This window comes from Mesorhizobium sp. WSM4312 (assembly GCF_002294875.1).
Taxonomy (GTDB): domain Bacteria; phylum Pseudomonadota; class Alphaproteobacteria; order Rhizobiales; family Rhizobiaceae; genus Mesorhizobium.
Genome location: NZ_NSFU01000022.1, coordinates 56032 through 100285 on the forward strand (window position 1 = coordinate 56032; position 44254 = coordinate 100285).

The 44254-nt window shown below is 63.2% G+C and carries 38 protein-coding genes, 2 pseudogenes and 1 riboswitch (1 of these 41 cut by a window edge); of the genes and pseudogenes, 19 read left to right on the forward strand and 21 right to left on the reverse strand.

The annotated features are described in order from the left end of the window. On the reverse strand, nt 1–209 hold the 5' portion of the coding sequence (gcvH, locus tag CK228_RS29300) for a glycine cleavage system protein GcvH (protein WP_095773081.1). It extends 160 nt beyond the left edge of the window; only the first 209 of its 369 coding nucleotides appear in the window; its start codon is at nt 207–209; its stop codon lies off the left edge, out of view. Between the two features lie 5 nt (nt 210–214). Then, nucleotides 215–1315: a glycine cleavage system aminomethyltransferase GcvT gene (gcvT, locus tag CK228_RS29305; RefSeq protein ID WP_095790070.1), complete on the reverse strand. Its 1101-nt coding sequence runs from the start codon at nt 1313–1315 to the stop codon at nt 215–217. Nucleotides 1316–1464: 149 nt separating this feature from the next. Next, nucleotides 1465–1551: riboswitch (glycine riboswitch) on the reverse strand. 173 nt (nt 1552–1724) lie between these two features. On the opposite strand from gcvT, the gene CK228_RS29310 reads away from it, so the two are divergent. Further along, nucleotides 1725–2726, forward strand: coding sequence for a hypothetical protein (locus CK228_RS29310; protein ID WP_095790071.1), 1002 nt, complete (start codon nt 1725–1727; stop codon nt 2724–2726). Here the strand turns inward: CK228_RS29310 and CK228_RS29315 are convergent. The 7 genes from CK228_RS29315 to CK228_RS29345 all read right to left on the reverse strand — a co-directional run bounded on the left by CK228_RS29315 (nt 2723) and on the right by CK228_RS29345 (nt 7931). Beyond that, nucleotides 2723–3160 carry a GNAT family N-acetyltransferase gene (locus CK228_RS29315; RefSeq protein ID WP_095790072.1) on the reverse strand — a complete coding sequence of 146 codons (438 nt, stop codon included), beginning with the start codon at nt 3158–3160 and terminating at the stop codon, nt 2723–2725. The genes CK228_RS29310 and CK228_RS29315 overlap by 4 nt on opposite strands. Further along, complete coding sequence (locus CK228_RS29320) at nt 3160–3951, reverse strand: molybdopterin-binding protein (RefSeq protein ID WP_095790073.1); 792 nt, start codon at nt 3949–3951, stop codon at nt 3160–3162. Before CK228_RS29320 ends, CK228_RS29315 begins: the two co-directional genes overlap by 1 nt. A gap of 1 nt (nt 3952) precedes the next feature. Then, nucleotides 3953–4834, reverse strand: coding sequence for a cytochrome b/b6 domain-containing protein (locus tag CK228_RS29325; protein ID WP_095790074.1), 882 nt, complete (start codon nt 4832–4834; stop codon nt 3953–3955). A 97-nt stretch (nt 4835–4931) separates the two neighbouring features. Then, nucleotides 4932–5609, reverse strand: a complete 678-nt coding sequence (locus CK228_RS29330) for a DUF1345 domain-containing protein (RefSeq protein ID WP_095790075.1) — start codon at nt 5607–5609, stop codon at nt 4932–4934. Nucleotides 5610–5635: 26 nt separating this feature from the next. Beyond that, on the reverse strand, nt 5636–6103 hold the full coding sequence (locus tag CK228_RS29335) for a YaiI/YqxD family protein (protein WP_095790076.1): 468 nt from the start codon (nt 6101–6103) through the stop codon (nt 5636–5638). A gap of 63 nt (nt 6104–6166) precedes the next feature. Beyond that, entirely contained in the window at nt 6167–6736 is a 570-nt protein-coding gene (gfa, locus tag CK228_RS29340) for an S-(hydroxymethyl)glutathione synthase (RefSeq protein ID WP_095790077.1), read from the reverse strand. Nucleotides 6737–6803: 67 nt separating this feature from the next. Further along, complete coding sequence (locus CK228_RS29345) at nt 6804–7931, reverse strand: S-(hydroxymethyl)glutathione dehydrogenase/class III alcohol dehydrogenase (protein WP_095790078.1); 1128 nt, start codon at nt 7929–7931, stop codon at nt 6804–6806. A gap of 200 nt (nt 7932–8131) precedes the next feature. Between CK228_RS29345 and CK228_RS29350 the strand changes: the two genes are divergently transcribed. The 3 genes from CK228_RS29350 (at nt 8132) to CK228_RS29360 (ending at nt 14737) form a co-directional block, all read left to right on the forward strand. Further along, nucleotides 8132–10144, forward strand: a complete 2013-nt coding sequence (locus CK228_RS29350) for an acetyl/propionyl/methylcrotonyl-CoA carboxylase subunit alpha (protein ID WP_095772776.1) — start codon at nt 8132–8134, stop codon at nt 10142–10144. A gap of 260 nt (nt 10145–10404) precedes the next feature. Then, the gene (dnaE, locus tag CK228_RS29355) at nt 10405–13932 is read left to right on the forward strand and encodes a DNA polymerase III subunit alpha (protein WP_095790079.1); all 3528 of its coding nucleotides are present in this window, start codon (nt 10405–10407) and stop codon (nt 13930–13932) included. Nucleotides 13933–13984: 52 nt separating this feature from the next. Then, nucleotides 13985–14737 carry a potassium channel family protein gene (locus tag CK228_RS29360; RefSeq protein WP_095790080.1) on the forward strand — a complete coding sequence of 251 codons (753 nt, stop codon included), beginning with the start codon at nt 13985–13987 and terminating at the stop codon, nt 14735–14737. An 11-nt stretch (nt 14738–14748) separates the two neighbouring features. Here CK228_RS29360 and CK228_RS29365 read toward each other — a convergent pair whose 3' ends face one another. After that, complete coding sequence (locus CK228_RS29365; RefSeq protein ID WP_095772773.1) at nt 14749–15630, reverse strand: DMT family transporter; 882 nt, start codon at nt 15628–15630, stop codon at nt 14749–14751. A 189-nt stretch (nt 15631–15819) separates the two neighbouring features. Between CK228_RS29365 and CK228_RS29370 the strand changes: the two genes are divergently transcribed. Beyond that, complete coding sequence (locus CK228_RS29370) at nt 15820–16326, forward strand: hypothetical protein (RefSeq protein ID WP_095772772.1); 507 nt, start codon at nt 15820–15822, stop codon at nt 16324–16326. A 42-nt stretch (nt 16327–16368) separates the two neighbouring features. On the opposite strand, the gene CK228_RS29375 is transcribed toward CK228_RS29370, so the two are convergent. Further along, on the reverse strand, nt 16369–17697 hold the full coding sequence (locus CK228_RS29375) for a DNA polymerase IV (RefSeq protein WP_095772771.1): 1329 nt from the start codon (nt 17695–17697) through the stop codon (nt 16369–16371). Nucleotides 17698–17763: 66 nt separating this feature from the next. Between CK228_RS29375 and CK228_RS29380 the strand changes: the two genes are divergently transcribed. Further along, nucleotides 17764–18339, forward strand: coding sequence for a GNAT family N-acetyltransferase (locus tag CK228_RS29380; protein WP_095772770.1), 576 nt, complete (start codon nt 17764–17766; stop codon nt 18337–18339). Between the two features lie 317 nt (nt 18340–18656). Continuing rightward, nucleotides 18657–20237, forward strand: a complete 1581-nt coding sequence (locus tag CK228_RS29385) for a hypothetical protein (protein WP_095790081.1) — start codon at nt 18657–18659, stop codon at nt 20235–20237. A 68-nt stretch (nt 20238–20305) separates the two neighbouring features. Here the strand turns inward: CK228_RS29385 and CK228_RS29390 are convergent, their stop codons facing one another. Together CK228_RS29390 and CK228_RS29395 are read right to left on the reverse strand one after the other, a co-directional pair. Continuing rightward, on the reverse strand, nt 20306–20959 hold the full coding sequence (locus CK228_RS29390; RefSeq protein WP_095772768.1) for a hypothetical protein: 654 nt from the start codon (nt 20957–20959) through the stop codon (nt 20306–20308). Further along, nucleotides 20956–21255: a DUF3572 domain-containing protein gene (locus CK228_RS29395; RefSeq protein ID WP_095790082.1), complete on the reverse strand. Its 300-nt coding sequence runs from the start codon at nt 21253–21255 to the stop codon at nt 20956–20958. Before CK228_RS29395 ends, CK228_RS29390 begins: the two co-directional genes overlap by 4 nt. Before the next feature lie 247 nt (nt 21256–21502). On the opposite strand from CK228_RS29395, the gene CK228_RS29400 reads away from it, so the two are divergent. From CK228_RS29400 to ugpC, 9 genes and pseudogenes are all read left to right on the forward strand, one after another. After that, on the forward strand, nt 21503–21874 hold the full coding sequence (locus CK228_RS29400) for a response regulator (protein ID WP_006334976.1): 372 nt from the start codon (nt 21503–21505) through the stop codon (nt 21872–21874). A 33-nt stretch (nt 21875–21907) separates the two neighbouring features. After that, entirely contained in the window at nt 21908–23281 is a 1374-nt protein-coding gene (locus tag CK228_RS29405; protein ID WP_095790083.1) for a PleD family two-component system response regulator, read from the forward strand. Nucleotides 23282–23784: 503 nt separating this feature from the next. Continuing rightward, nucleotides 23785–25212 carry an FAD-dependent monooxygenase gene (locus CK228_RS29415; RefSeq protein ID WP_095790084.1) on the forward strand — a complete coding sequence of 476 codons (1428 nt, stop codon included), beginning with the start codon at nt 23785–23787 and terminating at the stop codon, nt 25210–25212. 159 nt (nt 25213–25371) lie between these two features. Next, nucleotides 25372–26106, forward strand: coding sequence for a FadR/GntR family transcriptional regulator (locus tag CK228_RS29420; protein ID WP_095790085.1), 735 nt, complete (start codon nt 25372–25374; stop codon nt 26104–26106). Further along, nucleotides 26103–27290, forward strand: a complete 1188-nt coding sequence (locus CK228_RS29425; RefSeq protein ID WP_095790086.1) for a PLP-dependent transferase — start codon at nt 26103–26105, stop codon at nt 27288–27290. Before CK228_RS29420 ends, CK228_RS29425 begins: the two co-directional genes overlap by 4 nt. Nucleotides 27291–27319: 29 nt before the next feature. Continuing rightward, entirely contained in the window at nt 27320–28597 is a 1278-nt protein-coding gene (locus CK228_RS29430) for a sugar ABC transporter substrate-binding protein (RefSeq protein ID WP_095790103.1), read from the forward strand. A 209-nt stretch (nt 28598–28806) separates the two neighbouring features. Further along, nucleotides 28807–29730: a sugar ABC transporter permease gene (locus CK228_RS29435; protein ID WP_095772763.1), complete on the forward strand. Its 924-nt coding sequence runs from the start codon at nt 28807–28809 to the stop codon at nt 29728–29730. Next, nucleotides 29730–30578 (forward strand): carbohydrate ABC transporter permease, encoded by an 849-nt coding sequence (locus tag CK228_RS29440; RefSeq protein ID WP_095772762.1) that lies wholly within the window; start codon nt 29730–29732, stop codon nt 30576–30578. Before CK228_RS29435 ends, CK228_RS29440 begins: the two co-directional genes overlap by 1 nt. A gap of 4 nt (nt 30579–30582) precedes the next feature. Then, nucleotides 30583–31652, forward strand: a pseudogene (ugpC, locus tag CK228_RS29445) (sn-glycerol-3-phosphate ABC transporter ATP-binding protein UgpC). 593 nt (nt 31653–32245) lie between these two features. Here the strand turns inward: ugpC and rpmG are convergent. The 8 genes from rpmG to CK228_RS29490 all read right to left on the reverse strand — a co-directional run bounded on the left by rpmG (nt 32246) and on the right by CK228_RS29490 (nt 41340). After that, nucleotides 32246–32413, reverse strand: a complete 168-nt coding sequence (rpmG, locus tag CK228_RS29455; protein ID WP_006201775.1) for a 50S ribosomal protein L33 — start codon at nt 32411–32413, stop codon at nt 32246–32248. 152 nt (nt 32414–32565) lie between these two features. Further along, a complete protein-coding gene (locus tag CK228_RS29460) occupies nt 32566–33024 on the reverse strand; it encodes a hypothetical protein (protein WP_095790088.1) in 459 nt (152 codons plus the stop codon). 112 nt (nt 33025–33136) lie between these two features. Further along, nucleotides 33137–34315 (reverse strand): MFS transporter, encoded by a 1179-nt coding sequence (locus CK228_RS29465; protein ID WP_095790089.1) that lies wholly within the window; start codon nt 34313–34315, stop codon nt 33137–33139. A gap of 78 nt (nt 34316–34393) precedes the next feature. Beyond that, on the reverse strand, nt 34394–35134 hold the full coding sequence (locus tag CK228_RS29470) for an NUDIX hydrolase (RefSeq protein ID WP_095772757.1): 741 nt from the start codon (nt 35132–35134) through the stop codon (nt 34394–34396). Nucleotides 35135–35207: 73 nt separating this feature from the next. Then, complete coding sequence (locus CK228_RS29475; protein WP_095773079.1) at nt 35208–35660, reverse strand: DUF983 domain-containing protein; 453 nt, start codon at nt 35658–35660, stop codon at nt 35208–35210. Continuing rightward, the gene (gene rnr / locus CK228_RS29480; protein WP_095790090.1) at nt 35660–37966 is read right to left on the reverse strand and encodes a ribonuclease R; all 2307 of its coding nucleotides are present in this window, start codon (nt 37964–37966) and stop codon (nt 35660–35662) included. Before rnr ends, CK228_RS29475 begins: the two co-directional genes overlap by 1 nt. Nucleotides 37967–37972: 6 nt before the next feature. Further along, a complete protein-coding gene (gene topA / locus CK228_RS29485) occupies nt 37973–40594 on the reverse strand; it encodes a type I DNA topoisomerase (RefSeq protein ID WP_095790091.1) in 2622 nt (873 codons plus the stop codon). A 368-nt stretch (nt 40595–40962) separates the two neighbouring features. Continuing rightward, entirely contained in the window at nt 40963–41340 is a 378-nt protein-coding gene (locus CK228_RS29490) for a hypothetical protein (protein WP_095790092.1), read from the reverse strand. Nucleotides 41341–41517: 177 nt separating this feature from the next. Between CK228_RS29490 and CK228_RS29495 the strand changes: the two genes are divergently transcribed. The 3 genes and pseudogenes from CK228_RS29495 to CK228_RS29505 form a co-directional block, all read left to right on the forward strand. Next, nucleotides 41518–42264 (forward strand): cytochrome c biogenesis CcdA family protein, encoded by a 747-nt coding sequence (locus CK228_RS29495; protein ID WP_095790093.1) that lies wholly within the window; start codon nt 41518–41520, stop codon nt 42262–42264. Nucleotides 42265–42422: 158 nt separating this feature from the next. Then, nucleotides 42423–43799, forward strand: a complete 1377-nt coding sequence (gene glmU, locus CK228_RS29500) for a bifunctional UDP-N-acetylglucosamine diphosphorylase/glucosamine-1-phosphate N-acetyltransferase GlmU (RefSeq protein ID WP_095790094.1) — start codon at nt 42423–42425, stop codon at nt 43797–43799. A 200-nt stretch (nt 43800–43999) separates the two neighbouring features. Continuing rightward, nucleotides 44000–44254 (forward strand): annotated as a pseudogene (locus CK228_RS29505) (glutamine--fructose-6-phosphate aminotransferase); the annotation flags it as partial.

Here is a 44254-nt window from a genome sequence, read left to right on the forward strand (position 1 = left end):
TCGACCGGCGCGTAGACGTCGGAGGCCGCCTTGACGGATTCGACCACGACGGCGGTGTCGCCCTTGGTCAGCTTCTTGCCCGTTTCCGGCAGTTCTACGAAGACGAGGTCGCCGAGCTGCTCCTGCGCGTAGTCGGTGATGCCGACGGTGGCGATACCGCCGTCGACGCGGAGCCATTCGTGATCTGAGGTGAAATAGGTCGTTGCCATAAAATTCATCCTTTGCGGTAGCGATGAGGGGTGAAGGGCAGGGAACTGATATCGACGGGGATCTTCGTGCCGCGTACCTCGGCGAACACGCGCGTGCCGGGCTTTGCCAGCGCCGTGGCGACATAGCCTATGGCGACCGGATGGCCGGACGAGGGGCCGAAGCCGCCCGATGTGACATGGCCGGCGGGATTGCCATCGGCGTCGAACAGAGCGGCACCGGCGCGCACCGGCTGGCGGCCTTCCGGCTTCAGCCCGACGCGCTTTTGTGCCGGGCCGCGTTCGACGGCGGCACGCAAGGCGTCGGCGCCGATAAAGGCGCCGGAAGCGCGGATATCCCTGGGGATCGCCCACATCAGCGCCGCCGCGGCCGGGTCGGTCTCGGGCGTGATGTCCTGGCCATGCAGGCAAAGCCCGGCCTCAAGCCGCAGGCTGTCGCGGGCGGCAAGGCCGATCCACAGCACGCGCTCATCGCCAAGCAGTTTGGCTACGAGATCCCGCGCGTCGGCCTCCGGCAGCCCGATCTCGAAACCGTCCTCGCCGGTATAGCCAGACCGGCTCATGAACCAGTCTTTCCGCGGCTCGACCCCGTGCATGAACAGCAGCGAACCAGTCTCGATGCCGGCGCGCGACAGCACTGCCCAGGCCTCGGGTCCCTGGATGGCCAGGAAGACGCGGTCGAGCGGCTCGACCTTCACATCGAAATTCGTGGCGAGCTCACGCAGATGCTTTTCGTCGGCGACGGCGTTGCCGGCATTGGCGACCACCATGAATCTGGTATCGCCGAGCCGGGTGACGATCAGGTCGTCAAGGATGCCGCCGGCCTCATTGAGGAAGAAGGACAGTTTCGACTGCGAGATTTCGAGCGCGCCGGCATCCAGGGGGCAAGCGCGGTTGAGTAGTGCAACCGCTTGTGGCCCGCTGACCTCGAACAGTTTCATGTGCGAGATATCGAAGAGACCGGCATGCTCGCGGGTGTGCAGGTGCTCCTTCATGACGCCGGCCGGATAGGTAAGCGGCATCGACCAGCCGGCAAAGGCGCCGAAGCGCGCACCGGCGGCTGTGTGGATATCTTCGAGGGGAAGGTGTTTTGAGTCGTCGCCCGTCATGTCGTCTCCAGAGTCGCACGCAATCGGCCGCGAATGGCGACCAGTCCGTGCCCCTCTGTCTGAAGCCTGAGAGACTCGCGCAACCGGAACTCTGTCAGCGGCGCTTACACCTTCGGCGCGGGGGCAAGCCCCGACTTTCCAGAGTGTCTTTCCCGTCTACGGTTCTTTTGCCTGAGAGATTTCGGGCGATTTCCCCTTCGGCGGCAGCTCTCGCTGCTCTCTCCCGCAAACAGGTAGGACTCAGAATCCCGAGCCCTCGACACGCCATCCATAGCCCGTCGGCGACACCTTGTCACCTCCCAGCGACATGTTACCGACAAGTCTTCGCTAACCACGCCGTTTGCCGGTTTTTCAAGACACTCCTGATATAGCAGGCCGATGTAACGCTTTGGGGCGGACGGGGACGACAATGGGCGAATTGATCATGAGCGCGCCGGTGGCGGGGCTGACCTCGAAGAATCGCATTGCCCCGGAGGATGTGGTGATGCTGCGCCGCGACGTGTTCGCCGATGGCGTGGTGACCCGTGGCGAGGCCGAGGCGCTGTTCGCTCTCGACCAGACGGCCCAGGACAAATGCGCGGAATGGGCACCGTTCTTCGTCGAGGCGGTGTCCGACTACATCGTCCATCAGGAAAAGCCGTCCGGCTATATATCGCAGGACAATGCCGACTGGCTGGTCCGCACCATCTCGCGCGACGGCATGGTCGACAGCCGCACCGAACTCGAATTGCTGGTCCATGTGCTGGAAAAGGCGAGATCCACGCCGAGCAAGCTTTGCGTCTATGCGCTGGAGCAGGTCGCCCATGCCGTCATCGACGGCAAGGGGCCGCTGATGCTGGGCGGCGCGCTGGTGCCCGGACTGATCGCCAAGGCGGAAGTCGAATTGCTGCGCCGCATCCTGCATGCCCATGGCGGCGACGGCAACATCGCCATCACCCGCGGCGAGGCCGAGCTGCTGTTCAGGATCAATGAGCAGACCGCCCAGGCCAAGAACGATCCTTCCTGGAACGACCTTTTCGTCAAGGCGATCGCCAATTTCGTCATGTGTTCGGCCGGCTATGAGGCGCCGACCCGTGATGTGGCGCTGCGGCAGGGAAGCTTCCTCGAACGCGCCGATCCGGAAATCGGCGGCTTCTTCAGCCGCATGGTCTCCGGCGGCCTCGCCGGCATCATCGAGGCCTATCGGTCCCCCGATGACATCGAGGCCGAGTGGGAGGCCAAGAACAGGGCGGCCGAGGCCCTGGCCCGCCGCGCCGAGACGATCGATGCCGGCGAAGCCAAATGGCTGATCGAGCACATCGGCGTGGACAGGCCCCTGTACGAAAACGAGCGCGCGCTGCTGACCTTGATCAAGCATGCCTCGCCGGAGATCCATCCGGCGCTGAGGCCGCTGCTTGAGAAGGTTGCCTAAAGTGCACGGTCCGCTGCTGTCGTTTTACAAAGGATGATGTTGGAGTGGCCTTCGGGCCATTGCGCCAGTTCGGCGATGCGCCGGAAGCCAGCCTTCTCGTAGAGGCCCGGCGCCTGGAAGTCGTGGCTGGAGACCCAAATTCTCCTGACTCCTCGAACGGTTGCCTCAGCCACAAAAGCGCTGACCAACTGCGTTGCATAGCCGCGACCGCGATAGGCCTCGTCAATCCACATCAATGTCAGCTCGGACGTGCTCGCCCAAGAGTAGCCGGCGGCAACGCCGATCGCATGCCCTGCACCGTCACGAATAACGAAAGCCAGTCCCCGGTCATCGGCGCAGCCCGTCGCGCGCCGGTTGTCGGTGTGGAGGCGTTCCTCGAGCGAACTTAGCTCGATCGGCGTCAGATCGTGCTCGGCCTGCATGCGGATGGTCATCAAATCCCGCCATACCAATCGTAGCCATTGTCTTCCCAATAGCCGCCGCGGCCGCCGCCGACATTGGCAAAGCCGTCGACCAGCTCGATTTTGTAGAGGTATTTCGGCATCTTGTAGCCGAGCTGGCGCTCGACGCGGACGCGCAGCGGCGCGCCGTTCTCGACCGGGAGCGGTTTGCCATTCAGGCCATAGGCGAGGATCGTCTGCGGATGGCGGGCGTCGATCAGGTCGATGGTGCCGTAATATTTGATGTCGCCGGACAGGCTGCGGTCGATCGTGTCGAGGCAATGGAACATGACGTAGCGCGCCTGCGGCTTGACCACCGCCTGGTCGAGCACCAGCGACAACGGCGTGCCGGTCCATTTGGCGATGCAACTCCAGCCCTCGACGCAGTCGTGGCGGGTGATCTGGGTGCGGCTCGGCATGTTCTGGAGTTGCTCGCGGCTGAGCGACAGCGGCTTCTCGACTAGACCCGACACCTCCAATCGCCAGTCGGCGAAGTTGTTGGCGAGCAAACCCTTGTAGGTGTCATCGTCAGGCGCGGTGACGCCGTTCGGCCGCTGCGGCTGGCGGATGTCGGCCTCGCTGAATTCCGGCGCCAATGCATCGCGGCCGGCAAGCAGGCGTTGCGCGCGATACGTCAGGCCATTGGCGTTTTCGAGGAAACTGCGCAGGCCGCTGCCAATGCTCAACTGGCTGTCGAAGGCGTCGCAGCCTGACAGCATGATGCCGGAGGCGCCAAGGCTGGCGGCGGTCAGGAATTTCCGGCGGCTGATCTCAAACTTCGCCATGTCAGGCACTCCTCTCGGTCGTCTCGTCGTCATGCGCGGGAGGGTCGGTGCGGTACCAGCCGGTGATGATCGAGCGCAATTCGTTGATCGGGCCGGCGGCCAGGATCATCAGAATGTGGATGATGAAGAAACCGACCAGCAGCAGCATGACGGTGAAATGGATGGTGCGCGCCGTCTGGCGGCCGCCGAGCACCTCGTTGAGGAAGGGCAGCACCGAATTCATGCTGGGCGACATGGCAAGGCCGGTGATGATCATCAGCGGCAACAGCACGAACAGCACGCCGCCATAAGCCATCTTCTGCAGCGTGTTGTATTCGCGCGTGTGATGGAATTTCAGTTTGGCGTGGTCGACTATGTCCCGCGGCAGGCGCTTGAGGTCGTCGACGCGCGGGGCGAGGTCGCGCCTGATATGGCCGTTGACCAGGCTGGCGACCAGCCAGACGATCAAGGTGGTCGTCAGGATCCAGGCGAAGAAGAAATGCACGACGCGGGCGGTGCCGAGGTCATAATAGGATGGAATGGTCGCCCAGGACGGGAAGCCGCGCGCCGTCTCGTTGCCCGGCGGACCCGACCAGCCGAGCACGCCTGTCGTGTCGAAGCGATGCCCGAAGATTTCGGTGTAGCCGCGCGGCCCGGCGCTCGTGTTTTCGGCGCCGATTTCGAAGATGGTGTTGTTGTAGCCGAAGCCGGATTGCTTACCGATATAGAGCTGCGGTCGGGCGTTGAAGATCTGCAGCCCGGAAAGCAGCATGAAGAACAGCGAAATGGCCCAGATCCAGTGCGTCAGCCGCGTCCAGCGCGACTGCCGGTAGATCAGCGTGCTGTCACTCGACACGGGAGCGTCCGGTCCGGTGGCGGATTGGCTTCTGGCAACGGATTCCATCTTGTCTCGTCTCCCGGCCTCGCGGCGTGGCCTGCGCGTTCATTGTCCTCCTGATACGTCGCGATCCAAACCGATGTTTCACCCGATCACGGATTTATTACGGAGCACCCAGGCTGACGGCGAGATTGACGGCCGCGGCGACGATGACGGTGTTGAAGAAAAACGACAGGATCGAGTGAACAAGCACGACACAGCGCATATGCGTGGTCGATATGTTGGTGTCCGCGGTTTGCGCGGTCATGCCGATGACCGCCGAGAAATAGAGGAAATCCCAGCCTTCGGGCCGTTTGTCACCCGGGAACAGCAATCCGCCGACCGGGATTTTGTTCTTGGTCTCGGTGTCCACCGCATCGCCGTCCATCCAGTAGACATGCGCATAATGAAGTGCGGCCATGGCATGGATGGTGAACCAGCCAAGCGGGATCGACAGCAGCGCGAAACCAAGCTCGACGGAATTGCCTCTGTTCTTCTGATTGATAAGCAGGAACAACGAGACAACGGCGACGACAACGACGACGAGCGTCACGGCGAAGATGACCAGCACCGGCTGGTCGGTGGCGCGCGCATTCTTGCTCAGATATTTGCCGGTGAATTTGGGCATCTGGCTGACGACAAGAATGACGTAGGCGGCGAAAAAGGCATTGGCGCCGATCGAGTAGGCGAGCGGGGCGTGCAGCAGCAACGCCACAAGGAGCGCGAGCGCGCCGAAACACGCCGACATTGCGAACAGCATATGGCGCTGCATGGGTCCCTGGATCGGGGTTTCGGTGGCCATGACGTCTCCACCCTCGCGCTCGGTTTCTAGCCGGGTGTGGCGGATTTCAGCGCGCGCCGCAAGATGCGGTCGAGTTCGCCGAGGAACCGCGAGCGGTCCTGTGGCGCGAAGGAGGCGTTGTAACCCTTGCTCTCGCCGGTCTCGCGCAGATGCTGCTTGAGGTCGCGCATGGCCACCGCCATGCCGATGGTTTCGGGCGTAAACGGCCGCCCGGTAGGCCCGAGCACATGGGCGCCTAGCGCCACCGCGCGGGCGACAAGCGGAATGTCTGCCGTCACCACGACATCGTTGGATCTGGCGTTCTCGACGATCCAGTCGTCGGCGGCGTCCGCGCCCTTGGAGACCACGACATTGCGGATCATCGGATCGCGCGAGGGCCGCAAGCCGCCATTGGAGACGTAGGTGACGACGACGCCGAGGCGCTCGGCGACTTTCTCGACCTCGGCCTTGACCGGGCAGGCATCGGCGTCGACGTAGATGGCGGGTGCGGACATTGTTTCTCCGAGACGGACAGGGGCCGGAAGCGTGTCCGGCCCCTGCCTGAAATCTTGCAGCGTTCAGGCCGGCAAGGCGCCAGACTTCTTTGCCGTCCAGGTGGCGATATAGTCCATCAGGCCGGGGTTGAGACAGTCATATGGTTCGAGCCCGATTGTCCTTAGCTGCGCGCGAATACCATCCATCCGCTTTGGATCGACGCCGGATTCGATGATCGACGAGACGAAGGCGGTGAAACCCGGCGGCGACCAGCCGTCCTCGACGAAGCGCTCGGGGTGGATGAAGGTCAGGCCCTTGAACGGATGGTCGCGCTCGACCGGGCCGTGCATGTGGACGCCGCAGCCGGTGCAGGCGTGGCGCTGGATCAGCGCCGAGGGGTCGACCACTTTCAGCTTGTCGCCGTTCTCGGTGACGGTGACGTCCCCGGTGCCGGCGACGGCAACCACCGAGAATATAGCGCCTTCCGGCTTCCAGCATTTGGTGCAGCCGCAGGCGTGGTTGTGGGCGATCTGGCCCTTGACCTTCACCTTGACCGGCTTGCTGGTGCAAGCGCAGACCAGCGTGCCGCCGGCAAAGCTCGCGCTCTCCTTGGGCAGGCCATTGTCGATTTTCGGATGCAGTTTCTCCGCCATTCTTTTCTCCTCCCAGTTGTGAACCACAGAGGTCGCAGGCCGATCGGTCGGCGGCGTGTGGCTTGCTTCAGTAAACGACGACGCTGCGGATCGACTTGCCCTCATGCATGAGGTCGAACCCCTTGTTGATGTCTTCCAGCTTCAGCAAATGGGTGATCATAGGATCGATCTGTATCTTGCCGTCCATGTACCAGTCGACGATGCGCGGCACGTCGGTGCGGCCGCGCGCGCCGCCGAAGGCGGTGCCCATCCAGGTGCGGCCGGTAACCAACTGGAACGGCCGCGTCGAGATTTCCTGGCCGGCGCCGGCGACGCCGATGATGACCGACTTGCCCCAGCCGCGGTGCGAGGCTTCCAGCGCCTGGCGCATCACCTTGGTGTTGCCGGTGCAGTCGAACGTGTAGTCGGCGCCGCCGATCTGGTCGGCGCCGCGCTTGGTCATGTTGACGAGGTGCGGGACGATGTCGCCGTCGATCTCCTTCGGATTGACGAAATGCGTCATCCCGAACCGCTCGCCCCATTCCTTCTTGTCGTTGTTGAGGTCGACGCCGATGATCATGTCGGCGCCGGCAAGCTTCAGGCCCTGGATGACGTTGAGGCCAATGCCGCCGAGGCCGAAGACCACGGCGGTGGCGCCTTGCTCGACCTTGGCGGTGTTGATGACCGCACCGATGCCGGTGGTCACCCCGCAGCCGATGTAGCAGATCTTGTCGAAGGGGGCGTCGGGATTGACCTTGGCCAGCGCGATCTCGGGCAGCACGGTGAAATTCGAGAAGGTCGAGCAGCCCATATAGTGGAAAATCTTGTCCTTGCCGATCGAAAAGCGCGACGAGCCGTCGGGCATCAGGCCCTGGCCCTGCGTGGCGCGGATGGCAGTGCACAGATTGGTCTTTCTCGACAGGCAGGACGGGCACTGCCGGCATTCGGGCGTATAGAGCGGGATGACATGGTCGCCCTTCTTGACCGAGGTGACGCCCTTGCCGACATCGACCACCACGCCAGCGCCCTCATGGCCGAGAATGGCCGGGAACAGGCCTTCGGGATCGGCGCCCGACAAAGTGAACTCGTCGGTGTGGCAGATGCCGGTCGCCTTGATCTCGACCAGCACCTCGCCTTCGCGCGGACCGTCGAGGTCGACCTCCATGATCTCCAGCGGCTTTCCGGCGGCGACGGCAACAGCGGCGCGGGTTTTCATAGGGCGTCCTCCAAATGCGAATTTTTTTCCAAGGTTTCAGGTTTTTTCGACACGATCAACTGGAAGCTGGCGCCGAGACTGGGCCACAGCGATGAATTGGAATCGCAAATCGATTGAAAGGCAGTGATTTGCATGGTCGGCTTGACCCCGCAAGCACAGGTCATAAAAGGAACGACCGACCGGAGGGGAACGACCTCAGCATGTTCACGAAAATCCTGATCGCCAACCGTGGCGAGATCGCCTGTCGCGTCATCAAGACGGCGCGCATGATGGGGATTGCCACGGTCGCGGTCTATTCCGATGCCGATCGCGATGCCGTGCATGTCGAGATGGCCGACGAGGCGGTGCATATCGGGCCTTCGCCCGCCGCGCAAAGTTATCTTGTCCCTGAAAAGATCATCGCCGCCTGCAAGGAAACCGGGGCTCAGGCCGTGCATCCCGGCTATGGCTTCCTGTCTGAACGGGCCGCCTTCTGCGAAGCGCTGGAGAAGGAAGGCATCGTCTTCATCGGCCCGAAGCCCAAGGCGATCAAGGCGATGGGCGACAAGATCGAATCGAAGAAATTCGCCAATGCCGCCAAGGTTTCGACGGTTCCGGGCTGGCTCGGCGTCATCGAGAATGCCGACCATGCCGAGAAGATCGCCGGCGAGATCGGTTATCCCGTGATGATCAAGGCCTCGGCCGGCGGCGGCGGCAAGGGCATGCGCATTGCCTGGAACCAGTCGGAAGTGCGCGACGGCTTCGACCGGGCGCGCTCGGAGGCCAAGAGCTCGTTCGGCGACGACCGCGTGTTCATCGAAAAATTCGTCGTCGATCCGCGCCATATCGAGATCCAGGTGCTGGCCGACGCGCATGGCAATGCGCTCTATCTCGGCGAGCGCGAATGCTCGATCCAGCGCCGCAACCAGAAGGTCGCGGAAGAGGCGCCGTCGCCATTCCTCGACGCCAAGACGCGCAAGGCCATGGGCGAGCAGTCGGTGGCGCTGGCCAGGGCCGTCGACTATCAGAGCGCCGGCACGGTCGAGTTCATCGTCGACAAGGACAAGAACTTCTATTTCCTTGAAATGAATACACGATTGCAAGTCGAGCACCCCGTGACGGAGCTCGTCACCGGCATCGATCTGGTCGAGCAGATGATCCGGGTCGCCGCCGGCGAGAAGCTCGCTTTGAAGCAAAGCGACATCAAGCTGAATGGCTGGGCGGTGGAAAGCCGGCTCTATGCAGAGGATCCCTATCGCAATTTCCTGCCGTCGATCGGCCGGCTGACGCGCTACCGGCCGCCGGAGGAAGGGCAATTCGGCGATGTCGTCATCCGCAACGACACGGGCGTTACCGAAGGCTCCGAGATTTCGATGTTCTATGACCCGATGCTCGCCAAATTGTGCACCTGGGCGCCGACGCGCATCGAAGCGATCGACGCCATGTCGGAAGCGCTCGACAGTTTTGTGGTCGACGGCATCGAGCACAACATTCCGTTCCTGGCGGCGCTGATGCAGCATCCGCGCTGGCGGGAAGGGGCGATATCGACCGGCTTCATAGCAGAGGAATATCCCGACGGTTTTGCGCCCATCGTACCGAACAGCGAAGAAAAGGCGGTGCTGGCCTCCATCGTGACCGCGGTGGAACTGCTGCGACGCGACCGGCTCGACCGCCTGGGTGGGCGGCTGGCGCCGCATTCGGGCGTACTCAAGCGCGATTGGGTGGTGAAGCTCGGCGGCGAATATCTCCAGGCGTCCATCCTCGAAGGCATGATCTCCATTCCGATGGAGATCGACCTGTCGATCGACGGCGGCAAGGCACTGACCGTTTCATCCGACTGGCGGCCGGGCGACCTGATCTGGCGCGGCACGGTCGGCAAGCGCTCCGTTGTCGCCCAGATCCGGCCTGTCGCCAACGGTCTTCGCATCGCCTGGAAAGGCATGTCGGTGACCGCGCGCGCCATGCTGCCGCGCATCGCCGAGCTGGAACGGCTGATGCCGGAGAAGGTGGCGCCGGACACGTCGAAACTGCTGCTCTGCCCTATGCCCGGCCTCGTCGTGTCGATCGCTGTCACCGAGGGCCAGGAGGTCAAGGCCGGCGAGACCTTGGCCGTGGTCGAGGCGATGAAGATGGAAAACGTGCTGCGCGCCGAGCGCGATCTCATCGTGTCGAAACTCAACGCCAAGCCCGGCGACAGTCTCGCTGTGGACGCAGTGATCATGGAATTCGCCTAGAGATTGTTTGGAATTCTACTCCGGCGGCCATCTGAAGGCGTTTTCTGCGCTTCCGGTGCTCGCGTACCCAAAAGTACGCCGCGCTCCAGTTCTCGAAACCACCTCCATGACTCGCCGGAGCGAATTTCGAAACAATCTCCGAGGTGAGGCGCGTGCAGGCGGCAAGCCTGTGATCAGCGGTCGTTTGTGCTGGACTGGTATCGCCCGGTCCCGGACAATACATCTCCATCGACTCAGAGCCTTCGAGTGCGCGAGAAACCATGGCGGATGACAGACTTCCACGCGATCCCTTGAAGCGCGAAGCCGCCATTGCGGCCGCGCGGCCGGAGGTGCCGGCGCGGCCGTTCGTGCATCTGCGCGTGCATTCGGCCTATTCGCTGCTCGAGGGCGCGCTCCAGCTCGGCAAGATCGTCGGCCATGCCGTGAAGGACGAGGCGCCGGCGATCGCCGTCACCGACACCAACAATCTGTTCGGCGCGCTCGAATTCGCGCAGAAGGCGGTGAAGGACGGCATCCAGCCGATCATCGGCTGCCAGATTGCGCTCGCCTTTTCCGGTGAGAACAGCGACGGCCAGCGCGACCGCCGACGTCAAGGCCCGGAGATGCGGCCGGTCGTTCTGCTCGCCGCGACCGAAGCCGGCTATTCCAACCTGGTCAGGCTGGTCAGCCGCGTCTACCTGGAAACGCCGCCCGGCGAAGCGGTGCATCTGACGACTGAGATGCTTGAGGGAAAGGCCGATGGGCTGATCTGCCTCAGCGGTGGGCCGCGCGGCCCGATCGGCAACGCCTTGAAGGAGGATCGCCGCGATCTGGCCGAGGCGCGGCTTTTGACGCTCAAGGCGATGTTCGGCGACCGGCTCTATGTCGAATTGGACCGGGTCGCGGGCTACGACCGGGTCATCGAACATCAGACGATCGATCTCGCCTACGCACACGAACTACCGCTTGTCGCCACCAACGAAGCCTTCTTCTCGTCGCGCGACGATTATGAAGCGCATGACGCGCTGATTGCCATTGCCGAAGGCTCCGTCGTCGCCGTCGACACCCGCCGCCGGCTGTCGCCGGACAATTTCCTGCGCAGCCAGGCCGAAATGGCGCAATTGTTCGCCGACCTGCCGGAAGCGATCGACAACACGGTCGAGATCGCGCAGCGCTGTTCCTACTATCCAAAAACCCGCAGCCCGATCCTGCCGCGCTTCACCGGCGGCGATAGGTCCGACAAGGACGCGGCCGAAAAGGCCGAGGCCGCGGAGCTGGCGCGCCAGGCGCGCGAGGGGCTCGACGCGCGGCTTGCGCTGCACGGGCCGACGCCGGGCTACACGGTCGAGCAATATCGCGAACGGCTCGAGTTCGAGCTCGGCATCATCGAGAAGATGAAATTTCCGGGCTACTTCCTGATCGTTGCCGACTTCATCAAATGGGCCAAGGCGCAAGGCATTCCAGTCGGACCGGGCCGTGGTTCGGGCGCCGGATCGCTGGTCGCCTATTCGACGACCATCACCGATATCGATCCGCTGCGCTTCTCCCTGCTGTTCGAGCGCTTCCTCAATCCCGACCGCGTGTCGATGCCCGACTTCGACATCGACTTCTGCCAGGATCGCCGCGAAGAGGTGATCCGCTACGTCCAGCAGAAATACGGCCGCGACCAGGTCGGCCAGATCATCACTTTCGGTACGCTGCAGGCGCGCGCCGTGCTGCGCGACGTCGGCCGTGTGCTGCAGATGCCTTATGGCCAGGTCGACAAGCTGTCCAAGATGGTGCCGCAGAACCCGGCCAATCCGGTCAAGCTCGCGGATGCCATCGCCAACGAGCCGCGCTTTGCCGAAGAGGCCGAGAAGGAGCCGATCGTCCAGACGCTGCTCGACATGGCGCAGAAGCTGGAAGGCCTTTACCGCCACGCTTCCACACACGCCGCCGGCATCGTCATCGGCGACCGGCCTTTGTCGGAACTGGTGCCGATGTACCGCGATCCGCGCTCGGACATGCCGGTCACCCAGTTCAACATGAAATATGTCGAGCAGGCCGGGTTGGTGAAGTTCGACTTCCTCGGCCTGAAGACGCTTACCGTGCTGGAGACGGCGGTGAAGCTGATCCGCCGGCGCGGCATCGACATCGATCTGGCGACGATCCCGCTCGACGACCCCGAGACCTACGCCATGCTGTCGCGCGGCGAGGTGGTCGGCGTGTTCCAGGTGGAAAGTGCCGGCATGCGCAAGGCGCTGATCGGCATGCGGCCCGACTGCATCGAGGACATCATCGCGCTCGTTGCCCTCTACCGGCCGGGCCCGATGGAGAACATCCCGACCTACAATGCCAGAAAGCATGGCGAGGAGGAGATGGCCTCGATCCATCCGAAGATCGACCATCTGGTGAAGGAGACGCAAGGCGTCATCGTCTACCAGGAACAGGTGATGCAGATCGCGCAGGAGCTGTCCGGCTATTCGCTCGGGGAGGCCGATCTTCTGCGGCGCGCCATGGGCAAGAAGATCCGCGCCGAGATGGACAAGCAGCGCGAGCGCTTTGTCTCGGGTGCGGTCGAGCGCGGTGTCAGCAAGCCGCAAGCCGACTTTATTTTCGACCTGCTGGCCAAGTTCGCCGACTACGGTTTCAACAAGTCGCACGCCGCCGCCTACGCCGTGGTCTCGTACCAGACCGCCTATCTCAAGGCGCATTATCCGGTTGAGTTCCTGGCCGCATCGATGACGCTCGACATGGGCAATACCGACAAGCTTGCCGACTTCCGCCAGGACGCACTGCGCCTCGGCATCGAGGTTCTGGCGCCGTCGGTGATGACGAGTTTCCGGCCTTTCGAGGTCGGCGAGAACCGCATCTATTACTCGATGGCGGCGCTCAAGGGCGTCGGCGACGCGGCGGTCGAGCACATCGTTGCCGTGCGCGGCGAAAAGCCGTTCAAGAATCTCGCCGATTTCTGCGAGCGGGTCGATCCCAAGATCGTCGGCAAGCGCGTCTTCGAAAGCCTGATCATGGCCGGCGCGCTCGACTGCTTCGGCCATGACCGCGCCCAGATGATGGCTGGCGTCGAACGGATGATGGGATTGGCGTCACTTGCCCAGCAGAACGCCGTTTCCGGCCAGGCCGATATTTTCGGCGCCTCGCTCGGCGCACAGTCGCAGGCGCTGAACCTGCCGGCGACGGACCCATGGCTCGCGGCCGACCGGCTGCACCGCGAATTCCAGGTCGTCGGGTTCTATCTCTCGGCCCATCCGCTCGACGAATACAAGGCGGCTTTGCAGAAGATGCGGGTGCAGAACTGGGCGGAGTTCTCGGCCGCCGTCAAACGCGGCGCTTCCGCCGGCCGCCTGGCAGGCACGGTGACCAGCAAACAGGAGCGCAAGACGCGCACCGGCAACAAGATGGGCGTCGTGGCCTTTTCCGATACTTCCGGCCAGTACGAGGCCGTGCTGTTTTCCGAAGCGTTGGCGCAGTACCGTGACCTGCTCGAAGCTGGCCGCTCCGTCGTGATCACTGTCGCGGCCGAGGACCGGCCCGAGGGCGTCAATTTGCGCATCAACTCCGTGCAATCGCTGGAGGAGGAGGCAAGCCGCATTCAGAAGGCGCTGCGCATATTCGTCAGGAACGATGGACCTGCCTCGATAATCCAATCCCAGCTCACCCAGCGCGGTGAAAGCCAGGTGAGCATCATCGTGATCAAGGAAGAGGCCCAGGGCGAGGTCGAGATCGCCTTGCAGGGCGGCTACCGCGTTTCGCCGCAGATTGCCTCGGCAATGCGCGCCGTGCCCGGTGTGGTCGAAGTGGAGTTGGTGTGACCCCCGCCCTTGGCAGGCATCGGCACATGCCGCCCATGTCGTCGCGATCGGCATGAAGGCCGCGGACAAGCGAGCATCACAGGATCGTTCCGCCATGGCGCGGCTGCGCGACACGCTGCGCAGGCTCTATCATGGGCGCCCGCCCGCCGCCTTCCGGTTTCACGTTGCGGCAATCGTCATCGATCTCGCCATTGTCGCCTTCTTCATCGCGACACCCGTCATCCAGCAATCGGCCTCGTTCCTATGGCTGGATTATGCGGTGGCCGCGCTCGTCGGCGCCGATCTGATCGCCCGGCTGCTGGCCTCAAACGACATGCTGCGCCTGATGAAGCAGCCGACTTCCTGGGTGGATGTCTTCATCCTGTTGACGCTGCTGATGCCGACGGCGCTCGCCAATCTCGGTTTTCTGCGGATCCTGCGGCTGTGGTCGCTGTCGCGCAGCGGTTCGATCTGGCGGCATTTCGAGATGCGTGGGCTCAGGCCCTGGCGCGAGGCAAGCCATGCGGTCATCAACCTCCTGACGTTTCTGTTCGTCATCACCGGCTTCGTCTACACCTTCTTCTTCCGTAATGGAGCCGGCCTGGAAAACTACATCGACGCGCTTTATTTCACCGTCGCCACGGTGACGACGACCGGCTTCGGCGACATCGTGCTGCCGGGAATGGCCGGCAAGCTGACGGCGATCGTCACCATGATCATCGGCATATCGCTGTTTGTCAGGCTGGCGCAGGCGATGTTCCGGCCGGCCAAGGTGCACTGCAAGGCCTGCGGGCAAGTCCTCAACATACCGAACGAAGGCGGCTGACGGGCCGAACGCTACGATGCCGCCACTTCAGCCGGCTGTACCGGTTTGCGCTGCAGATTGAGCAGATTGCCCATCAGGATCAGCAGCGCGCCACCAGCGGTGAAAGCGTCGATCTGCTCGTGATAGAGCAGCCAGCCGACCAGCGCCGACAAGGGCACCCGCAGGAAATCCATCGGCGAAATGACGGTGGCATCGGCATAGGTAAGCGCGCGGGCCATGCAGAAATGTGACGACATGCCGGTGAAGGCGATCAGCAGGATCCAGGGCCAGAGTTCAAGCGATGGGGTGCGCCACACGTAGAGCGCGGGGATGAGGCCGAGCGCCGACTGGATGATCAGCATCCAGAAAATGATGCGCACGACGCTGTCGGTGCGCGTCAGCGATTTCACCAGCACCAGCGATATGCCGAAACAGACCGCGGCGCCCAGCACGACCAGATGTCCGGGATCGACCGCGTCGACGCCTGGACGGACGATGACCACCACGCCGATCAGGCCGAGCACGACTGCCGCCAGTTTCGGCCGGCTCAGCCTTTCGCCGAGAAAAGTCACCGCCAGGATCGCCGTCCAGATCGGCGTGGTGAATTCGATCGAGATCAGCACAGCCAGCGGGATCAGCGTCAAGGCGTAGAGCCATGCCGCCTGGCCGCTATAGTGGACGACGTTGCGGGCGAGATGGGCGAGGGGACGCTGCGTGCGCATTGCCGCGAAGCCGCCGCTCGCCAGCACCAGCGGCAAGAGGATGAAGAAGCCGATCACCGAGCGCAGTTCCAGCACCTGGAAGACGTTGAGTTCGGCCGTCGTGGCGCGGCCGGCGACCGACATAGCCAGGAAAGAGCTGATCGACAGCGCCATCCAGAACGCGGCCTTGGGGATCGAGGGGGTGGGTGCCATGGCAGCTATCTCGCAGGCTGGGGCTTTTACCGCAATTGCTAGTCACTCCATTCTTCTGGGCCAGTTGCAGTGGCGTGATGTGCAAAACGGTCATGTCGCGAGCGGAACCCGATAGGGCAGTGGGCGTTGAGTCCCGGTATTCAGCCGAGCTTCGCAGGACGTCTTTCAGCGTCGACAGGGAGAATTTCGATGAGACCATTCGCGCAATTTGCGCTTGCCGGCTGTCTCCTGGTCGCGGCAGGCACGGCACATGCCGACGAGACCAAGTTTCTCCAGTCGTTCAAGGGCAGTTTTGCCGGCAAGGGCACTGTCCAGTTGACCACCGATGTGCCGAACGTCAGTGTTTCCTGCAGCTTCAAGTCGAACGCGACCTCGACCTCGCTCTCGCTGGATGGCAATTGCCGCGGTCTCGTTTTGGTGACGCGGGCCATCAGTGCCAAGTTGAAGGTGACGGGTGCGAAATACAGCGGCGTTTATGTCGGGTCGCGCACCGGGCCGGCACAGCTGAACGGCAGCCGTTCGGGCGACGCGATCAATCTTGGCATCCGCTGGGCCCAGGAGGTCAATGGCGATCGCAAGGCGCGGATGACGGTCGAGAAGCGAGGCGAGAACGGCATCCGGCTCACGGTCACCGATACCGATCCGAAAACCGGCAAGAACGTGGTGATGAGCCGGATCGATCTGACGCGCGTCTGACGGCAGGATCCGACTGAATCTCGACACATCCGGTATCCAGGCTCAGTCTTCCAGCGGCTCCGGCGGATGGGCATCGCGACCCCTGCCGAACGTATAGCCGGTCTCCACCGCCTTGCGGCCGAATTTGTCGCGCAGCGCATCGATCGCGCCTTCGGCCATGGCGCGTTTGCGCGACTTGACGTCGACCAGATCCGGCGGGTCGGCCTTGTCGTCGTCGGAGAGGTCGCTGACGCCGATGCCGAGCAATCGAAATTTCGTGCCGTCCGTTTCCCTGCGAAGAAGCTCCACCCCGGTCTGGAAGATACGGTCCGCGAGCCGCGTCGGGTCGCCGAGCTGGCGGTTGCGCGTGCGCAGTTTGAAATCCTGGGTCTTCAGCTTCAGCACCACGGTGCGTCCGGCAATGCCTGACTTTTTCAGCCGCGCCGAGACCTTTTCCGAGAGCCCTCTCAGCACCGCGACCAACTCGTCCAGCGACGCGATGTCGGTGTCGAAGGTGGTTTCGGCCGACACGCTCTTGGCGTCCTGGTCGGGGTCGACGCGGCGAACGTCCTCGCCGCGCGAAAGCCGGTAGAGCCGGTCGCCCATCACGCCGTAGCGGCGCATCAGGTCGCCACGCTCCATCGTCTGAAGCTGGCCGATGGTGCGGATGCCGTCGCGTTCCAGCGTGGCGTTGAACGCCTTGCCGACGCCCCAGATCATGGTCACCGGCTGCGTCGCCAGGAAGCCGACCGCCTCGGCCTCGCCGATGACCGAAAAGCCGCGCGGCTTGCGGAAGTCCGACGCGATCTTGGCGAGGAACTTGCAGTAGGAGAGGCCCGCGGAAACGGTGATGCCGATCTCTTTCTCGACGGCCAGCGCGAAGCGCGCCAGAACCACGGCCGGCGGCAGGCCGTGCAGCCGTTCGGTGCCGGCGAGGTCGAGAAACGCCTCGTCGATCGACAGCGGCTCGACCAGCGGCGTCAGCGCCTGCATCATGGCGCGCACCTCGCGGCCGACACGTACGTACTTTTCCATGTTGGGCGGGATCACGACCGCCTCGGGGCAGGCCTCGAGCGCCTTGAACATCGGCATGGCGGAGCGCACGCCCCGGATGCGGGCGATGTAGCAAGCGGTGGAGACGACCCCGCGCTTGCCGCCGCCGATGATCAGCGGCTTGTCCTTGAGCGCCGGGTTGTCGCGCTTTTCGATCGCCGCGTAGAAGGCGTCGCAATCGATATGGGCCAGATGCAGCCGGTAAAGCTCGCGATGACGGGCAAGGCGAGGGCTGCCGCAGCGCTGGCAGCGGCGCGATTCACCGCGCTGAAACGTCAGGCAGTCACGGCAAAAACCGTGATCGGGATTGTTGACAGGGGCCGCCATCACTGCGAACATAAAGAGAACAGAGGCAATGGTACGACAGTGCAGGGCCAGCGACAAGCTTGGCCTGGGGAGAACCATATGAGCACGACCGTAGTACCGCTGGCGCCCGAGCTGTGGCCTGATTTCGAGGACCTTTTCGGCAAGCAGGGCGCCTGCTACGGCTGCTGGTGCACGCATTTCCGGCTGGCGCCGGCGGCGCGGCGCGAGAGCAGCCGCGAACGCAACAAGGACCATATCAAGGCGCGCATCGAGGCCGGCCCGCCCCCCGGCCTGCTGGCCTTCGAGGACGGCAAGGCGGTCGGCTGGATGCAGATCGGGCCGCGCGCCGACGTGCCTGAATGGAACAACAAGGGCAGGGGCTCGGCGCCGATCGATCCCGCCGACGCTTCCGATCCGGCCGTCTGGGCGATCTCCTGCTTCTTCGTCCGCGCCAAGGCGCGGGGCCGGGGCATCACGCACCGCCTCGTCGAAGGCGGCATCGATTTCGCCCGCGGCAACGGCGCACGGCTTGTCGAGGCCTGCCCGATCGACCTGTCGCGCGATTCGCGCTCGATCGGCCTGTTCGTCGGCTCGTCGGGGGTGTTCGAGAAAGCCGGGTTCGAGAGGCTGGTGGAACGCAAGGCGGGCCGGCCGCTGATGCGGCTGGTGCTTTGATCTCGTTTTTGTCGGCGGGCGTTGTTGATTTCATCTTGCAGTTGTGGCGGTAACTTCATACCCGCATGAAAGAAACGGAGAATTCTTGTGAAACGTGCCCTGCCTTTCGCTTTCATGGCGACGGCAGCCAAGACGATGGCGGCGATGCAGGCGCGAAACAGAGCCCTTGAAGGTATAGCTTCACAGCGCTGATAACCGGCTCCTGCTTTTGGCTGACAGCCTGACTGTCATCATCTTGCAGTTGTGATGGTATTTCCCTACCAGAAGCACGAAACGATTTTTGCCTTTTCGATCAACGGAGACTTCCCGTGAACCGTATGTTGCCAATTGCCTTTGCCGCGCTTCTCTTCAGCGCGCCCGCCTTCGGCCAGACCGTCGACAGCAAGGGTGCCAAGCAATTGTCCGATGACCTGTCCCGCTATGTCGGCAAACAGGCGCTCGACAAGGGCATTCTGAAGGTTTCGGTCGAAGGCGACGCCTACAAGGTCGCGTTCGATCTCAAGGCGCTTGCCGCGACGGTTCCCGCACAGGGAAAGGTGAAACTCGACTTCGCGCCCTACGCCGTGCTGGTGAAGCCGCGCAGCGACGGGACCTGGGATGTCTCGATGGATTTTTCGCAGAGCGGATCCTTCGAGTTCAACGGGCCCGAGGGGCTGCAGAGCACGCAGTTTTCGATCAAGGACGGCAAGGGTTCCGGCATCTATGATCCCAGTCTGGCGGCATTCATCAGCGGCACCAGCTCGTTGGCCGGCATGACGATGGCATCGAAGGATGCCAAGCAGCAGATGGAGGCCAGCACTGGCGCCGGCACCGCGACCATCGCCGCCACCAAGGCCGCCAATGGCGGCGTCGATTTCACAATGTCGCAAAAGATTTCGAATTTCGCCGAGGCGATCAAACTGGACGATCCCGAGAACGGGCTGAATTTTCCGGTCACCATCAAGTCGCGGGAATTGTCGGTGGAAGCCAGCGGCAAGGGCGTGCAGACGAGGCCGCTGCTCGACCTCCTGGCATTTGCCGTGGCCAATGAGGACGAGAAGACGCTGAAGGCAAACCAGGCGCAGCTCAAGTCCCTTCTGCGCGCAGCGCTTCCGGTGTGGGAGCGCATCGACGGCACCTATGGCTTCAAGGATTTCGCGGTCGACAGCCCGATCGGCACTTTCGGCGCGACCCAGCTCAGCACCGCGTTCGGCAGCGATGGCGTTTCCCAGAGCGGCAAGGTCACCTACGGCATCAAGGCGTCGGGCCTGACCGTGCCGCAGCAGCTTTTGCCGAGCTGGAGCGTGGCGTTGCTGCCCACCGATATCGACCTGAACTTCGGCGGTGCCAATATCGATCTCGACACCATGGCGAAGAAGGCGATCGAAGCCTTTGATCTCAATCAGGATCCGCCGCTGTCGGCCGAGTTCGGCGACCAGCTCAAGACCGACTTCCTGGCCAAGGCGCCGAAGGTCGTCATTAGCCACAGCGTTGTGAAGAACAAGGACATGGAGATCGCGCTGGAAGGCGAGATGACGAGCTTCGGCCAGAAACCCGACGCAAATCTCACCGTCGATGTCGCCGGCTTCGACAAGATCATGGCGCATCTGCAGGAAGCGGCAAAGGCGGAACCGGAGGTCGGGCAGTATGTGCCTGTCGCTCTCATGGTCAAGGGCTTTGCCAAGACGCTGCCGGACGGTCGGCTGGAATGGGCCGTCAGCACCAAGGCCGATGGCTCGGTCACCGTCAACGGCGTCATGCTGAAGCCCGCCGATCCGGCGGTGGACGACAGCGTCGACGACGGTGACGGCGCGGACGACAGCAGCGGCGGCGACAATGGCGATGGCGCCAATGGTGGCGGCAGCGACAATGGTGGCGACAGCGATAATGGTGGGGCCGGCGCGAAGCTGAATCCTTGAGGTTGGGCTTTCCAGCAATTCCAGGAAAAACGCAAAGCGTTTTTCCCTTGGGAATTGCGTGTAACGTTTTAGAGCCCCAGCGCGCCGACGATCTTCGGCGCGGCTTCGTGCCAGTCCTGGACGACGATGACATCGTCCGGGACGGGCGGCAGGAACGCACGCAGCGAATTGTCCGCCATCAGGTGGAAAAGATTGGCGTCGGTGACCGATTCCCGCACCGACGCCAGATTGTGCGGCTGATCGTCGACGAAGGCCACCGGCCGGCCGCTCTTGCCGCGCAGCCTGGCCACTGCCGGTCCCTTGGCCATTTCGGTGGTCAGCAGCGGATAGTTCAGACCCAAGGCATCGAGATGCGCGCGGCGCACGGCACGATGCCGGTGCGGCATGGCCGTGAGCATTATGATTTCCGCGCGGTCGCCAAGCCTTGCCAAGGATTCCGCGGCGCCGTCGGTTATGCTTTGCCAATCGGCCTGCGCGTCAAAGAAATCACCCAGAAGTGCCGTGACTTCCGGCTGTTCGATCAGCCGGCCGCTGGCCGTTTCGGCAATGTTGCCGGTCAGCCGGAAGGACGCCAGCGTCAGCCCATAGCCGCGCGACTTCAAGAAATGCGGGAAGGGGCGGATGAATTCGAGCACGACATCGTCGACGTCGAGCACCAGCAGCGGCCGGTCGTCCGCTGACAGTTCCTCGATCTGGCGCGCGGTCTCGGGATCATCGCTCATATGGACCGCTCATGGTTGTCGTCGCCGAGCGGCAGTGCGCGCAACGCCTTGCCGACGGCGGCCGGCGGCGTGCCGGTTTCCTCGGCAAAGCGCATCAGGGTCGGCTCATGGGCAAGCATGAACTGCAGCACGCCGGCCAAAAAGCCGGGCTCGCCTGCGGCCTTGCGGATCGAATGCGCCTCTATTCCGGTGATCGCCAGAAAGCGCGGCAACAGCTCCGGATCAGAGGCGACGAAGCCCAACGCCTTCACGGCAATGGTTTCCGCCTCTTCGCGCATTGACGCCGCGTTTGCCATCACTACCTTCGGTACGTGGAATGAGTCTCTTCCGCAGTAATGGCAAGAGTTGCTTGCGGCAAGCCTTTACAGCGCCGCGCGCCGTTTGGACGCGCAGCGAGGCGAGGTGGAATTCGCGCTGCTTTGCAGCCCGGAGGTTTCCGTTTCGTCAATTATATTGCCGTATAGTGAAGCAGGGTTTGGTGCGTTCAACCGGGAGCGCATGACGGCCACCTTCGAGCGGAAGGACGGCCGGGACGGGATGTCGATGCCTAAGAAGGTCATGATCGTCGAGGACAATGAGCTCAACATGAAGCTCTTTCGGGACCTCATCGAAGCGAGCGGTTACGAGACAGTGCGCACCCGCAATGGTCTGGAGGCGCTCGACCTGGCACGTCAGCACAGGCCGGATCTCATCCTGATGGACATCCAGCTGCCCGAAGTGTCGGGGCTGGAAGTGACCAAATGGCTGAAGGAAGATGACGATCTGCACGTCATCCCGGTCATCGCCGTGACCGCCTTCGCCATGAAAGGCGACGAGGAGCGCATCCGCCAGGGCGGCTGCGAGGCCTATATTTCGAAGCCGATCTCGGTGCCGCGTTTCATCGAAACCATCAAATCTTACCTGGGCGATGCCTGATGTCCCTTTCCAGCCGAGCCGGAGCCTTGTGAAATGACCGCGCGGATCCTCGTCGTCGACGACATCCCTGCCAATGTGAGGCTGCTGGAGGTCCGGCTGCTGGCCGAATATTTCGAGGTGCTGACCGCCACCAACGGGCCTGACGCCATCGAGACCTGCGAGAACGGCAAGGTCGATGTCGTGCTGCTCGACGTGATGATGCCCGACATGGACGGGTTCGAGGTCTGCCGCCGGCTGAAGAGCGACCCCGCGACGTCGCACATCCCGGTGGTGATGATCACCGCGCTCGACCAGGTTTCCGACCGCGTGCGCGGGCTCGAGGCCGGCGCCGACGATTTCCTGACCAAGCCAGTCAACGATCTGCAACTGATGACGCGCGTCAAGAGCCTGGTCCGGTTGAAGTCTCTCACCGACGAGCTCAGGCTGCGTGCCTCGACGACGCGCAACATCGGCATCGAGGAGCTGCTCAGCCGCAATTTCGCGTCCGAGGACACGACGCCGAAGGTGCTGTTGATCGACGAGCGCAAATCGTCGGTCGAGCGCATCCAGAAAATGCTGCGCGACCGCGCCGATCTCGATGTCATCGGCGACCCGCATGCCGGGTTCTTTCAAGCCGCCGAGACGTCCTATGAATGCGTGATGATCTCGACGGCCTTCGCCGATTTCGATCCGTTGCGGCTCTGCTCGCAATTGCGCTCGCTCGACCGCACCCGTTTCGTGCCGATCATCCTTTTGGCCGAGGAGGGCGAGGAGGAGCGTATCATCCGCGGCCTCGAGCTCGGCATCAACGACTATCTGATGCGGCCGATCGACCAGCAGGAGCTGACGGCGCGGCTGCGCACCCAGGTGCGCCGCAAGCGCTACAACGACCAATTGCGCGCCAGTGTCACCCAGACCATCGAGATGGCGGTGACCGACGGCCTGACCGGGCTGCACAACCGCCGCTATCTCGACAGCCATCTGCAGACGCTGTTCGACCGCGCCGTGGCGCGGCGCCGGCCGCTGTCGGTGATGATCACCGATCTCGACCGTTTCAAGTCGATCAATGATGCGTATGGCCATGATGGCGGCGACGAGGTGCTGCGGGAATTCGCGCGGCGGCTGCGCAAGAATGTCAGGGGTATCGACCTTGCCTGCCGGTTCGGCGGCGAGGAGTTCGTCGTGGTGATGCCGGACACCGATGGCGCCGTGGCAGAGAAAGTGGCCGAACGCATCCGCGCCGAAATCGCCCAGAAGCCGTTCGCCATTGGCGCCGACGGCAAGACGATCGAGGTCACCGTCAGCGTCGGCGTGTCGTCGGTGCTGAAGGGCGTGGACACGGTGGCGGCACTGATGAAGCGCGCGGATCTCGCGCTCTATGAAGCCAAGAGCGGCGGCCGCAACCGCGTCGTAGCCAAGGCGGCGTAGGCGCCCGCGACCGATTCCACGGTCAATCCAATAAGGTTAGCTATTTACCTTAATCCAAGCGATTCGCGAGCCTTGGTTAAGAAATTGTTGATTTTCATAAGCTCTTGCGCAAATGTGAAGGCCAAGACGAAGCCGGCACGAGGGTAGACAACCGGCTCGATCCCTGAAATACCCCATGATGCTCAGGTCCGCCGCATCTCCTGGGTCCGTGGGGTCGGCCGGCCGGCGCTGGCACATAGTGGCCTCCTCGTACCGCTGCCAAACGCCGACCGGCCCCCTTCCTTCAACAGAACATCAGAACTTCGTGCCAAGGCACGACGTTCTCCGATTTTTTTGCCTGTGAGCAATCCGGGCTCCCGTCCTCGATCCACGGCTGTCGGCCGGCCGAGCGCGGGAAAGTACCCCTTCCATTTCATACATATGGCGCACAAAGGGCTTGCGGCAAGACCCGGCTCCTCCCGTAAAAACCACGCGATCAGGCGCGAAAACGGGAGTAGCGATTAATGATTTCGGAGCATGCGGTGGCGATCGCCGGGGGCGGTCCGACAGGATTGATGCTGGCGGGGGAGCTGGCTTTGGCGGGCATCGACGTTGCCATTGTCGAGCGGCGCCCAACCCAGCAGCTGGCCGGGTTGCGCGCGGGCGGCCTGCACGCGCGCACCATCGAAGTTCTCGATCAGCGTGGAATTGCCGACCGGTTTCTCTCGCAAGGGCAAAGCTTCCCGACCGTCGGCTTCCACATGATCCGTTTGGATATCAGCGATTTTCCCAGCCGGCACAACTACCTGCTGGCGCTGCGGCAAAACCATATCGAACGGATATTGGCCGACTGGATCGACGAGTTGGGGGTGCCGATCTATCGCGGACAGGACGTCACCGGTTTCGCGCAGGATGATGGCGGCGTCGACGTGGAGCTGTCCGGAGGCCAACGGTTGCGGGCACAATACCTCGTCGGCTGCGACGGCGGGCGCAGCACGATCCGCAAGGCGGCGGGTATCGAGTTCCCCGGCTGGGATCCGACGATGAGCTGGATGATCGCCGAGGTCGAAATGTCCAGTGAGCCGGCACTGGGCTTTCGCAGCGACGCCTACGGAATTCATGCGATAGGCAAGATCGAAGACAGCGACCGGCTGGGTATCGTTCTGACCGAGAGACAATTGACCATCGGCGGCGAACCGACGCTGCAAGATCTCCGTGAGGCGCTTGCTGCAGTCTATGGCACCGATTACGGGATCCACAGTCCGACCTGGATCTCCCGCTTTACCGACATGACACGGCAGGCCGCCGCCTACCGCGACAGACGTGTCCTGCTGGCCGGCGACGCCGCGCATATCCATCCTCCGATGGGCGGGCAGGGGCTCAATGTCGGCGTGCAGGACGCGGTCAATCTGGGGTGGAAGCTGGCCCAGGTGGTCAAGCGGACCTCACCGATCGCCGCTCGCGTGCTGCGCAACGCGAAGGCACAGGTTGCGCTTCGCCGCATGGATGCCAGCACCAAGGCGTTGAACGACATCTTTACCGAACTGCTTGGCATGGATGAGCCGCGCAAACGGATCGCGGGGGAGATGTCCGGTCTGGGTATACATTACGATCTCGGCGAGGGACATCCACTGCTTGGGCGGCGAATGCCCGACCTCGACCTGGCCACGGCCAACGGTCCGGTGCGGGTCTTCAGTCTGCTTCACGATGCCCGGCCGGTGCTTCTAAATTTCGGCGAACCGGGCAGGGTGGATATTGCGCCCTGGGCGGATCGGGTCCGGCAGATCGAGGCTGGATATGACGGCCCCTGGGAGCTGCCGGTTCTCGGGACGGTGGCCGCGCCGGCCGCCGTGCTGATCCGGCCCGATGGCTATGTGGCCTGGGTTGGGTTCGGAACCCAACAGGGGCTGGCTGAGGCGCTAACCACCTGGTTCGGGCCGCCCGCCAGCTAGCGCATAGATGGAAGCGGGTCCACGCGATGCCCTGAAGCGCATCGCGTGGCAGCTTGCGATAAGGCCAAGCCGACAGTCCTCCTGACAATCAGTTGACAGGAGGTTTCATCTGTGCAGAAATTGGTTGGACCATTGGACCACTTGAAGTCAGGAGGATTTGTGGACCAGAACAGCCTGCCACCCATTCAGACGACGGCGCGCGATGACGCCGTGCTGAAGGCGTTGGTTGGGTTTGTTCGCGCCGAGGCCCTGCAGCCCGGCGACCGGCTTCCGACCGAACGCATCCTGGCCGAGCGGCTGAAGGTCAGCCGCAACACGGTGCGCGAGGCGCTGACGCGGTGGGAGGGGCTTGGCCTGGTCGAGCGCCGGCAAGGCAGCGGCACCTATCTCAAGGCGGCTGTTTCGCCCGACATGCTGCACATGCCGCTGACGCTGGCAGGCGGCAACGACTTCACCAGCCTGATGCATACGCTTGAAATTCGCCGCGCGCTGGAAGCGGAGGCGGCGGCCCTTTGCGCCGAACGCGCCAGCCCCGCGGACATTGCCGAAATCATGCGCAAGCTCGACATCATGGAGCAGGCCTTCCGCACCCGCGACGGCATGTCGTCGGAAGAGGACTGGGAGTTCCACCAGGCGATCTACCGGGTCTCCGGCAATCCGCTGTTCGAGCAGATCATCGCCGCCATGCACGAGCTGTTCCATCGCTTCTGGGAGCATCCTCTGAGCGTGCGCGATTTCGGCCACGCCAGCTTTCCCTATCACCGCACCATCTACGAATGCATTGCCGCACGCGACCCGCAAGGCGCCCGTGCCGAGGCGCTCAAGCTGATCGCCACCGTCGAGGACGATCTCAAGCGCGGTGCTGCGAAACTCAAACTTTCGAGCCAGCCATGAACGAGCATCCGACCGGTTTCGATCACGATTATCTTGCCGAGGCGGCGACATTGCTGGCGCATGATGAACCGTTCCCCGGTGGCGCGGTGGTGCCGCCGATCTATCAGACCTCGCTGTTCACTTTCGCCAGCTATGCCGAAATGGCCGATACATTTGCCGGCAAACGAAAACAGCCGATCTATTCGCGCGGCGACAATCCGACCGTGATGGAGTTCGAAGCGCGCGTCGCCGCGCTCGAGGGCGCCGAGGCCGCGCGCGGCTTTTCCAGCGGCATGGCGGCGATCAGCGCCACCGTGCTTGCCTTCGTTGGGGCGGGCGAGCGCATTGTCGCTGTGCGCAACTGCTATGGCGATGCCTACCGGCTGTTCGAACGGTTGTTGCCGCGGCTCAACATCAAGGTCGACTATGTCGACGGCTCCGACCCGGATGCGGTCGCGGCGGCACTTCCCGGCGCCAAGCTGCTCTACCTGGAAAGCCCGACCTCGATGATGTTCGAACTCCAGGACATCGCGCATTTGACCCGGCTGGCGAAAGAGCAGGGCATCGTCACCACGATCGACAATTCCTGGGCAACGCCGGTGTTCCAGAAGCCGATCTCGCATGGCGTCGACCTGGTTTTGCATTCGGCCTCGAAATATCTCGGCGGGCACAGCGACACAGTCGCCGGCGTGGTGGCGGGCTCAGCCGCCCATATCAGGCATATCAACGAGCAGACCTATTCTTATCTAGGCGGCAAGCTGTCGCCATTCGAGGCCTGGCTGCTGCTGCGCGGCCTGCGCACGCTGCCGCTGCGCCTGCCGCACCACATGAAGAGCGGCCTCACCATCGCCGAACGGCTGAAGGCGCATGCCCATGTCGAGCGCGTCAACCATCCAGCCTATTCGAACCATCCCGGCAAGGCGACGCTGGCCGGCTATGCCGGCCTGTTCTCCTTCGAGGTCACGGACGATATCGACATCCCGGTCTTCGTCGACGCGCTAAAGTATTTCCGCATCGGCGTCAGCTGGGGCGGGCATGAAAGTCTGGTCGTGCCGGCCAAGGCGTCGCTGGAGCAGACGCCGGGACTGAATTCGATGGCGCGCTTCGGCGTCAGCCCCCGAACCATCCGCTTCAATGTCGGATTGGAAAGTGTCGAAGACCTCTGGGCCGACGTCGCCCAGGCCTTCGAAAAAGCCAGAAAATAACAAGCGGGTTCAAAATGGGAGTCTTGAACATGAAAAAACTGACCGTCATGCTTGCCACCGTTGCGGGGCTGGCAATTTCCGCCGGGAGCGTGCTGGCCGATTCGACCCTGAAGATGGTCGAAGTCATCACCAGCCCGCCGCGCACCGAATTCCTGAAAAAGCAGATCGCCGAGTTCGAGGCCGCCAATCCGGGCGTCAAGGTCGAGCTGATCTCGCTGCCCTGGGGCCAGGCCTTCGAAAAGTTCCTGACCATGGTGCAGGCCGGCGACACGCCCGACGTGGTCGAGATGCCGGAACGCTGGATGGGCCTCTATGCCAACAATGCCCAGCTCGAGGATCTCGGTCCCTACATGGCCAAATGGGATGACGCCAAGACGCTCGGCGAGCGCGCCAAGCAGTTCGGCTCGACGGTCAACAACACCCAGTTCATGATCCCGTACGGCTACTATGTGAACGCGCTGTTCTGGAACAAGAAGCTGTTCAAGCAGGCCGGCCTCGACGGCCCGCCGGCGACGCTCGACGAGTTCGTCGCCGACTCCAAGAAGATCTCCGCCATTCCGGGCAAATACGGCTACTGCCTGCGCGGCGGACCGGGCGCCTTCAACGGCATGCACATGTTCATGAACATCGCCCAGGGCAAGGGCGGATACTTCAACGAGGACGGCACCTCGACCATCAACGAGGAGGGCTCGGTCAAGGGCCTGCAGATGCTGGCCGACATGTACAAGGACGGCTTGGCGCCGAAGGACGCGGTGAGCTGGGGCTTCAATGAGACCGTCACCGGTTTCTATTCCGGCACCTGCGCCATGCTCAACCAGGATCCGGACGCGCTGCTCGGCATCGCCGACAAGATGAGCGCCGACGACTTCGCCGTGGCGCCGCTGCCGGTTGGCCCGAGCGGCAAGTCCTATCCGACGCTCGGCTATGCCGGCTGGGCGATGTTCGCGAACTCGCAGCACAAGGACGATGCCTGGAAGCTGATGGCGACGCTGCTCTCGCCCAAGGACAATCTCGAATGGGCCAAGGAAGTCGGCGTGGTGCCGATCCACAACGGCGCCGACCAGGATCCGCATTTCAAGACCGAGCAGTTCAAGGGCTGGTTCACGGAGCTCAGCGACACCTCCAAATATGAAATGGTGACGCCGCCGACGCATCTGGAAAACCTCGGCAATTTCGTCGACCAGGTGGCGATCAAGAACTTCCAGGAAGTGCTGCTTGGCCAGAAGACCGCCAAGGACGTCGCCGACCAGTGGGCCGCTTTCCTGACCAAGGAACAGCAGGACTGGCTGGCGAAGAACAAGAAGTAGTCTTTCTTCCCTTCTCCCCGTTCACGGGGAGAAGGTGTCACGAAGTGACGGATGAGGGGCGGCGCCAAGTTTTGAGAAGCCAGGGCCGCCCTCATCTGCCTGCCCGTCCTCCGCAGCTTCGGAGGGTTGACCTGCATCTTCTCCCCGTCGAACGGGTGAAGGACGCTGTTTTGCCTTCCGGCACCATCCTCCACCGTAGAGCCAAATCGATGACCTACGCCGTGTCCGAAATCCGATCCGCCAGCAAGCCGCGACGAAAGCGGCTGTCGCACGCCGCCATCGAGCCCTGGCTCTATCTCAGCCCGGCGATCATCCTGCTGGTCGTGGTGCTTTTGGTGCCGCTGGTCATCGGCATCAGCTACTCCTTCCGCAAATTCTCGGCGTTCAAGTCGGAATATGTCGGGCTTGGCCAGTATCAGGCGATGCTGTCGGACCAGGTGCTGGGCCAGGCGCTGGTCAACACGCTGTGGTGGACGGTTGCCAGCCTGTTCTTCCAATTCTTCCTCGGCCTTGGCCTGGCGCTGCTGCTAGACAAGCCGTTCCGCGGCCGCAAGGCGGTGCAGGCGCTGGTGTTCCTGCCCTGGGCGGTGCCATCCTTCCTGTCGGGCCTGACCTGGGCCTGGCTGTTCAATCCGATCATCGGGCCACTGCCGCACTGGTTGTTCGCGCTTGGGCTGAAGGCGGAACCGACCAATGTGCTCTCCGATCCTGCCACGGCGATGTGGGGGCCGATCGTCGCCAATGTCTGGTTCGGCATTCCGTTCTTCGCCATCACGCTGCTGGCGGCGCTGAAGTCCATTCCGTCGGAACTGCACGAGGCTGCGGCGATCGACGGCGCTTCGCCCTGGCAGCGCTTCACCAAGGTGACGCTGCCGTTCCTGGCGCCGACGATTGCCATCACGGTGATGCTGCGCACCATCTGGATCGCCACCTTCGCCGACCTGATCTTCGTCATGACCGAGGGCGGACCGGCCGGCTCGACCAACACGGTACCGGTCTACATCTATGTCAGCGCCTTCAAGTCGCTGGACAAGGGCTATGCCTCGGCGGTGGCCGTGCTGCTGCTTGTGTTGCTGATCGCCTATGCCATCGCGCTGATCGGCATACGCCGCTCCCTGGTGAGGCACGTCTGATGATCGCGGGACGCTCAACCTCACAACGGTTCTTCGGCGGCGTCGGCCTCTACGCGGCGATCGCGGCCTATGTGGTTTTCGCCTTGTTCCCCATCTACTGGACGCTGAAGATCTCGGTGACGCCGGAACGGCTGCTCTATTCCGAAGGCATCACCTTCTGGCCATCGCGCATGACACTGCAGAACTTCGTCACCGTGCTCGAGGCCACCGATTTCCCGCGCTACTTCCTCAACAGCGTCATCGTCTCGGTGTCGACGGCGGCCTTGGTGACGATCATCGCCACGCTTGCCGGCTACGCCATGTCGCGCTTCACCTTTCGCGGCAAGGCGGCGCTGGCCTTGATGCTGCTTTTGACCCAGACGTTTCCGCTGGTCATGGTCATTCCGCCAATTTACCGCGTCATGGGGCAGATCGGCCTGATCAACAGCCTGACGGGGCTGATCATCATCTACACCGCCTTCAACACCGCTTTCGCCACCTTCCTGATGCAGTCCTTCTTCGACGGCATCCCGAAGGATCTGGAGGAGGCAGCGATGATCGACGGCTGCACCCGTGCGCAGGCGATGCGCAAGGTGATCGTGCCGCTGACACTGCCGGGCATGGGCGCGACGCTCGGCTTCGTCTTCACCGCCGCCTGGAGCGAACTCCTGTTCGCCCTGATGCTGATCTCCAGCGACGACCAGAAGACTTTCGCCGTCGGCCTGCTCACCTTCATCGGCAAGTTCGCCGTCGACTGGGGGCAGATGATGGCGGCGTCCATCCTTGCGCTGATCCCGGTCTGCATCTTCTTCGCCTTCCTGCAACGCTATCTCGTCACCGGCCTGACCGCCGGCGCCGTCAAAGGATAGATCGATGGCCTCTGTTACGCTCGAAAAAGTCCGCAAGGATTATGGCGCCGTCCGCGTCCTGCACGCGGTCGATCTTGAAATCGCCGATGGCGAGTTCGTCGTCCTGGTCGGGCCGTCCGGCTGCGGCAAGTCGACGCTTTTGCGCATGATCGCCGGACTGGAGGAGGCTTCAGGCGGCGAGATCCGTATCGGCGAGCGGCTGGTCAATGATGTGGCGCCCAAGGACCGCGACATCGCCATGGTGTTCCAGTCTTACGCGCTCTACCCGCACATGGACGTGTCGAAGAACATGGGCTTCAGCCTGCTCCTGAAGAAGGCGCAGAAGTCCATGATCGATGCAAGGGTGGATGGCGCGGCCAAGCGGCTCGGGCTCGACACATTCCTGCAACGCTTGCCACGGCAATTGTCGGGCGGCCAACGCCAGCGCGTCGCCATGGGCCGCGCCATCGTGCGCGATCCCAAGGTTTTTCTCTTCGACGAGCCGCTGTCCAACCTCGACGCCAAGCTGCGCGTGCATATGCGTGCCGAGATCAAGGCGCTGCACCAGCAGTTGAAGACCACCTCGGTCTATGTCACCCACGACCAGATCGAAGCGATGACCATGGCCGACCGGATCGTCGTCATGCATGACGGGCTGATCCAGCAGGTTGGTGCGCCGCTCGATCTCTATGACCGGCCGGCCAACATGTTCGTTGCCGGCTTCATCGGCTCACCGGGCATGAATTTCCTGCCGGCAACCGTGGAGAAGGCCGGAAAGGTGGACGCGGTGCTTTCCGATGGCCAGAAGCTGCGGCTGCCGGATGGCCTGCCGCTGAAGGATGGCGACGCGATCACCATCGGCCTGCGGCCTGAACATATAAGGCTGGCCGATGACGGCGCGCTGCAGGGCGAGGTGGTGGTGGTGGGGAGCCGCTGGGGCTTTCGACGCAGTTCTACGTCAAACTGGCCAACCAGCAGCTCTGCGTCTTTGCCATGGGGCGGGCCGGCGTGAGGCCCGGCGACACCGTGCGGCTGGCGGCCGATCCTGCGGCGCTGCATCTGTTCGATCCGAAAAGCGGCGATCGCATCGGCTGAAAGAGATTTCGGGCGGGGCCGAGGGAACCCAACTCGCAGCCTCGGCAGGCGCTGCGCTGCAATTGCCAGGGAGGTACTCCGCTTCACCAGATTTGGGAGGCTCCCTCGCTTCGAAAGGAGAAGCGGGTCTTTCGTGCCGCAAGGCCCGCACCGTGCGGGCTATTTGTTGGGCTACCTCGGCGGCCGACTTTTCGGGAAAGGCACGACCGTCAGTGGCGACTTCTGAAATTCCGCAGCCGCTATTTCTTCGATCATTACATCCAGCCTGGCCCGTATGCTTTGGCTTGTTTCGTCCTCGCCGCACAGGCGGTTTTGTGCGCATTCCAACAGCTCGCGCGCCGCTGCAAAGTCGCTTTGCATCGCAACACCCACTAGCCAACCCAACGCCGCATCGTCCTCCCACTTAGTTTAGAGATTGCTAATAGAAAAATCGGCAATTTAAGGAATAGCGGCTCGTGGTTTAGCCATATTGGCTAGCCGACGCGTTATGCTGGCCGCTATGCCGTCCATCGCCTGTCTTAACGAAAACAATGACTTAGAAACAAAAACGCCGCCCGATGGGCGGCGTTTTTGTTTGCAAGGGCAAAACCAGATTACTTGATCTTGGTTTCCTTGAATTCGACGTGCTTCTTGGCGACCGGGTCGTACTTGCGGAACGACAGCTTGTCGGTCTTGGTACGGCTGTTCTTGCTGGTCACGTAGAAGAAACCAGTGTCGGCGGTCGACAGAAGCTTGATCTTGATGTTTGCGGCTTTGGCCATGGTATCAGTCCGTTTGTTCGTGGGGTTTTGGCCGCTGGAGCACGGGAAAACACCCGGACGCGGGAAACTTGGCGAGACACATAAAGAACGTGCCTGGAAAGTCAAGCCCGGCGGAGCTTCTCCGCCCCACTGGAACTGCCCATGGCCTCAAATCATGCGGTTTCTGTCTCCGGCGCCGCAATCTTTTTCCAGTCCCCGGTGGTGTTCCACCAGCGATTCGGATTGGCACGGTCGTCCAACCCCTTGGAGCGGCTGGCGAGGATCGGCTGGATGCGGATCACCGGCTCCTGGTAGGAATGGGCCTGGAAAATCGCCTCGACGACACGGCTGGCCAAAGCTTGGTCATCAGGCAATTCGAAGGAAACCTCGACCGTGCCCGGGCGGCGGCGCAATTCGGTCTCGGCGCCGGCTGCGGCCCCCTCAAGCGGCCTGTAGCGCTCGATGCCGTGCGCCGACTGATAGGCGTTGCGGTCATATTTGCCCATCGCCAGCGGGGCGATCGCAACCACCGCGCCCATGATGCGGTCGACATCCGCCGCCGGGGCCTGGAAGGTCACGAGCAGCAGAAGCGTCATTCTCAGGGATGTGGTTTCAAAGCCGCTGTCGATCATGGGAGTGTCCTCAACTTCCGATGTTTGGGGACACTCTTTTACCGCGCTGCTGCTGACATGGTTCTGTCAGCAGCCTGCCGCGTACGCGAACAGAATCACTGTCCCGGTCGCGCTACAAAAGGATCTTGCGCACCAGCCTGAAGCAGACCAGGGCGATATAGGCGCCGAAGAACAGGCCGAGCGACCAGCCGAAGCCGGAAGGTCCGAAGCTGTCCATGCCGATGCCGATCGCCTGCGGACCAAGCACCATGCCGACGCCGTAGCACAGCACGAAGGCCGCGTTGGCCGACGCCAGTTCGTGGCCGGAGAGCTGCGAACCGAGATGGGCGAGGCCGATCGTGTACATGGCCGCGACGACACCGCCCCAGACGAACAGAAGCGCTGCCATCAAGTGCCAGTTCGCGGCAAAGAAGGGCATGAACAGCGTACCGGCGAGGCCAACCGTGGCGCAGGCGAGCAGCAGATGGCGCCGGTCCGAAACGCGGTCGCTGATCATGCCGATCGGAATCTGCAGGAGCACATTGCCCAGCCCGATCATGGTCAGCAGCAATGCGGCGTCGGCTTCGGAATAGCCGATGCGGTTGCCATAGACCGGGAACAGCGCGAAGCCGCCTGTTTCGACCGCGCCGAACACCAGCACGGCAAAAGTCGCGGTCGGCACCAGCCAGACGTAGCGCAGGAAATTGCTGGTTTCGCCATCGGCCACGATGGAGGGGCTTTCGTTGCGCGCGGCCAGCACCGGTACAGCGGCCAGCGTCACCAATCCAATGATTACGCCGAACGGTCTGAAGCCGGAGCTGCCGAGATGGGCGAACAGCCAGGGGCCGGCGGCAAACCCGAGCGAAAGGACGGTGGCGTAGATGCCAAGGACAAGGCCGCGCCGGTGCGGCGGCGCCGACGTGCTGATCCAGAATTCCGACAGGATGAACAGCACCGTCAACGCGACATGCAGCACGATGCGCAGCGGGAACCACATCCAGAAATTGGGTGCGAAATGGAAGCCGACGAAGGCCAGCGCGCCGGTGGCGATCATGGCGATCATGGTCCAGGCGACGCCAAAGCGCATGGCGAGCGGCGTCGCCAGCGGCGCACCGGCGATCGAGGCCAGGCCGGCGACGGCGGTGTTGAGGCCGATCATCGAAGCCGAGTGGCCGCGCGTTTCGAGGATGACGCTGAGCAGTGGCATGCCGAGGCCAATGGCGATGCCGACGACGCTGATCGACGAGATCGCCGCCACCATCGGCAGCCAGTGTACGCGTTCGTCGCCCTTTGGTTGGGTATCGACCGTCATGGGATGCTGAATACTCTGTCTCGTTGATCTTGCGCAATTCCGGGCGGAAAACCGCGTCACCCTCTTCCCGGAATTGCTCTACAAAAGTTCGCGGGTGAAGCTGTTGCGGACAAGCCGGTAGAAGGGCACGGGGCCGCCCGGACGCAGCAGCGGATCTTGGGCGAGGCGTTTTTCCAGCTCGTCCAGGATCATTCGGGTGATGTCGGGTATGTCGGCTTCCCTGGCCTTGGCAAGCGGCAGCCAGACCAGTTCCTCGAGTTCATTGGTCGGGCCGCCGCCCGGCAGTTCAACGGCGACGTCGCTGCGCCAGGCGCTGAAGAAACGCGTGTCGAAGCGGCGCACCCGGTTGGGCGGAGTGATGGCGCGCGCGATGAAGCGCAGCGTTTCGAGCGAAGGCTTTACGCCGTGTTCGACAAAACCTTGCCAGTCACGCTTGTCGGTGGCAAAGGCGGCCCTCTCGCCGATGAGCAGACCGGCTTCCTCATAGGTCTCGCGAATTGCCGACAGAGCGACAGCGCGGGCCCGCGCGGCACTGGTGCGGCCGGGACCCGCACGCAGCTTCGCTTCCTCGTCGCGATGCAATGCCGTGGCCGTCGCGATGCGGCTGTCGGCCGGGTCGGTACGGCCACCGGGAAACACGAATTTTCCGGGCATGAAGGCGTGGCCGGCGTGACGGCGCCCCATCAGCACCAGCACCTCATCGCCCTCGCGGTCGAGAAGAATCAGGGTCGCGGCGTCACGCGGACGCAGGGGCCGGCCGCCGTGTGCGGCAAGACCCTTGTCGAGCTTGTCGACATCCGCCTTGGTCATTGCTTCCATGCGCAGGGACCTAGCGGAAACTTCTTGCATGCGAAAGTGGCCTTAGCGATTGGCGTGTTGCGCCAGCGGCGCATCAGGCGCCGTGGGGGGAGCCCGCCCCATCCTTTTCGCCACCGAATCCGTGCATATAGAACGCCCATTGCAGTCCGATGACGGCGCCTTTGACAGGCTGCAGCAGCGCAACCGACAAGATGATGGTCAACGGCACCCAGATGAGGATGTGCTGCCAGGTGGACAGCGTCGATGCCGCTTCGACGCCCATGAAGGCGCCGAGAACGATGTGGCCGACGATGACGATGACCAGATAGGCCGGCAGGTCGTCGGCGCGATGGTGATGGATTTCCTCGCCACAGACGCTGCAGGTCTCGACAGTCTTGGTGAAGCCGCGAAACAGCTTGCCTTCGCCGCAGTTCGGGCAGCGGCCCAAAAGGCCGCGCTTCATCGCCGTCCACAAGGGGCGGGCGACCCGACCCGTGTGATGTTCGCCGCCGAAAACCTGTTCTTGTATCCCTAATTCCTCTGGCATCATCGTCTCCTGCCGCGCGAACCCGGTCGCGATTGCGACGCACGGGCGCGGCCCTTAGCCTTGTGAAACGACCTGGTAGAGCCTGGCAGGGGCTTCGGGTCGGTCAGCATCTCGAAGCGCATGGCGCCGGCCATCGGTGCCACCTCGACGAGCCGGACCTCGACATGGTCCGCGAGCTGGTAGCCTTTGCCTGAGCGTTCTCCGAAGAGCGAGCGAGCCGTTTCGTCGTATATATAGTAATCGCCGCCCAGAGTTGACACGGGGATGAAGCCATCGGCACCATATTGCGGCAATTGGACAAATAGTCCTGATTTGGTGACGCCGGAGATTCGGGCGTCGAACCGGTCGTCGATGCGCTCGGCGAGATAGGCTGCAATCAGCCGGTCGACCGTGTCGCGCTCGGCCGCCATGGCACGCCGTTCCGTGCCGGAGATCAGGATCGCAACGTCTTCGAGCCGGGCTGCTTCGTCCTGCGTCAGTCCTCCCTGACCGAGGCCGAGTGCGGCAATAAGCCCACGATGCACGATCAAATCGGCATAGCGGCGGATGGGCGAGGTGAAATGCGCGTAGCGCCTGAGGTTGAGGCCGAAATGGCCGATATTCCCGGGCGAATATTCAGCCTGGCTCTGCGAGCGCAGCACCACTTCGTTGACCAGTGCCTCATTGTCGGCGCCGCGCACGCGCTCGAGAATGCCGTTGAACTGGCTGGGTCGCATCTGCGCGCCGCGCGCCAGCGACAGGCCGAGCGTCTGCAGGAATTCGCGCAGCGATTCCTGTTTGGCGAGCGACGGCGCGTCGTGCACGCGGTAGACCAGCGCCTGCTTCTTCGCCTCCAGCGTCTCGGCGGCGGCGACATTGGCCTGGATCATAAATTCTTCAATGAGCTTATGGGCATCGAGGCGTTCCGGCACGATGACACGGTCGACCGTGCCATCCGGCTTGAGCATGATCTTGCGCTCCGGCAGGTCGAGTTCGAGCGGCTGGCGGCCGGCGCGACCGCGCTTGAGGATCGCATAGGCATCCCAGAGCGGCTTGAGCACCGTGTCGAGGATCGGACCAGTCTTGTCGTCGGGCACGCCGTCGATCGCCGCCTGCGCCTGCGGATAGGCGAGCTTCGCCGCCGATTTCATCATCACGCGGTGGAAAGAGTGCCGGATCTTGTGGCCATCGGCGGAGAAGGTCATGCGCACGGCCAGCGCCGGGCGATCCTGGCCCTCGCGCAGCGAGCAGAGATCATTGGAAATACGCTCGGGCAGCATCGGCACGACGCGATCCGGGAAATAGACCGAATTGCCGCGCTTCAAGGCTTCGCGGTCCAGCGCCGTGCCGTAGCGGACATAGGCGGCAACATCGGCGATCGCCACCGTGGCGATCACGCCGCCCGGGTTCTTTTCGTCGAGATCAGCCGTCGCAAACACAGCGTCGTCATGGTCCTTGGCGTCGGCCGGGTCGATGGTGACGAGCGGCAGGTCGCGCCAGTCCTCGCGGTGGTCAAGCGTCGCCGGCTTGACGGCTTCGGATTCGGCGATGACATCGGCCGGAAAGATGTGCGGGATGTCGTGGGCGTGAATGGCGATCATCGAGACCGTTTTTTCGCTGGTCAGCGAGCCCAGCACATTGAGCACCTTGGCTCTCGGTAGCCCGTAGCGGGAAGCCCGCGCGGGCTCGACCTCGACGAGGTCGCCATTCTTGGCGCCGTTCTGGAATTCCTTGTCGACGATCAACTCCGGCTGGCGCCGTTCCACCGGCTCGATGCGGAAGGTGCCGTCCTTAAGCACGCGGAAGACGCCGAGGACGGCATCGGTGCGCTTCTCGAAGATCTTCATCACCCGGCCGGTATAGGCGGGGCCGGACGGATCATCGGTCGGGAAGGTCTTGGCCAGGACGCGGTCGCCGATGCCAGGCGCCTGACCGTTGCCGCTGCGCGAAACGCGTATCGAGACGACAGGTGGCTCGCCGGTGCCTACGGACTCCGCCGGATGCGCCAGCAAAATGCCGTCGCCGTCACGGCCAAAAATGTCGAGCACGGCGACATGGGGCAGGGCGCCGACGCGGGCCAGCCGCTTGCGCTCCTTGGTCAGCACGCCTTCATCCTGCAGGTCGCGCAAAATATCTTTCAGCCAGATGCGGTCGTCGCCACGCAGCGCGAAGGCCTTGGCGATGTCGCGCTTTCCTGCACGGTCGGGATTTTCGGCGATATAGCGCAGGATTTCGTCGCGCGAGGGCCGGTAGTCGTCCTTGACCTTGGCCCTGGTGTCGGCGGTGCGCGGATCGCCGTGGCTCCGTCCGGTGATCCTGCGCGCCACGCCGTCCTACCCTTTTTTCTTCGCTGCCGGCTTCTTGGCCGCGGTCTTCTTGGCTGCCGGCGCTTTGGCCGCGGCAGCCTTGCGGAACGGCTTCTTGCCGCCGCCGCCCTTGGCTTCCTTCTCGGCGATCAGCGCCAGCGCATCCTCGATGGTCACCGATTGCGGATCCTTGCCCTTGGGCAGCGTGGCATTGACCTTGCCGAAATTGACGTAAGGCCCGTATTTGCCGTCGCGCACGACGATCTTGCCGCCGCCATCCGGATGGTCGCCAAGCTCCTTCAGGGCCGCCGGCGTGCCGCCATTGCGGCCGCCCTTGCCCTTCGACTGCTTCTCGGCAATCACCGTGACGGCGCGGTTGAGGCCGATCGAGAAGACATCCTCGATGCTGTCGAGATTGGCGTAGGTGCCATCATGCAGCACGAACGGGCCGTAGCGGCCGAGCCCGGCCGAGATCATCTTGGACGTCTCGGGATGCTTGCCGATATCGCGCGGCAGCGCCAGCAACGCCAATGCTTTCTCATGGTCGATGGTCTCGGGCGTCCAACCCTTGGGCAGGCTCGAGCGCTTGGCTTCCTTGCCGTCGCCGCGCTGGAGGTAAGGACCGAAGCGGCCCGAGCGCAGGGTGATTTCCTCCGCCGTGTAGGGGTCCTTGCCGAGCACCTTGATGCCGTCCTCGCCGCCGCCATTCTCGCCATTCGGATTGGCGGCGTCGCCGAGCTGGCGGGTGAAGGAACATTCGGGATAGTTCGAGCAGCCGACGAAGGCGCCGAACTTGCCGAGCTTCAGCGAGAGGTTGCCGGTGCCGCATTTCGGGCAGATGCGCGGGTTGGAGCCGTCTTCGCGCGCCGGGAAGACCAGCGGCGCCAGTTCCTCGTTCAGCGCATCGAGGACGTCGGTGACACGCAGCTCCTTGATGTCGGCGACCGCGCCCGAAAAATCCTTCCAGAAATCGCGCAGCACGTCCTTCCAGGCGAGCTTGCCGTCGGAAATCTCGTCGAGCTTTTCCTCCAGCGATGCGGTGAAGTCATATTCGACATAGCGCTCGAAGAAGCTTTCGAGGAAAGCTGACAATAGACGGCCCTTGGCCTGCGGCACCAGCCGGCGCTTGTCGATCGTGACATAGTCGCGGTCCTCAAGCGTCTTCAGGATTGCCGTATAGGTCGAAGGCCGGCCGATGCCGAGCTCTTCCAGCTTCTTGATCAGCGTGGCTTCGGAATAGCGCGGCGGCGGCTCGGTCGTGTGCTGGGTGGCGTTGATTGCCTGGCGGGCAAGCTGCTCGCCGGCGCGGATTTCCGGCAGACGGCGGCTTTCCTCGTCCTCCGCGTCATCGTCCTTCTGATCGGTGTAGGCGGCGATGAAGCCGTCGAAGCGAACGACCGAACCGACCGCGCGAAGCTCGGCGCTGCGGGCGCCGTTGACCGCCTCTATCTCGACCGTGGTGCGCTCGATCTCGGCCGGCTGCATCTGGCTGGCGATGGCGCGCTTCCAGATCAGCTCATAAAGCCGCATCTGGTCGGAATCGAGATATTGCCGAACCGAGGCCGGGGTGCGCATGAAATCCGTCGGGCGGATCGCTTCGTGCGCTTCCTGGGCATTCTTGGCCTTGGTCGTGTAGAAACGCGGCTTTTCCGGCAGGTATTTCGGGCCGAATTCCTTGGCGATGGCCTCACGGGCAGCGTCGATCGCCTCGGGCGCCATCTGAACGCCGTCGGTTCGCATATAGGTGATCAAGCCGGCGGTCTCGCCGCCGATCTCCATGCCTTCATAGAGCCGTTGCGCCACCTGCATGGTGCGGGTGGCGGAGAAACCGAGGCCCGATGAAGCGGCCTGCTGCAGCGTCGAGGTGGTGAAGGGTGGGCCTGGATTACGCTTGGTCGGCTTGGCTTCCACCGACAATGCCTTGAAGGTCGCGCCCTCGAGCATTGCCTTGATGTCGTCGGCCTGCGCCTTGTTGGCAATGTCGAGCTTTTGCAGCTTCTTGCGCTCGAAGGCGGTCAGCCGCGCCTCGAAAGTCTCGTTGCGTGGCGTGCCGAGGATGGCGGCGATCTGCCAATATTCCTCGCGGATGAAGCGTTCGATCTCGGATTCACGGTCGCAGACCAGGCGCAGCGCCACGGACTGGACGCGGCCGGCCGAGCGGGCGCCGGGCAATTTGCGCCACAGCACCGGCGACAGCGTGAAGCCGACGAGATAGTCCAGCGCCCGGCGGGCAAGATAGGCATCGACCAGCGGCGCGTCGATCTGGCGCGGATTGGCCATGGCCTCCAGCACCGACGATTTGGTGATGGCGTTGAAGACGACGCGGCTGACCGGCTTGTCCTTCAGCGCACGCTTCTGCCTCAGAACTTCCAGCACATGCCAGGAAATGGCCTCGCCTTCGCGATCCGGGTCGGTGGCGAGGATCAGGCCGTCGGCATCCTTGACCGCCTTGGCGATGTCGGCGAGCCGCTTGCCCGAGGCGGTGTCGACCGCCCAGGACATGGCGAAGTCTTCATCCGGGCGCACCGAGCCGTCCTTGGCCGGCAAATCGCGGACATGGCCGAACGAGGCCAGAACCTTGTAGTTCTTGCCGAGGTATTTGTTGATTGTCTTCGCCTTGGCCGGCGATTCGACGACGACGACGTCCATGAGGTCTCATATCAGCTGTGATGCGGCAGAAGAATTCCGCTGCGCGCGACGAAATCTCGTTCTATTTGCCGCTCACATGGCCGCGCTTTTGCATCCGGTCAAGGGGAAGCGCCCAAATTGCGGGGCTGTTCGCAGCAATACACTCTTAGAGTGTATGGAGAAAATCACAGATTTTGGCTGGGAGGGATGACGTCGCTTGCTCGGGGCGAACGGCCCGATTCATTTTGCGCCGAGTCGCGGAGAAGGCGGCTTGCGTACGATGCCGGGACGACGAGGGGAAAGGCCGCCTGACGCTGGCCGCCGGTCCGCATGGAGGATGCCCGGCGACCAGCCTTGTCCCGCCGTCAGGCGGGCAATTGTATCGAGGATCAATCGGCTTTCAGCATGTGCCAGACGCCGGCGACACCGTCACCGTTCACATCGCCGGCCTTCTTGTCCTTGATGAAGGTGTAGACCGGCTTGCCGTCATAGGCCCACATCTTGGTGCCGTCGGTGCGGTCGATGACGCTCCATTCGTCGTCCGCCTTGGCGCCGGCCGCGGCCTTCAGCGCCGGCCAGTTGGCGGCGCATTTGTCGTAGCAATTGGTCTTGCCCTTCTCATCCTTGTCATAGGTATAGAGCGTCATGCCCTTGGCGTCGGTGTAGATCTTGGTGCCGTTGACCTCGGCTTTCTTCCACGCGTCGGCGGCGAAGGATGCGGCGGTGCTGAGAAGCAGCGCGGCCAGCCCTATGGTCATGGTTTTCATGGAAATCTCCCTGGCTGATATTGGAGAGGCGCGGGAAATCGCGGCCTCTTTGATATCAACGTCCCATGCCGCCGCTTTCGTCCCCATGTCGGTATGCCGCTGACGTTCCACATAATGGTGATTGGCAGACAGGCCTGGCCGTCGCTATATCCGGCCGGGAGCAGTTGGAGTTTTGGAATGGCATTGGACATCGGCTATGTCAGCGCCGTCGGGGCGGGAGCCATCTCGTTCCTGTCGCCTTGCGTGCTGCCGCTGGTGCCGCCCTATCTCTGCTACATGGCAGGCGTGTCGGTCGACGATTTTCGCGGCGATGCGGGCGTGACAGCCCGCGAAGGCACGCGCGGCGCGCTGCTCTATTCCTCGATCGCCTTCGTGCTCGGCTTCTCGACGGTGTTCGTCGCGCTCGGCGCCGGCGCCTCGACCATCGGCCGGCTGCTGCGCGTCTGGCAGGAGCAGCTGGCGATGGGCGCCGGCGTGCTGATCATCCTGATGGGCCTGAATTTTCTCGGCATACTGCGTATTCCGCTTCTGTCGCGCGAGGCGCGCTTCCAGTCGCAAGGCAAGCCGGCCAACGCTATCGCCGCCTATGTCATGGGGCTCGCCTTCGCCTTCGGCTGGACGCCCTGTATCGGCCCGGTGCTGGGGCCGATCCTAACGCTGGCCGGCGGCCGCGAAACCGTCGGCGAGGGCGCGCTGCTGCTCGCCGCTTATTCGCTTGGCCTTGGCATCCCCTTCCTGATCGCGGCGCTGTTCTCCGGCGCCTTCATGCGCTTCCTCGGCAAATTCCGCGTCCATCTCGGCCGCGTCGAAAAGGCGATCGGCGCGCTGCTGGTGGTCGCCGGCGTGTTCTTCCTCACCGGCGGTGTGCAGACCGTGTCCTACTGGCTGCTGGAGAATTTCCCGGTGCTGGGCCGGCTGGGGTAGATCGCCACTGCCGCTATTGCTGTTAGGATCGAGCTGTGGGGTAGCTGATCAAGAGTCAGCTGCTCCGCCACCTCACCGGAATTTAACCGCATTGGTGCAGCATGGCGCCACTGCTATCCTGTCTTGATTCCCAACCCTTTTCCTACGGTTGCCCTTCCATGAGCCAGAGATCCTGCCTGTCCGTCATTCTCGCCGCCGGCGAAGGCACGCGCATGAAGAGCGCGCTGCCGAAGGTGCTGCACCAGATCGCAGGCCTGCCGATGGTCGCTCATGTGGTCAAGGCGGCCGACGCCGCCGGCGCCAGCAGCGATGCGATCGTCATCGGCCATGGCGCGGAAGAGATGCGCAAGGCGGTGGCGAAGTTCTCGCCCAAGGCCGAGACCTTCGTGCAGGAAGAACGCCTGGGTACGGCGCATGCTGTTCTTGCCGCACGTGAAGCGATATCAAGGGGTTATGACGACATCCTGGTGATGTTCGGCGACACGCCGCTGATTGATGCGGAAGCGCTGAACCTGGCTCGGCTGAAGCTCGCCGAAGGTGCGGCCGTGGCAGTGATCGGCTTCCGAACACCCAATCCAAACGGCTATGGCCGGCTGGTCGAAAAAGGCGGCAAGCTGATTGCCATCCGCGAGGAAAAGGACTGCTCCGAGGCGGAGAAGAAGATCGGTTTCTGCAATGCCGGCATGATGGCGGTGGCCGGAGCCCACGCACTGAAGCTGCTCGACGCGGTCGGCAACAAGAATGCCAAGGGCGAATATTATCTCACCGACATTGTCGAGATCGCCGGTGCGCAAGGCCTTGATGTCGTCGCCACCGAGGCCAGCTTCGAGAATGCGCTCGGCATCAACAACCGCGCCGAACTGGCCCAGGCCGAAGGCATCTGGCAGGCACGCCGCCGCCAGGAAGCGATGCTGTCGGGCGTGACGCTGATCGCGCCGGAGACGGTGTATTTCTCGCACGACACCGAGATCGGCGCCGACACCATCGTCGAGCCGAATGTCTGGTTCGGCCCGGGCGTGAAGATCGCCGGCGGCGCCAAGATCCATGCCTTCAGCCATATTGAAGGCGCGACCATTGCCGCGAACTGCGATGTCGGTCCGTTCGCGCGGTTGCGGCCGGGGGCCGATCTTCGGAACAAGGCAAAGGTCGGCAATTTCTGCGAGGTCAAGCAGGCTGTCATCGAGGAGGGCGCCAAGGTCAACCATTTGACCTATATCGGCGATGCCCGTGTCGGCGCGGGGGCCAATATCGGCGCCGGCACCATCACCTGCAATTATGACGGCTATTCGAAATTCTTCACCGACATCGGCGAGGGCGCCTTCGTCGGTTCGAACTCCTCGCTGGTGGCGCCCGTATCGATCGGCAAGGGTGGCTACATCGCCTCCGGCAGCGTGATCACCGAAAGCGTGCCAGACGACGCGCTGGCCTTCGGCCGCGCCCGCCAGAAGACGATCCCCGGAAAGGGCAAGGAATTGCGCGAGCGCTTTGCCTCGGCCGCGGCGGCGAAGAAGAAAGCGGCTGGCGCCGATCACTAGCGGTCAGCCAGCGGGTTTACTTCCCGCCGAAGCAATCGAAAAACCGACCAATTGCAGTAACCGGATTGCAACAGCGGTCTGTCATGGTGCATGGGTGCACAACCGTCCGTTACACCGGGCGAAATGCAATGTGACTTTCGCGGTAGACCGGCCATCCCTAAGTATCGCTGGTTTTCCATGGGGAATCGGGGGCTATCTGCATGTGCGGTATCGTTGGAATCGTCGGCCACTCGCAGGTTGCGCCGCTCATTGTCGATGCGCTGAAGCGGCTGGAATATCGCGGCTATGACTCGGCCGGCGTCGCCACCATCGAGCATGGCGAGCTCGTCCGCCGCCGCGCCGAAGGCAAGCTGGTCAACCTCGAACGCCGGCTCAAGGAGGAGCCGCTCGACGGCACGATCGGCATCGGCCACACACGCTGGGCCACCCATGGCGTGCCCAACGAGACCAACGCG

Coding starts and splice junctions, on each gene's coding strand:
- CK228_RS29350 (WP_095772776.1), top strand. CDS start 8,132: ATGTTCACGAAAATCCTGATCGCCAACCGTGGCGAGATCGCCTGTCGC.
- CK228_RS29415 (WP_095790084.1), top strand. CDS start 23,785: ATGATTTCGGAGCATGCGGTGGCGATCGCCGGGGGCGGTCCGACAGGA.
- CK228_RS29390 (WP_095772768.1), bottom strand. CDS start 20,959: ATGAGCGATGATCCCGAGACCGCGCGCCAGATCGAGGAACTGTCAGCG.
- CK228_RS29365 (WP_095772773.1), bottom strand. CDS start 15,630: ATGGCACCCACCCCCTCGATCCCCAAGGCCGCGTTCTGGATGGCGCTG.
- rpmG (WP_006201775.1), bottom strand. CDS start 32,413: ATGGCCAAAGCCGCAAACATCAAGATCAAGCTTCTGTCGACCGCCGAC.
- gfa (WP_095790077.1), bottom strand. CDS start 6,736: ATGGCGGAGAAACTGCATCCGAAAATCGACAATGGCCTGCCCAAGGAG.
- CK228_RS29435 (WP_095772763.1), top strand. CDS start 28,807: ATGACCTACGCCGTGTCCGAAATCCGATCCGCCAGCAAGCCGCGACGA.
- glmU (WP_095790094.1), top strand. CDS start 42,423: ATGAGCCAGAGATCCTGCCTGTCCGTCATTCTCGCCGCCGGCGAAGGC.
- CK228_RS29310 (WP_095790071.1), top strand. CDS start 1,725: ATGGGCGAATTGATCATGAGCGCGCCGGTGGCGGGGCTGACCTCGAAG.
- topA (WP_095790091.1), bottom strand. CDS start 40,594: ATGGACGTCGTCGTCGTCGAATCGCCGGCCAAGGCGAAGACAATCAAC.
- CK228_RS29430 (WP_095790103.1), top strand. CDS start 27,320: ATGAAAAAACTGACCGTCATGCTTGCCACCGTTGCGGGGCTGGCAATT.
- CK228_RS29425 (WP_095790086.1), top strand. CDS start 26,103: ATGAACGAGCATCCGACCGGTTTCGATCACGATTATCTTGCCGAGGCG.
- CK228_RS29375 (WP_095772771.1), bottom strand. CDS start 17,697: ATGTTCGCAGTGATGGCGGCCCCTGTCAACAATCCCGATCACGGTTTT.
- CK228_RS29495 (WP_095790093.1), top strand. CDS start 41,518: ATGGCATTGGACATCGGCTATGTCAGCGCCGTCGGGGCGGGAGCCATC.
- CK228_RS29440 (WP_095772762.1), top strand. CDS start 29,730: ATGATCGCGGGACGCTCAACCTCACAACGGTTCTTCGGCGGCGTCGGC.
- CK228_RS29385 (WP_095790081.1), top strand. CDS start 18,657: ATGTTGCCAATTGCCTTTGCCGCGCTTCTCTTCAGCGCGCCCGCCTTC.
- dnaE (WP_095790079.1), top strand. CDS start 10,405: ATGGCGGATGACAGACTTCCACGCGATCCCTTGAAGCGCGAAGCCGCC.
- CK228_RS29370 (WP_095772772.1), top strand. CDS start 15,820: ATGAGACCATTCGCGCAATTTGCGCTTGCCGGCTGTCTCCTGGTCGCG.
- CK228_RS29395 (WP_095790082.1), bottom strand. CDS start 21,255: ATGGCAAACGCGGCGTCAATGCGCGAAGAGGCGGAAACCATTGCCGTG.
- CK228_RS29465 (WP_095790089.1), bottom strand. CDS start 34,315: ATGACGGTCGATACCCAACCAAAGGGCGACGAACGCGTACACTGGCTG.
- CK228_RS29320 (WP_095790073.1), bottom strand. CDS start 3,951: ATGGCGAAGTTTGAGATCAGCCGCCGGAAATTCCTGACCGCCGCCAGC.
- CK228_RS29345 (WP_095790078.1), bottom strand. CDS start 7,931: ATGAAAACCCGCGCCGCTGTTGCCGTCGCCGCCGGAAAGCCGCTGGAG.
- CK228_RS29380 (WP_095772770.1), top strand. CDS start 17,764: ATGAGCACGACCGTAGTACCGCTGGCGCCCGAGCTGTGGCCTGATTTC.
- CK228_RS29330 (WP_095790075.1), bottom strand. CDS start 5,609: ATGGCCACCGAAACCCCGATCCAGGGACCCATGCAGCGCCATATGCTG.
- CK228_RS29325 (WP_095790074.1), bottom strand. CDS start 4,834: ATGGAATCCGTTGCCAGAAGCCAATCCGCCACCGGACCGGACGCTCCC.
- CK228_RS29360 (WP_095790080.1), top strand. CDS start 13,985: ATGAAGGCCGCGGACAAGCGAGCATCACAGGATCGTTCCGCCATGGCG.
- CK228_RS29315 (WP_095790072.1), bottom strand. CDS start 3,160: ATGACCATCCGCATGCAGGCCGAGCACGATCTGACGCCGATCGAGCTA.
- CK228_RS29490 (WP_095790092.1), bottom strand. CDS start 41,340: ATGAAAACCATGACCATAGGGCTGGCCGCGCTGCTTCTCAGCACCGCC.
- CK228_RS29335 (WP_095790076.1), bottom strand. CDS start 6,103: ATGTCCGCACCCGCCATCTACGTCGACGCCGATGCCTGCCCGGTCAAG.
- gcvT (WP_095790070.1), bottom strand. CDS start 1,315: ATGACGGGCGACGACTCAAAACACCTTCCCCTCGAAGATATCCACACA.
- CK228_RS29475 (WP_095773079.1), bottom strand. CDS start 35,660: ATGCCAGAGGAATTAGGGATACAAGAACAGGTTTTCGGCGGCGAACAT.
- CK228_RS29405 (WP_095790083.1), top strand. CDS start 21,908: ATGACCGCGCGGATCCTCGTCGTCGACGACATCCCTGCCAATGTGAGG.
- CK228_RS29470 (WP_095772757.1), bottom strand. CDS start 35,134: ATGGAAGCAATGACCAAGGCGGATGTCGACAAGCTCGACAAGGGTCTT.
- CK228_RS29400 (WP_006334976.1), top strand. CDS start 21,503: ATGCCTAAGAAGGTCATGATCGTCGAGGACAATGAGCTCAACATGAAG.
- CK228_RS29460 (WP_095790088.1), bottom strand. CDS start 33,024: ATGATCGACAGCGGCTTTGAAACCACATCCCTGAGAATGACGCTTCTG.